The 54,030-nt window shown below is 67.3% G+C and carries 58 protein-coding genes and 1 tRNA gene; 24 read left to right on the forward strand and 35 right to left on the reverse strand.

What is annotated here, in order from left to right; all coding sequences use genetic code 11:
• Positions 1-1,206, forward strand: coding sequence for a pyridoxal phosphate-dependent aminotransferase (locus GYM46_RS00005; RefSeq protein WP_008263621.1), 1,206 nt, complete (start codon positions 1-3; stop codon positions 1,204-1,206).
• Positions 1,207-1,293: 87 nt separating this feature from the next.
• On the opposite strand, the gene GYM46_RS00010 is transcribed toward GYM46_RS00005, so the two are convergent.
• The 8 genes from GYM46_RS00010 to serS form a co-directional block, all read right to left on the reverse strand.
• Complete coding sequence (locus GYM46_RS00010; RefSeq protein ID WP_008261029.1) at positions 1,294-1,677, reverse strand: hypothetical protein; 384 nt, start codon at positions 1,675-1,677, stop codon at positions 1,294-1,296.
• A gap of 36 nt (positions 1,678-1,713) precedes the next feature.
• A complete protein-coding gene (secF, locus tag GYM46_RS00015) occupies positions 1,714-2,703 on the reverse strand; it encodes a protein translocase subunit SecF (RefSeq protein WP_008261126.1) in 990 nt (329 codons plus the stop codon).
• Positions 2,703-4,295, reverse strand: a complete 1,593-nt coding sequence (secD, locus tag GYM46_RS00020; protein WP_008259662.1) for a protein translocase subunit SecD — start codon at positions 4,293-4,295, stop codon at positions 2,703-2,705. The genes secF and secD overlap by 1 nt, the downstream gene beginning before the upstream one ends.
• Positions 4,296-4,328: 33 nt before the next feature.
• The gene (gene yajC / locus GYM46_RS00025; protein ID WP_008262385.1) at positions 4,329-4,646 is read right to left on the reverse strand and encodes a preprotein translocase subunit YajC; all 318 of its coding nucleotides are present in this window, start codon (positions 4,644-4,646) and stop codon (positions 4,329-4,331) included.
• A 102-nt stretch (positions 4,647-4,748) separates the two neighbouring features.
• On the reverse strand, positions 4,749-5,834 hold the full coding sequence (locus GYM46_RS00030) for a peptidoglycan DD-metalloendopeptidase family protein (protein ID WP_232216228.1): 1,086 nt from the start codon (positions 5,832-5,834) through the stop codon (positions 4,749-4,751).
• Positions 5,835-6,024: 190 nt separating this feature from the next.
• Positions 6,025-6,669, reverse strand: a complete 645-nt coding sequence (locus GYM46_RS00035; RefSeq protein ID WP_008264048.1) for a protein-L-isoaspartate(D-aspartate) O-methyltransferase — start codon at positions 6,667-6,669, stop codon at positions 6,025-6,027.
• 76 nt (positions 6,670-6,745) lie between these two features.
• Positions 6,746-7,540, reverse strand: coding sequence for a 5'/3'-nucleotidase SurE (gene surE / locus GYM46_RS00040; protein WP_008261109.1), 795 nt, complete (start codon positions 7,538-7,540; stop codon positions 6,746-6,748).
• A gap of 126 nt (positions 7,541-7,666) precedes the next feature.
• Entirely contained in the window at positions 7,667-9,115 is a 1,449-nt protein-coding gene (gene serS / locus GYM46_RS00045; protein ID WP_008264062.1) for a serine--tRNA ligase, read from the reverse strand.
• 261 nt (positions 9,116-9,376) lie between these two features.
• On the opposite strand from serS, the gene GYM46_RS00050 reads away from it, so the two are divergent.
• Complete coding sequence (locus GYM46_RS00050; RefSeq protein WP_008259639.1) at positions 9,377-11,332, forward strand: M61 family metallopeptidase; 1,956 nt, start codon at positions 9,377-9,379, stop codon at positions 11,330-11,332.
• A gap of 252 nt (positions 11,333-11,584) precedes the next feature.
• On the forward strand, positions 11,585-13,558 hold the full coding sequence (locus GYM46_RS00055; protein ID WP_008258818.1) for a M61 family metallopeptidase: 1,974 nt from the start codon (positions 11,585-11,587) through the stop codon (positions 13,556-13,558).
• A 183-nt stretch (positions 13,559-13,741) separates the two neighbouring features.
• On the opposite strand, the gene GYM46_RS00060 is transcribed toward GYM46_RS00055, so the two are convergent.
• Positions 13,742-14,422, reverse strand: coding sequence for a type 1 glutamine amidotransferase domain-containing protein (locus tag GYM46_RS00060; protein ID WP_008263932.1), 681 nt, complete (start codon positions 14,420-14,422; stop codon positions 13,742-13,744).
• A 130-nt stretch (positions 14,423-14,552) separates the two neighbouring features.
• On the opposite strand from GYM46_RS00060, the gene GYM46_RS00065 reads away from it, so the two are divergent.
• Positions 14,553-15,464 carry an alpha/beta hydrolase family esterase gene (locus GYM46_RS00065; RefSeq protein WP_035308144.1) on the forward strand — a complete coding sequence of 304 codons (912 nt, stop codon included), beginning with the start codon at positions 14,553-14,555 and terminating at the stop codon, positions 15,462-15,464.
• 133 nt (positions 15,465-15,597) lie between these two features.
• Here the strand turns inward: GYM46_RS00065 and rplL are convergent, their stop codons facing one another.
• Together rplL and rplJ are read right to left on the reverse strand one after the other, a co-directional pair.
• A complete protein-coding gene (rplL, locus tag GYM46_RS00070; RefSeq protein ID WP_008259470.1) occupies positions 15,598-15,981 on the reverse strand; it encodes a 50S ribosomal protein L7/L12 in 384 nt (127 codons plus the stop codon).
• Positions 15,982-16,043: 62 nt separating this feature from the next.
• Positions 16,044-16,559, reverse strand: a complete 516-nt coding sequence (gene rplJ, locus GYM46_RS00075; protein WP_008264370.1) for a 50S ribosomal protein L10 — start codon at positions 16,557-16,559, stop codon at positions 16,044-16,046.
• A 318-nt stretch (positions 16,560-16,877) separates the two neighbouring features.
• Here rplJ and GYM46_RS00080 point away from each other — a divergent pair, with 318 nt between their 5' ends.
• Positions 16,878-17,585, forward strand: a complete 708-nt coding sequence (locus tag GYM46_RS00080) for a glutathione S-transferase (RefSeq protein WP_008263625.1) — start codon at positions 16,878-16,880, stop codon at positions 17,583-17,585.
• Positions 17,586-17,588: 3 nt separating this feature from the next.
• Here the strand turns inward: GYM46_RS00080 and GYM46_RS00085 are convergent, their stop codons facing one another.
• The 3 genes from GYM46_RS00085 to GYM46_RS00095 all read right to left on the reverse strand — a co-directional run bounded on the left by GYM46_RS00085 (position 17,589) and on the right by GYM46_RS00095 (position 19,108).
• Entirely contained in the window at positions 17,589-18,104 is a 516-nt protein-coding gene (locus tag GYM46_RS00085) for a DUF2059 domain-containing protein (RefSeq protein ID WP_008264178.1), read from the reverse strand.
• Between the two features lie 69 nt (positions 18,105-18,173).
• Entirely contained in the window at positions 18,174-18,623 is a 450-nt protein-coding gene (locus tag GYM46_RS00090) for an NUDIX hydrolase (protein ID WP_008263414.1), read from the reverse strand.
• Positions 18,624-18,697: 74 nt separating this feature from the next.
• Positions 18,698-19,108, reverse strand: a complete 411-nt coding sequence (locus GYM46_RS00095) for a winged helix-turn-helix transcriptional regulator (RefSeq protein ID WP_008264338.1) — start codon at positions 19,106-19,108, stop codon at positions 18,698-18,700.
• 50 nt (positions 19,109-19,158) lie between these two features.
• Between GYM46_RS00095 and GYM46_RS00100 the strand changes: the two genes are divergently transcribed.
• Positions 19,159-19,767 carry an NAD(P)-dependent oxidoreductase gene (locus GYM46_RS00100; RefSeq protein ID WP_008261851.1) on the forward strand — a complete coding sequence of 203 codons (609 nt, stop codon included), beginning with the start codon at positions 19,159-19,161 and terminating at the stop codon, positions 19,765-19,767.
• 76 nt (positions 19,768-19,843) lie between these two features.
• Here GYM46_RS00100 and rplA read toward each other — a convergent pair whose 3' ends face one another.
• The 7 genes from rplA to GYM46_RS00135 form a co-directional block, all read right to left on the reverse strand.
• Positions 19,844-20,533 carry a 50S ribosomal protein L1 gene (gene rplA, locus GYM46_RS00105; RefSeq protein ID WP_008260414.1) on the reverse strand — a complete coding sequence of 230 codons (690 nt, stop codon included), beginning with the start codon at positions 20,531-20,533 and terminating at the stop codon, positions 19,844-19,846.
• A 3-nt stretch (positions 20,534-20,536) separates the two neighbouring features.
• The gene (gene rplK / locus GYM46_RS00110; protein WP_008259841.1) at positions 20,537-20,968 is read right to left on the reverse strand and encodes a 50S ribosomal protein L11; all 432 of its coding nucleotides are present in this window, start codon (positions 20,966-20,968) and stop codon (positions 20,537-20,539) included.
• 276 nt (positions 20,969-21,244) lie between these two features.
• On the reverse strand, positions 21,245-21,820 hold the full coding sequence (gene nusG / locus GYM46_RS00115; RefSeq protein WP_008264196.1) for a transcription termination/antitermination protein NusG: 576 nt from the start codon (positions 21,818-21,820) through the stop codon (positions 21,245-21,247).
• A 13-nt stretch (positions 21,821-21,833) separates the two neighbouring features.
• The gene (gene secE / locus GYM46_RS00120; protein ID WP_008264085.1) at positions 21,834-22,133 is read right to left on the reverse strand and encodes a preprotein translocase subunit SecE; all 300 of its coding nucleotides are present in this window, start codon (positions 22,131-22,133) and stop codon (positions 21,834-21,836) included.
• A 70-nt stretch (positions 22,134-22,203) separates the two neighbouring features.
• A tRNA-Trp gene (locus tag GYM46_RS00125) sits at positions 22,204-22,279 on the reverse strand.
• Between the two features lie 95 nt (positions 22,280-22,374).
• Entirely contained in the window at positions 22,375-23,709 is a 1,335-nt protein-coding gene (locus GYM46_RS00130; RefSeq protein WP_196066388.1) for a hemolysin family protein, read from the reverse strand.
• A 95-nt stretch (positions 23,710-23,804) separates the two neighbouring features.
• On the reverse strand, positions 23,805-23,975 hold the full coding sequence (locus GYM46_RS00135) for a hypothetical protein (RefSeq protein ID WP_155988124.1): 171 nt from the start codon (positions 23,973-23,975) through the stop codon (positions 23,805-23,807).
• A gap of 102 nt (positions 23,976-24,077) precedes the next feature.
• Here GYM46_RS00135 and GYM46_RS00140 point away from each other — a divergent pair, with 102 nt between their 5' ends.
• A complete protein-coding gene (locus GYM46_RS00140; RefSeq protein WP_008261888.1) occupies positions 24,078-24,710 on the forward strand; it encodes a DUF938 domain-containing protein in 633 nt (210 codons plus the stop codon).
• Between the two features lie 2 nt (positions 24,711-24,712).
• Here the strand turns inward: GYM46_RS00140 and GYM46_RS00145 are convergent, their stop codons facing one another.
• Positions 24,713-25,114: a hypothetical protein gene (locus tag GYM46_RS00145; protein ID WP_035308171.1), complete on the reverse strand. Its 402-nt coding sequence runs from the start codon at positions 25,112-25,114 to the stop codon at positions 24,713-24,715.
• 366 nt (positions 25,115-25,480) lie between these two features.
• Between GYM46_RS00145 and GYM46_RS00150 the strand changes: the two genes are divergently transcribed.
• Complete coding sequence (locus GYM46_RS00150; RefSeq protein WP_008259609.1) at positions 25,481-26,260, forward strand: pseudouridine synthase; 780 nt, start codon at positions 25,481-25,483, stop codon at positions 26,258-26,260.
• Here the strand turns inward: GYM46_RS00150 and GYM46_RS00155 are convergent.
• Genes GYM46_RS00155 through crcB form a run of 3 tightly spaced genes read right to left on the reverse strand, consistent with a single transcriptional unit; the run spans position 26,244 to position 28,437 of the window.
• Positions 26,244-27,023, reverse strand: a complete 780-nt coding sequence (locus tag GYM46_RS00155) for an ATP12 family chaperone protein (protein ID WP_008258999.1) — start codon at positions 27,021-27,023, stop codon at positions 26,244-26,246. The genes GYM46_RS00150 and GYM46_RS00155 overlap by 17 nt on opposite strands.
• Positions 27,020-28,045: an RluA family pseudouridine synthase gene (locus GYM46_RS00160; protein ID WP_008262531.1), complete on the reverse strand. Its 1,026-nt coding sequence runs from the start codon at positions 28,043-28,045 to the stop codon at positions 27,020-27,022. The genes GYM46_RS00155 and GYM46_RS00160 overlap by 4 nt, the downstream gene beginning before the upstream one ends.
• Positions 28,042-28,437, reverse strand: coding sequence for a fluoride efflux transporter CrcB (gene crcB / locus GYM46_RS00165; RefSeq protein ID WP_008263747.1), 396 nt, complete (start codon positions 28,435-28,437; stop codon positions 28,042-28,044). Before crcB ends, GYM46_RS00160 begins: the two co-directional genes overlap by 4 nt.
• 144 nt (positions 28,438-28,581) lie before the next feature.
• On the opposite strand from crcB, the gene GYM46_RS00170 reads away from it, so the two are divergent.
• A complete protein-coding gene (locus GYM46_RS00170; RefSeq protein WP_008260753.1) occupies positions 28,582-29,778 on the forward strand; it encodes a hypothetical protein in 1,197 nt (398 codons plus the stop codon).
• On the opposite strand, the gene GYM46_RS00175 is transcribed toward GYM46_RS00170, so the two are convergent.
• The 7 genes from GYM46_RS00175 to GYM46_RS00205 all read right to left on the reverse strand — a co-directional run bounded on the left by GYM46_RS00175 (position 29,779) and on the right by GYM46_RS00205 (position 37,409).
• On the reverse strand, positions 29,779-30,267 hold the full coding sequence (locus GYM46_RS00175; protein ID WP_040349454.1) for a CC0125/CC1285 family lipoprotein: 489 nt from the start codon (positions 30,265-30,267) through the stop codon (positions 29,779-29,781).
• A gap of 52 nt (positions 30,268-30,319) precedes the next feature.
• Entirely contained in the window at positions 30,320-31,045 is a 726-nt protein-coding gene (locus GYM46_RS00180) for an RluA family pseudouridine synthase (RefSeq protein ID WP_008263483.1), read from the reverse strand.
• Positions 31,046-31,061: 16 nt separating this feature from the next.
• The gene (locus tag GYM46_RS00185) at positions 31,062-32,390 is read right to left on the reverse strand and encodes a replication-associated recombination protein A (RefSeq protein WP_008263533.1); all 1,329 of its coding nucleotides are present in this window, start codon (positions 32,388-32,390) and stop codon (positions 31,062-31,064) included.
• Positions 32,391-32,460: 70 nt separating this feature from the next.
• Positions 32,461-32,667 (reverse strand): hypothetical protein, encoded by a 207-nt coding sequence (locus GYM46_RS00190; RefSeq protein WP_008262576.1) that lies wholly within the window; start codon positions 32,665-32,667, stop codon positions 32,461-32,463.
• A 39-nt stretch (positions 32,668-32,706) separates the two neighbouring features.
• Positions 32,707-34,110 (reverse strand): Do family serine endopeptidase, encoded by a 1,404-nt coding sequence (locus GYM46_RS00195; protein WP_008263970.1) that lies wholly within the window; start codon positions 34,108-34,110, stop codon positions 32,707-32,709.
• Between the two features lie 755 nt (positions 34,111-34,865).
• On the reverse strand, positions 34,866-35,765 hold the full coding sequence (locus tag GYM46_RS00200; RefSeq protein WP_040350026.1) for an enoyl-CoA hydratase-related protein: 900 nt from the start codon (positions 35,763-35,765) through the stop codon (positions 34,866-34,868).
• 51 nt (positions 35,766-35,816) lie between these two features.
• Positions 35,817-37,409: a carboxyl transferase domain-containing protein gene (locus GYM46_RS00205; protein ID WP_164952568.1), complete on the reverse strand. Its 1,593-nt coding sequence runs from the start codon at positions 37,407-37,409 to the stop codon at positions 35,817-35,819.
• A 374-nt stretch (positions 37,410-37,783) separates the two neighbouring features.
• On the opposite strand from GYM46_RS00205, the gene rpsF reads away from it, so the two are divergent.
• From rpsF to alr, 9 genes are all read left to right on the forward strand, one after another.
• Positions 37,784-38,170, forward strand: a complete 387-nt coding sequence (rpsF, locus tag GYM46_RS00210; protein WP_040349448.1) for a 30S ribosomal protein S6 — start codon at positions 37,784-37,786, stop codon at positions 38,168-38,170.
• 12 nt (positions 38,171-38,182) lie between these two features.
• Positions 38,183-38,461: a 30S ribosomal protein S18 gene (rpsR, locus tag GYM46_RS00215; protein ID WP_008259463.1), complete on the forward strand. Its 279-nt coding sequence runs from the start codon at positions 38,183-38,185 to the stop codon at positions 38,459-38,461.
• A 1-nt stretch (position 38,462) separates the two neighbouring features.
• Entirely contained in the window at positions 38,463-39,047 is a 585-nt protein-coding gene (rplI, locus tag GYM46_RS00220; protein WP_008261897.1) for a 50S ribosomal protein L9, read from the forward strand.
• Between the two features lie 335 nt (positions 39,048-39,382).
• Positions 39,383-41,851 carry a TonB-dependent receptor plug domain-containing protein gene (locus tag GYM46_RS00225; RefSeq protein ID WP_008262273.1) on the forward strand — a complete coding sequence of 823 codons (2,469 nt, stop codon included), beginning with the start codon at positions 39,383-39,385 and terminating at the stop codon, positions 41,849-41,851.
• 162 nt (positions 41,852-42,013) lie between these two features.
• A complete protein-coding gene (locus GYM46_RS00230) occupies positions 42,014-42,379 on the forward strand; it encodes a hypothetical protein (RefSeq protein ID WP_008259522.1) in 366 nt (121 codons plus the stop codon).
• Positions 42,380-42,459: 80 nt separating this feature from the next.
• Positions 42,460-42,849: a hypothetical protein gene (locus GYM46_RS00235; RefSeq protein ID WP_154726155.1), complete on the forward strand. Its 390-nt coding sequence runs from the start codon at positions 42,460-42,462 to the stop codon at positions 42,847-42,849.
• A 110-nt stretch (positions 42,850-42,959) separates the two neighbouring features.
• Complete coding sequence (locus tag GYM46_RS00240) at positions 42,960-44,450, forward strand: replicative DNA helicase (RefSeq protein WP_008259562.1); 1,491 nt, start codon at positions 42,960-42,962, stop codon at positions 44,448-44,450.
• Between the two features lie 45 nt (positions 44,451-44,495).
• The gene (locus GYM46_RS00245) at positions 44,496-44,747 is read left to right on the forward strand and encodes a hypothetical protein (protein WP_008260004.1); all 252 of its coding nucleotides are present in this window, start codon (positions 44,496-44,498) and stop codon (positions 44,745-44,747) included.
• 49 nt (positions 44,748-44,796) lie between these two features.
• A complete protein-coding gene (alr, locus tag GYM46_RS00250; RefSeq protein WP_008261600.1) occupies positions 44,797-45,837 on the forward strand; it encodes an alanine racemase in 1,041 nt (346 codons plus the stop codon).
• Here alr and GYM46_RS00255 read toward each other — a convergent pair.
• Positions 45,831-46,472 carry a Yip1 family protein gene (locus GYM46_RS00255; RefSeq protein WP_008259991.1) on the reverse strand — a complete coding sequence of 214 codons (642 nt, stop codon included), beginning with the start codon at positions 46,470-46,472 and terminating at the stop codon, positions 45,831-45,833. The two genes, alr and GYM46_RS00255, sit on opposite strands and share 7 nt — an antisense overlap.
• Positions 46,473-46,670: 198 nt before the next feature.
• On the opposite strand from GYM46_RS00255, the gene radA reads away from it, so the two are divergent.
• From radA to GYM46_RS00280, 5 genes are all read left to right on the forward strand, one after another.
• Entirely contained in the window at positions 46,671-48,050 is a 1,380-nt protein-coding gene (gene radA / locus GYM46_RS00260) for a DNA repair protein RadA (RefSeq protein WP_035307418.1), read from the forward strand.
• A gap of 28 nt (positions 48,051-48,078) precedes the next feature.
• The gene (locus GYM46_RS00265; RefSeq protein WP_008258948.1) at positions 48,079-48,675 is read left to right on the forward strand and encodes a CvpA family protein; all 597 of its coding nucleotides are present in this window, start codon (positions 48,079-48,081) and stop codon (positions 48,673-48,675) included.
• A gap of 27 nt (positions 48,676-48,702) precedes the next feature.
• Entirely contained in the window at positions 48,703-50,208 is a 1,506-nt protein-coding gene (purF, locus tag GYM46_RS00270) for an amidophosphoribosyltransferase (RefSeq protein ID WP_008260342.1), read from the forward strand.
• A 9-nt stretch (positions 50,209-50,217) separates the two neighbouring features.
• Positions 50,218-50,532, forward strand: a complete 315-nt coding sequence (locus GYM46_RS00275; protein ID WP_156796413.1) for a hypothetical protein — start codon at positions 50,218-50,220, stop codon at positions 50,530-50,532.
• A 127-nt stretch (positions 50,533-50,659) separates the two neighbouring features.
• Positions 50,660-51,412, forward strand: coding sequence for an SDR family NAD(P)-dependent oxidoreductase (locus GYM46_RS00280; protein WP_040349442.1), 753 nt, complete (start codon positions 50,660-50,662; stop codon positions 51,410-51,412).
• On the opposite strand, the gene GYM46_RS00285 is transcribed toward GYM46_RS00280, so the two are convergent.
• Positions 51,413-52,300: an oxidoreductase gene (locus GYM46_RS00285; protein ID WP_008258709.1), complete on the reverse strand. Its 888-nt coding sequence runs from the start codon at positions 52,298-52,300 to the stop codon at positions 51,413-51,415.
• Between the two features lie 144 nt (positions 52,301-52,444).
• Here GYM46_RS00285 and GYM46_RS00290 point away from each other — a divergent pair, with 144 nt between their 5' ends.
• Positions 52,445-53,347 (forward strand): AraC family transcriptional regulator, encoded by a 903-nt coding sequence (locus tag GYM46_RS00290; protein ID WP_232216227.1) that lies wholly within the window; start codon positions 52,445-52,447, stop codon positions 53,345-53,347.
• Here GYM46_RS00290 and GYM46_RS00295 read toward each other — a convergent pair.
• Positions 53,344-53,970, reverse strand: a complete 627-nt coding sequence (locus GYM46_RS00295) for a methyltransferase family protein (protein ID WP_008262980.1) — start codon at positions 53,968-53,970, stop codon at positions 53,344-53,346. The two genes, GYM46_RS00290 and GYM46_RS00295, sit on opposite strands and share 4 nt — an antisense overlap.
• Positions 53,971-54,030: the final 60 nt, after the last annotated feature.

Consider the following 54,030-nt stretch of genomic DNA (forward strand, 5'->3'; position numbering starts at 1 on the left):
ATGTCCAGCCTGCAATCTTCCGCCCTCGCCCGCGTCAAGCCCTCGGCCACCATCGCCGTGACCGCCCAGGCCCGGAAGCTTAAAGCCGAGGGCCGCGACGTGATCGGCCTCGGCGCCGGAGAGCCGGACTTCGACACGCCCGAGAATATCAAACAGGCCGCGATCGACGCGATCCATCGCGGCGAGACCAAATACACCGACGCCGACGGCATGCCCGAGCTGAAGAAGGCCATCGTGGCCAAGTTCGCGCGTGAGAACGGTCTGAACTATGACGTGTCGCAGATCCACGTCGCGCCGGGCGGCAAGCCGGTCATCTTCAACGCCCTGGTCGCCACCCTGAACCCCGGCGACGAGGTCATCGTGCCCGCCCCCTACTGGGTCTCCTACCCCGACATGGTCCTGCTGGCCGGCGGCGAGCCCGTCACCGTGGTCGGCGAGGAGAAGGACGGCTTCAAACTGCGTCCCGAGGTGCTGGAGGCCGCCATCACGCCCCGCACCAAGTGGCTGATCCTGAACAGCCCGTCCAACCCGACCGGCGCCGCCTACACCCAGGCGGAGCTGCTGGCCCTGGCCGACGTCCTGCGTCGCCACCCGCACGTCTGGGTGCTGACCGACGACATGTACGAGCACCTCGTCTATGGCGACTTCGACTACACCACTATCGCCCAGGTCGCGCCCGACCTGATCGATCGCACCCTGACGGTCAACGGCGTGTCCAAGGCCTATGCCATGACCGGCTGGCGCATCGGCTACGCCGGCGGGCCGAAGGCGCTGATCGACCTGATGCGCAAGGTGGCCAGCCAGACCACCTCCAACCCCACCAGCATCAGCCAGTGGGCGGCGGTCGAGGCCCTGAACGGAACCCAGGACTTCATCCCCGAGCGCAAGGCCGCCTTCGAGAAGCGTCGCGACCTGGTCGTCTCGATGCTGAACCAGGCGACCGGCCTCACCTGCGCTGTGCCGGAAGGCGCATTCTACGTCTATCCGTCCATCGCCGGCCTGATCGGCAAGACGACGGAATCGGGCGTGGTCATCGACGGCGACAGCACCTTCGCCGCCGAACTGCTGAACGCCGAGGGCGTCGCCGTGGTCCAGGGCGAGGCCTTCGGCCTGTCGCCCTATTTCCGCATCAGCTACGCCACCTCCGACGCCGTGCTGGAAGAAGCCTGCACCCGCATCCAGCGCTTCGCCGCCTCGCTGCGCTGACGATTCCGTTCCACTGCCCGTCACCCTCGGGCTCGTTCCGAGGGGTGACGGGCGAGAGGGTGGGAATCGCGTAGAGCGCGATCAGGTTCAGAACACCGTCACCTTCGCTGGGTTCGCCTGATCGCGCGTGCCCGCCGACGTCGCCATGCCGTTCTTGACCAGGGCGATCCCGACCGAGCCCTCGCCGCCGGTCTTGGTCAGGGAGCAGCGGCCGTTGTCGCCGGGCAGGCGGCCATGGCGGCTGCCTCGGCCATCCTGAGTCATGATGTTCATCCAGCGGTCCCGCTCATAGGGACTGACCCAGACCGTCACAGGGCGAAATCGACAGACCAGGGTCCAGGACGCGCCCTGGGGTGCGGCGACCGACCAGTGCAGTCCCTGATAGGCGTCCTTGCCAACATGGGTCTGGGCCTCGGCGCCCATGCCCAGGCCAAGCGCCAGAAACGCCGCCAGCACGAAACTTCGCCTCATCACGCCCTCCCCCGTTTCCGGGAGAGGATGCGATGATCAGGGCCGGCTGGCCATGCCCAGTTTGATCGGCTTGGCGTCGTCGGCCAGGGCGCCGCGCTTGACGCCCCACAGCAGGATGATCGGCGCGCCGACATAGATGGACGAATAGGTGCCGATGATGATGCCGAACATCAGGGCGATCGAGAAGCCGAACAGGGCCTCGCCGCCGAAGATCGCCAGGGCCGCCAGCACCATGACGGCGGTCACGCCGGTGATGATGGTCCGCGACAGGGTCTCGTTCAGAGACAGATCGATCACCTCACGCAATGGCATGGTCTTATACTTGCGCAGGTTCTCGCGAAGACGGTCGAACACCACCACGGTGTCGTTCATCGAATAGCCGATGACGGTCAGGATGGCGGCGACCATGTTCAGGCTGAACTCCAGCCGGAACAGCACGATCAGACCGAAGGTCAGCACCACGTCGTGCAGCAGGCCGATCACGGCGCCGAAGCCGAACTGCGGTTCGAACCGGAACCAGATGTAGAGGAACATCAGGCCGATGGCGACGCCCAGGGCCAGCAGGCCCGAGGTGAACAGCTCGCCCGAGACCTTGGAGCCGACGACGCTGACGCCCGAATACTGGACCTCGCCCACGGTCTGGCTGATTGCGGTCTCGACCTGGTTGACCACCTGGGTCTGGTCGCGGCCTTCCGGCACCTGGAAGCGTAGAATGGCGGTCGAGCCGTCATCCACATTGGTGTCGCGCCGGGCGATGCCCTGCACCTGGACGTCGCCCAGGTTCAGGCTGTTGACCGCCTCACGCACGCGGTCCAGCTCGATAGCCTGACCGGCCGGCTTGGACACCTCCATCGAGGCGCCGCCCCGGAAGTCGATGCCCATGTTCAGGCCGGGAACGAAGCACGCCACGATCGAGGCGACGCACAGAACCACCGACAGCACCGCGGCGAACCGGGCGTATTTGACGAAATGGAAATTCGTCTTCTGCGGCAGCAGTTTGATGAAGGGCCATCCACGCATCGCCATCACTCCGCGATCGGCAGTTTTTTGGGCTTGGCGGTCTTGAGCCAGTAGGCCAGCAGCACCTGGGCCACCAGAACCGACGAGAACACCGAGGTGAAGACGCCGATGCTCAGCGTCCAGGCGAAGCCGCGCACCGGACCGGCGCCGAAGACGAACATGATCGCCGCCGCCACCAGGGTGGTGACATTGGCGTCCAGGATCGTGCCCCAGGCCTTGGAGAAGCCGGCGTCCATGCTGGCGATCACGCTGCGGCCCGACCGAGCCTCGTCGCGCATCCGCTCATAGATCAGCACATTGGCGTCCACGGCCACGGCGAAGGTCAGGATCAGACCGGCGATGCCCGGCAGGGTCAGGGTCGCCTGGGTCAGCGACATGGCCGCCACGATCAGCACCCCGTTCAGCACCAGGCCGATGACCGACACGCCCCCGAACAGGAAGCCGTAGGCCAGGATCATGAAGACCACGATGATGGCGAAGCCGACGGCGGTCGACAGGGCGCCCGCCGCCACGGCGTCGGCGCCCAGTTCGGCGGTGACGGTCCGACGTTCCTCGACGTTCAGCGGCGCCGGCAGGGCGCCTCCGTTCAGCAGGTTCACCAGGGTCGCAGCCTCTTGAATCGAGAAGCTGCCGGTGATCTGGCCCGAACCGGTCGTGATTGCGCTCTGGATCGTCGGCGCCGAAATGACCTTGCCGTCCAGAATGATGGCGAAGGGTTTGCCAAGATTGGCGGCCGTCGCCTCGCCGAACCGGCGAGCGCCGGCGGCGTCGAAGCGGAAGTCGATGGCCGGGCGGCCGCTCTGGTCCGCACCGACCCCGGCGCGGGTCAGGTTCTCGCCCGAGACCAGGACGCGTTTCTTGACCAGGTAGGGCGTGCCCTGCTCGTCCACCAGCAATTCGGCGTCCGGCGGAACCCGTCCGGCCATGGCGTCCGTCACCGAATTCTCGCTGTCCACCATCTGGAAGGTCAGCTGCGCCGTCTGGCCGATGACCTCCTCCAGCTTGCGAGGATCGCTCTCGCCCGGCGCCTGGACCACGATCCGGTCGGCGCCCTGGCGGGTGATGGAGGGTTCACGCGTGCCCAGGCTGTCGATCCGGCGGCGCACCACCTCGATCGACTGGTCCACCGCCGTCGCTCCCATGCCGGCCAGGGCCGTGTCCGTATAGGCGAAGCGGATCCGGTCGCCGCCCACACGCGTCGCGGTACGCTCGACCTGACCCGAGGGGCCCGCGGCCCCGGCCAGCTGGCGCAGGGCCTCGAAGGCCGCCGTCTGCTGCCCCGGATTGGCCAGGGTCACGATCACCCCGCCCGCTTCGCGCTGGAAGCCGTTGGTGGCGATTCCCTCGCCGTTCAGCGTGACCCGTACATCCTCGATCAGGTTGGTGACGCGCTTTTCGCGCATCGCCGGCACATCGACTTCCAGCAGCAGATACGACCCGCCCTGCAGGTCGAGCCCGAGGTTCAGGGCGTTCTTCGGCAGCCAGCCGGGCAGCGCCTCCCGCTGGGCCGAGCTCAGCAGGTTGGGGAAGGCCAGCAGGCAGCCGAGGATCGCCGAGGCGACGACGAGGATGACTTTCCAGCGCGACAGCTGAATCATGAGGGCGGTCTCGGTTCAGCGATACGCGAAGTATCAGGCCTTGGAATCGTTGGCGGCGATGGCGGTGCGGTTGCGCACCTCAGCGATCATCGTTTTGACAACGCGCACATTGACGCTGGGCGCGATCTCGACATTGACCTCGGCCTCTTCGACGCGGGTCACCTTGCCGATCATGCCGCTGGACAGCACGACGGTGTCGCCGCGCTTCACGGCGCCGATGGCCGCCGCATGTTCCTTGGCCCGCTTCTGCTGCGGACGGATCAGCAGGAAGTAGAACAGGATGAAGATGGCGACGATCGGCAGGAACTGCATGATCACGGCCATCATGCCGCCGTCAGCTGGGGCGCCCATGGGTAGTCTCCGAACACAAGGGGGACAGCCCTCGCCGGCCCCCATTAAAACGAGGCGCGGAACCTAGGGCTCCGTCTCGCGGATTGCAACGCGGCTAAACGTTCAGCGTGGCAATACGGTCAGGGGATCGACCGCGACCGGGTCGTCGCCGCGCATCTGGCGGGTTTCGAAATGGATCGACGGGCGTCCGTCGCCGGCCGTCAGACCGACCGTGCCGATCTGCTGGCCCGCACGCACGTCGTCGCCGTCCTTGACCGTCGCCGAACCCAGATGGCCGTAAACCGTGCGCCAGCCGCCGTTGTGGACCACCAGCACCGTCAGCCCCTGCCCCACCAGATCGTCGCCGACATAGGCCACGCGTCCCCCGGCCGAGGCCACGACCGAGGCGCCGGCCGAGGCGCCGATGTTGATCCCGTTGTTGCGCTCGCCCATCCCGACCGGGCCGAACCGCCGCAGGATATCGCCACGCACCGGCCACAACAGGGCGATGGGACCGCCCGCAACGGGCGTCGCGGAAGGCGCGGCGCTGACCGGCGGGCGAGCCGCGCCCGCCGCCGGGGCCGTCGGACGGGTCTGGGCGGGCAGCGCGGCGTTGCCCGAAGGCGGAGGCGGAGGCGGCGGCGGGGCCATGCCGCTGTTCGGCACCAGAACTCCGGCCGGCGAAGGCCCGGTCGCATAGGGGTCGCGGCCTGTATCGACCGCCGCATCGGGAAGAATGATTCGTTGGCCCGTCGTGATCGCGCCGCGCGGCCCCAGGCCGTTCAGATCGATCAGGGTCTGAACCGGCGTCTGGAACCGCCGGCCGACGCCCGAGATGGTGTCGCCCGGCTGGATCTCATAGGCGGCGCCCGGCGTGACCACGCCCGAGGGGGTCGGCGACGCCGGATAGGAGGACGCGGGAGGAACATAGGTCGGCTGCGTCGGCGTCGCAGCGACCGGCGGCGGCAGATATCCCCCATCCACCTGGCCGACCGGCGCCGTCGCTTGCGGCTGCGGATAAGGCTGAGCCTGCGGAGAGGTCGGCTGACCATACGGACCTTGCTGCGCCGGCGGCGGATAGGCGCCCTGCCCGCCCACCGTCGGTCGCGTCGAATACTGCGGCTCGGACGGATAGGTCATACAGGCCGCCGCGCTCAGCGACGCCCCCGCGATTACAACCGCTCTGATCCAGCCCGATATCACCGCCACCGGCCGCTCCTTAGATGGTTAAACTGCCCGCCCGGTGTGCCCGCTCGCGCCGCTTAAGCCAAGCCCGCAATCATCGCCAAAGTTGGGCGGGAAGGTTAACGGCGAGACGGCGTGACTCGTGAGAGGTGAATCGTGAGGTGAATCGAGGGCGACATTCAGTCACGACTCACGATTCACCACTCACGCCCACCTACCCCTCCTTCGCCGTCCCCTCGACCAGGGGCACGAACCGCACCTCCGTCAGGCTCTCGCGCCGGAACGACCCGTCGCCCTGACCGACATAGCGGTGCAGCATCTGCACCGAGGTCCTGCCAACGGGCGCCACCAGAACACCGTTCGGCTTCAACTGTTTCAACAGTTCGGTCGGCTCGGCCGGAGACGCCGCCGTCACCATGATGCGATCGAAGGGCGCCTGTTCGATCCAGCCCAGGCCGCCGTCGCCATGCTTGGTGATGACATTGTCGATCTCCAGCGTCCGCAGCTTCGCCTCCGCCTCGACCAGCAGGCTGCGATACCGCTCCACCGAATAGACATAGCGGGCCAGCCGGCTCAGCACCGCGCACTGGTAGCCGCTGCCGGTGCCGATCTCCAGCACACGGTGGCGGGGCTGGACGTCCAGGGCCTGGGTCATCAGGCCGACGATATAGGGCTGGCTGATGGTCTGGGCGCAGTCGATGGGCAGGGCCTGGTCTTCCCAGGCCTGGTCCAGGAATTTCTCGTGCACGAAGACCGCGCGGTCGATGCTCTCCATCGCGGCCAGCACCCGGGGATCCGTCACCCCTTGCTGGCGCAGCGACAGGATCAGCCGTCCGGCGCGGTCGTCGTGCAGGTTCATTTTCCTCCCCCCCTGGGGGAGGGGGACCGCGACGCCCTTGCGTCGTGGTGGAGGGGGCGCGAGACAGCCGGCCTCATCACGCAGCGCGCTCCGTCTTCTTCGGCGGCGCCCCGCCCAGCACCTTCTTCAGGTCATGGACGCTGGCCATGTGGGTCAGGTCGATGTGCAGCGGCGTGACCGAGATCCGCCCCGCCTCGATGGCCCTCAGGTCGGTGCCCTCGGCATGTTCCTGTTTCTCGCCGCGGAAGCTCATCCAGTAATAATCCCGCCCGCGCAGGTCGGTGCGCCGCACCGCGTGCATCTCGCCCACGTCGCGGAACCCTTGCGTCGTCACCTCGATCTGCTCGACCCGTTCGGGCGGCAGGTTGGGGAAGTTCAGGTTCATCACCACCCCATTGGCCCATTTCTGGTCCAGCAGCTTGCTGATGATGGCCGGCGCGAACGCCTCGGCCGTTTCCCAGTGGGCCACCACCTCGTCGTGGAACCGCTCCAGGCTCTGGCTCAGGGCGATGGAGCGGATGCCGAAGGCCATGCCTTGCAGGGCGCCCGCCACCGTGCCCGAATAGCTGACGTCCTCGCCTATGTTATGCCCCCGGTTGACGCCGGACAGCACCAGGTCCGGCCGCTCCGGCATCAGGTCGTTGACCGCCAGGATGACGCAGTCGGTCGGCGTCCCCGTCACCGAGAACCGCCGCTCGCCGTGCCTGTGCACCCGCAGCGGCTCGCTCAGGGTGATCCCCCGGCCCTTGGCCGACTGTTCGACGGCGGGTGCGCACACCCAGATGTCGTCGCTCAGCGTCCGCGCGATCCGCTCAAGGGATTCAAGACCTTCCGCCTCGATCCCGTCGTCGTTTGTCAGGAGGATTCTCATGCCATCTCCCCCCGTTGGGGGGAGACAGGCGCGCGACGCGCGCCAGAGGGGGGCAAGGCGGAACCGTCACGGGGGCCGCAGGCCCCCTCCACCGCTTCGCGGTCCCCCTCCCCCAAGGGGGGAGGATTAAACGCCCACATGGGTCAAACCTCCCATATAGGGCTGCAACACCTTCGGCACCGCGATCCGCCCATCCTCCTGCTGATAGTTCTCCATGATCGCCACCAGGGTCCGCCCGACCGCCAGCCCCGACCCGTTCAGCGTATGGACGAACTCGGTCTTCTTCTCGCCGGCCCGCTTGAACCGCGCATCCATGCGCCGGGCCTGGAAGTCGCCGCAGTTCGAGCAGGAGCTGATCTCGCGATAGGTGTTCTGGCTGGGCAGCCAGACCTCCAGGTCGAACGTCTTCTGGGCCGAGAAGCCCATGTCGCCCTTGCACAGCAGCATCCGCCGGAACGGCAGCTCCAGCGCCTTCAGCACCGCCTCGGCGCAGGCCGTCATCCGCTCGTGCTCGGCGTCGGAGTCTTCCGGCCGCGCGATCGACACCATCTCGACCTTGGAGAACTGGTGCTGGCGGATCAGGCCGCGCGTATCCCGCCCCGCCGACCCGGCTTCAGCGCGGAAACAGGGCGTCAGCGCCGTCATCCGCATCGGCGTGGCGAGGTCGTCCTCGGACAGGATGGTCTCGCGGATCAGATTGGTCAGGGAGACTTCGGCGGTGGGGATGAGGAAGTGACGAGTTTCGACAGCTCGCCACGCTTCGCCGGCCACTTCTCCCAAACGCTTCACCAAGTCCTCAGGCGGGTTCGTCCAACCGTCAGAGAATTCCCAAGACGATTCGAGCCACGCAGTGTTGATGAGGTTCATGTGCGCGATTTGGTAGTCGTCGAAATCAACGTGTGAGGCTTTGAACAGATCTTCCTCGAACTTCGGCAACTGCCCGGTCCCAAACATCGCCTCATCCCGCACCAGCAGCGGCGGGTTCACTTCCAGATAGCCGTGCTGATCCGTCTGCAAATCCAGCATGAACTGCCCCACGGCCCGTTCCAGCCGCGCCAGCTGCCCCTTCAACACCGCGAACCGGGCGCCCGACATCCTGGCCGCCGCCTCGAAGTCCAGCATCCCCAGGGCCTCGCCCAGATCGGCGTGATCCTTGGCCGGGCCGCCTTCACGCGGGGTTCCCCAGCGCGAGACCTCGAGATTGCCCGCCTCGTCCTCGCCGTCCGGCACATCCTCGGCCGCCAGGTTCTTCTGCGCCGCCAGCAGGTCGCGCAGTTCCTTGCCGACGCGCGCCTCGACCTCGGCCGCCGCCGCGATGTCGCCCTTCAGCGCCTCGACCTCGGCCTTCAGCCGGTCGGCTTCGGCCATGTCCTTCTTGCCCATGGCGGCGCCGATCAGCTTGGAGGCGGCGTTGCGCTTGGCCAGGGCGTCCTGGCCCGTGGTCTGGGCGTGGCGCAGTTCGGCGTCCAGCCGCAGGATGTCCGCCACCAGCCCGTCGGCCTCGTCCACCCCGCGCGACGACCAGCCCGCGACGTAAACCTGGGGGTTCTCGCGAATGGCTCGGATATCGTGCATGGTCTGAAACTTCGGCTGGGCGGGAGAAGCCGAACGCTCTACCCGCCCGCGCGGAGTCGGGCAACGGCAGGAAGCCGCCGGACCTCGCTTAAGCCTTTTGCGCGACCCGCGACGACGGCGTCGGTCTGAACCCCCGGCTCGATTCCTGCACCGGCTTGCCCCCATCGGACTGTTTTCGCCAAAGTCCGACATCGCCGGCTTGACGCCCCCGCCGCTGCGGCGGACTGTCGCAACCTCCCCAAGCGGCATGAGACCTCGTCAATGATCCGATCCCGCCTGAGCGCCGCCGGCCTCGCCCTTCTGCTGGTCTCGGCCGCGCCCGCCGCCCTGGCGCAGCAGGCTTCGACCTATCCGTCCGCCCTGCCCGCGCCCCAGCCGCCGATCCCCGAGGCGCGGGACGTCGCCTATCCGGGCGTGATCGCCCTGGATATCGACGCCACCAACCTGGCCCAGCACGTCTTCGGCGTCACAGAGACCATCACGGTGGCCCAGGCGGGGCCGATGACCCTGTTCTTCCCCGAATGGCTGCCGGGCAACCACGGCCCCGTGGGGCCCATCGTGCAGTTGGCGGGGATCGAGATCACGGCGAATGGTCAGCGCGTGGAATGGGTGCGCGACACCCTGTCCCCCTTCGCCTACCACATCACCGTTCCGGCCGGCGCGACCGAGCTGAAGATCAGGATGCAGCACCTGTCGCCCACCACCGGCAACCAAGGCCGGGTGACGATGACGCCCGAGATGCTGAACATCCAGTGGGAAAAGATGCTGCTCTATCCCGCCGGCCACTGGTCGCGGAACATCATGGTCCAGCCGACGGTCAAGTTCCCCACGGGCTGGCGTTTCGGCACGGCGCTGGAGCCGCAGACCAAGGACGGCGACCTCCAGACCTTCAAGCCGGTCAATTTGGAGGTCCTGGTCGATAGCCCCGTCTTCGCCGGCGTCCACTATCGCCAGATCGATCTCGATCCCGGCGGCCGCTCTCCGGTCCGCGCCAACATCGTCGCAGACGAGGCCAAGAGCCTGGAAGCCACGGTCGAGCAGATCCAGATTCTGCGCAATCTGGTCGTTCAGATGGACCGCCTGTACGGCGCCCGCCATTTCGACCACTACGACTTCCTGATCTCCATGAGCGACAAGCTGGGCGGCATTGGTCTGGAGCATCACCGCAGTTCGGAGAATGCGGTCGATCCGGAATTCTTCACCGGCTGGGACACGCATCTGGGCGACCGCGACCTGCTCAGCCACGAGATGAACCACTCGTGGGACGGCAAATGGCGTCGCCCCGCCGACCAGTACGTCCCGAACTTCAACAGCCCGATGCAGAACAGTCTGCTATGGGTCTATGAAGGCCAGACCCAGTATTACGGGCAGGTGATCGCCGCCCGCTCGGGCCTGCTGACCAGGGACCAGGCGATGGAGTCCCTGGCCCTGACGGCCGCGACCTATGACGCCCGCGTCGGCCGTCAGTGGCGCGCGCTTCAGGACACGACCAACGACCCGATCATCAGCCAGCGCCGGCCCAAGGGCTGGCTGTCCTGGCAGCGGAACGAGGACTATTATTCGGAAGGCCAGCTGATCTGGCTCGACGTCGACACGACGATCCGGGAGAAGACGAACGGCCGCAAGTCGCTGGATGATTTCGCCAAGGCCTTCTACGGCGTCCAGGACGGCAGTTTCGAACCCGCACCCTATACCTTCGAGGACGTGGTGGCGGCCCTGAACGGCGTCGTGGCCAACGACTGGGCGACCTTCCTGCGCACCCGCCTCGACGCCACCGGCCCGGACGCCCATGCGCCTCTGGACGGCCTGACGCGCGGCGGCTGGCGGCTGGTCTATACCGAGACCCCGACCGCCTATCAGAAGACCCTGTACGGGGAGTTCAAACGCAACGACTTCACCTATTCGCTAGGCTTCCAGACGGGCGAGAACAACGCCATCGGCAGCGTTCAGTGGGGCAGCCCCGCCTTCGACGCCGGCCTGGCGCCGGGCATGGAGATCGTCGCCGTCAACGGCCAGGCCTCCAACCCTGACCGCATCGCCGCCGCCGTCACCGCCGCCAAGGATCCGGCCGTGTCCGTGACCCTGATCGTCAAGGACGGCGACCAGTACAAGACCGTCGCCCTGCCCTACCACGACGGCCTGCGCTACCCGCGCCTGGAGCGGATCGAGGGAACCCCCGACCGCCTGGGCGACATCCTGACGCCCCGCAAGCGCTGAACCCAACTCACCTCCCCGTCGGCGAAGGCCGACGGGGAGGTGAGGCGGAAGCGTCAGCGAACGCCAGGAGGGGGCGACTCGGTATCAGACGCTCTTGGGGTCATCCCTACTTTCGGAGTCGCCCCCTCCTGATCGCTGGCGCGATCTGTCCTCCCCGCGCGCCTTCGCGCGCGGGGAGGTGACCATCTGTCCCTTGACGCCTCTCCCCCGCTCCCCGACGGTGCAGGCCTGCCCTCCCGTTCGGATGATCTGATGCCGCGTACCCGCCTGACCGCCGCCGCCTGCCTCGCCGCCTTGATGACCGCCGCCCCGGCCCTGGCCCAGGACTTCCAGTCCACGCCGGTGGTCACTGACCCGACCCAGGCCGCCCTGGCCCTGCCCCGGTCTCAGCCGGCCATCCCCGCCCCAGCCGACACCCCCTATCCTGGCGTCATCCAGTACCGGGCCGACATCACCGACCTCGACCGCCGCATCATCCGCGTCAGCCAGACCATACCCGTCGCCGGCCCCGGTCCCCTGACCCTGCTCTATCCGAAATACCTGCCGGGCAACCACGCCGACACCGGCCCGATCCAGCTGCTGGCCGGCCTCACGGTCACGGCGAACGGACAGCGGATCGAGTGGCTGCGCGACACCCTCGAGCCCTACGCCTTCCATCTCGACATCCCCGCCGGCGTGACCAGCATCGACGTCGCCTTCCAGCAGCTGACCCAGCCGGACAGTTCCAACTGGCGCGTCCTGATGACCCCGGCCATGGTCAATCTGCAGTGGGAGAAGGCCATCCTCTATCCGGCCGGCTACTACAGCCGCCAGATCCCGGTCGCCGCCTCCGTTGCCCTGCCCTCTGGCTGGAAGTACGGCACGGCCCTGACCACGGCGTCCCGGAACGGCGACGTCGCCGCCTTCGAGACGACCGACCTCTACACCCTGATCGACAGTCCGATGTTCGCCGGCGCCCACTACCGCCGCGTGGACATCGACCCCACCGGCGACCGGGTTCACCTGAACCTGCTGGCCGACGAGGAGAAGGGCCTCGCCGCCACCGATGAGCAGCTGAAGCTCTACGAGAACATGGTCCAGCAGGCCGACCGCCTGTTCGGCGCCCGCCACTTCGACAACTATGAGTTCCTGTTCGCCCTGACCGACCAGATGGGCGGCATCGGCCTTGAGCATCACCGCAGTTCAGAGAATACCGGCAAGCCTGAGTTCTTCACCGACTGGGCCAAGAGCGCCGGCGACCGGGGCCTGCTGCCGCACGAGTACACCCACTCCTGGAACGGCAAGTTCATGCGCCCGGCGGACGAACTGACCGCCAACCACAACGTCCCGACCCAGAACACCCTGCTGTGGGTCTATGAGGGCCAGACCGAATACTGGGGGGACGTCCTGGCCGCCCGCGCCGGCCTGCACTCCAAGCCCGTCGCCCTGGCCACCCTGGCCAATGTCGCCGCCTTCTACGACAACCAGCCGGGCCGTCAGTGGCGCGCGCTGCAGGACACCAACAACCACAACCTCCTCGGCTACCGCGTCCCCGGCCAGTACCCCTCGTGGATGCGCGGCACGGGCGACTATTACCGGGAAAGCCTGCTGGTCTGGCTGGACGCCGACACCCTGATCCGGGCCGAGACCAATGGCCGCAAGTCCCTCGACGACTTCGCCAAGGGCTTCTTCGGCCATGACGACGGCTCCTGGGCGCCCCAGGGCTATACCTTCGATCAGGTCGTCGCCGCCCTGAACGCCGTCCACCCGCATGACTGGGCGACCTTCCTGCGCGACCGGCTCGACGCCGTCGGCCCCGACGCCCGCGCCCCCCTGGCGGGGATCGAGCGCGGCGGCTGGCGCCTGATCTATACGGACACCCCCACCGCCGACGAGAAGGCCGTCAACACCGGCTGGGCCAACGATTTCCAGTATTCGCTGGGCTTCACCCTGGCCGGCGACAAGATCGCCAACGTCCGCTGGGGCGGTCCCGCCTTCGAGCAGAGCATCGGCGCGGGCTGGAGCCTGGTCGCCGTCAACGGCAAGGCCGGTTCGGCCGAGGTGCTGCGCAACGCCGTCACCGCCGCCAAGGGGACCGACGCCCCGCTCGAACTGCTGATCAAGTCCGGCGACCGCTTCCGCACCGTCGCCTTCGACTACCGCGACGGCCTGCGCTATCCGCGCCTGGAACGGATCGAGGGCACACCGGACCGCCTGTCGGACATCCTCGCTCCGCGTCGGCGCTAGACGGGACACCTCCCCGTCGGCGAAGGCCGGCGGGGAGGACAGGCGGGAGCGTCAGCGAGCGCCAGGAGGGGGCGACTCGGTGGCTGAAGCTCTTGGGGTCATCCCCACTGTCGGAGTCGCCCCCTCCTGATCGCTACCGCGATCTGTCCTCCCCACGCGCCTTCGCGCGCGGAGAGGTGAGCATCACCCCTTCAACAACCCCAGCAGGGCCTCAGCCGCTTCACGAGACGAGCCCGGGTTCTGCCCCGTCACCAGCTTGCCGTCGACCAAGACATACGACCCCCAGTCCGGCCCCTTGGAATAGTCGCCGCCGTTGGCGCTCAGGACGTTCTCGACCAGGAAGGGCACCACCTCGGTCAGGCCCACAGCCTCCTCTTCCGAGTTGGTGAAGCCCGTCACCTTGCGACCCTCGACCAGCGGCTTGCCGTCCGGCCCATGAACCGACTTCAGCACGCCGGGCGCGTGACAGACGAAGCCAGTCGGCTTGTCCGCCTTGGCGAAGGCCTCGATCAGGGCGATGGAGTCGGCGTCGTTCGCCAGGTCCCACAACGGCCCGTGCCCGCCGGGATAGAAGACGGCGTCGAAATCATCGGCCTTCACCGAGGCCAGTTCGACAGTCGCGGCCAGGGCGGCCTGAGCCTCGGCGTCGGCCTTGAATCGGCGCGTGTCTTCGGTCTGGGCGTCCGCGTCGTCGCTCTTGGGGTCCAGCGGCGGCTGACCGCCCTTGGGCGAGGCCAGGACGATCTCCGCGCCCGCATCCTTCATCGCATAATAGGGCGCAGCCAGTTCCTCGAGCCAGAAGCCGGTCTTCTTGCCGGTGTCGCCGAGTTGATCGTGCGAGGTCAGAACCGTCAGGATCTTCATGTGGGGGATCTCCTTTTCAGGCCTAACAAATGGGAAGCCAGACCGATCCCTCCAATGGTCGGCGACCGGCCTGTGTGGCGCATCCAGGAATCGCTTCACGCTGCGGCCAGTACACAGGGAGACACACGGCATGAGACATTGGCTCGGAGCCTTGGCGTTCGGACTGGGCGCATTTGGACTGGCGTCCATCGCCAAGGCCGACTGCGTGATCGGCGAGCCCGGCGCCACCCGCAGCGTCGCTTTCGGTCCCGACCGGCGTACGGTGCAGATCCATGTTCCGCGCGGCTTCGACCCCGCTCGGCCCGCTCCCCTTGTCTTCGTCCTGCACGGCAGCGGCGGCACGGGCGCGGCGATCCTGAGAGATTCCAAACTGGCCGAGACCGCCGACCGGCACGGCTTCATCGTCGCCGCCCCCGACGCGGGCATCCCGGTCGACCGGGGCTTCGTCTGGAACGTCCCCGGCGTGCCGACCATCACAGGCGACGTGCCGGGTCCAGACGACGCCGACGACGTCGGCTTCCTGGTGGAGACGGTCGAGGAATTGGCTTCACAGGGCTGCGTCGACGACAGCCGGGTCTACGCCACGGGCCTGTCGGGCGGCGGTCGGATGACGTCCTGGCTGGGCTGCGTGGCCGCCGACCGCTTCGCCGCCATCGCGCCGGTCGTCGGCCTGCGAGCGGGCAACCCTCGCAAAGGCTCGCCTGAACGGCCCGATGCGGCCACCTGCCGGCCGTCCCGCCCCATGCCGGTCATCGCCTTCGCCGGCGACGCCGACACGACCAATCCGATCCAGGGCGGGGGCGCCCCCTACTGGAGCTATACGATGCACGCGGCCGAGCAGCGCTGGGCCCAGTTGAACGGCTGCGCCACGACACGCCCGACGCTTTGGGTCTCGGCCTCGGTCTATGAGGAAGGCTACGCCGACTGCCGAGCCGGCGCCGAGGTCGTCGGCCGCATCACCCGCGACGGCGGCCACAGCTGGGTCGCCGACAACGAAGCCATGTGGGCCTTCTTCGCCGCGCGGACACGCCCGCAGAACTGATACAGACCAAGCCCCAGCCGTAGCGCCGCCCACGGGCCTCAAGCAGCGCGAAGCGCGATAGGCCCAAAAAGAAAAGGCCCGGCGGTTTCCCGCCGGGCCTTTCCGATATTCAGCAAATGCCGAAAGTCAGATCTTACTTGATCTGGACCTTGGCGCCGGCTTCCGTCAGCTTCTTGGCGACTTCGTCGGCGGCTTGCTTGGAGACGTTCTCGACGACGTTCTGCGGAGCGCCTTCGACCAGGTCCTTGGCTTCCTTCAGACCCAGGTCCGAACGCACGCCGCGGACTTCCTTGATCACGTTGATCTTCTTGTCGCCGCCGTCGATCAGGACGACGGTGAACTCGGTTTGCTCTTCGGCGGCTTCAGCCGGAGCAGCGCCGCCACCGGCCGGCATGGCCATGGCGACGGGGGCAGCGGCGCTGACGCCCCACTTTTCTTCAAGCAGCTTCGACAGTTCAGCAGCTTCGAGAACGGTCAGAGCGGACAGGTCTTCGACGATCTTGGCGAGGTCAGCCATTGTCAGTTTTCCTTCGGAGGATTGGGATTAGGGAGTGATGCAGAGATGAAAGGCTGTGCCGCTTACGCGGCTTCCTTGGTGGCGTAGGCGTTGAACACGCGAGCCAGCTGACCGGCGGGTGCTTGCAGCACGCCGGCGATCTTGGTCGCGGGCGCATTGAGCAGGCCGATGAGTTGGCTGCGGACCTCGTCGAGGGTCGGGAGCTTGGAAAGAACTTCCACGCCCTTCACGTCGACGACGGTTTCGCCCATGAAGCCGCCGATGATCTTGAAACGATCATTGGCCTTGGCGAACTCGGTGGCGACCTTGGCGGCCGTACCGGGGTTCTCGGCGTATGCGATGCCCACGGGACCCTTGAACAGGCCGTGGTAGTCGCTGCCTTCTTCGGCTTCGAGCGCCTTCAGCGCCAGGCGGTTCTTGACCACCTTGAACGCGCCGCCTTCTTTACGAAGACGGCCGCGCAGATCTTCCATTTCCGCAACGGTCAGACCCAGGTTGTGGGTCACGACCACGGAGCCGGCGTCGGCGAATACGCCCTTGAGCGTCTCGATCGACTCGGCCTTTTGTGCGCGGTCCATTGCGGTCTCCAGTCTTGGCATTCGCCGCCGGGCTTATTCCCGACGACGGATTGGCCAAAGCGCCGCGCATCGCTGCGAAGCGTTCAGGCCGGTCGTATTGTCCGAAGGATGCGTCTGACGGCGTCCGTCCCGGAATGCGGGCTGACAGCGCTAGGTCGCGTCCCCATCTCCCCACGGCGTCAGAGGGCTCTCTGACAGTTATGGCCTGGGTGCCCCCCACGCCCCGAAGTTCTCGGACAGGACCGTCAAAGGATTGAACCTCTGACGGGAAGCGGCGCTCATACAGGGAGCCCAACAGGAAATCAAGGAGCCGAGCGCATGGCCTATGAACTCTACTACTGGCCCACAATCCAGGGGCGAGGCGAGTTCGTCCGCCTGGCGCTCGAAGCCGCCGGCGCGGACTATGTCGATGTCTCGCGCCAGGACAATGGAAAGGCGATGATGACGCTGATGGAGACCGCAGCCACGCCCTCCTTCGCCCCGCCCTTCCTGCGCCTGGGGGATCGCACCGTCGGTCAGGTGGCCGCCATCCTGGCCTGGCTGGGTCCGCAGCTGGGGCTCAGCCCGAACGGCGACAGCGACCGCGCCTGGCTGAACCAGATTCAGCTGACCTTCGCCGACCTGGTCGCCGAGGCCCACGACACCCACCACCCGGTCGATCTGATGGCCTACTACGACGAGCAGAAATCCGAGGCCGCCCGCCGGTCCAAGGCCTTCCGGGAGCAGCGAATCGGGAAATTCCTGCGCTGGACCGAACAGGTCCTCATAGCCAATCCCTCCGGCCCGGATTGGCTGGTCAGCCACCATCTCACCTATGCCGATCTGTCTCTGTTCCAGGTGGTGGAGGGCTTGCGCTATGCCTTCCCCAAGGCGACCGAAGCCGTGCTCAACACCACGCCGCATATTGTCGCCGTCCGCGACAGGGTCGCCGCTCTGCCCCGTGTCAGCACCTATCTAAAGAGCGACCGCCGCATCCCGTTCAACGAGGACGGCATATTCCGTCGCTATCCCGAACTGGACGGCTGAGGCTTACCGGCGCCCGGACTTGCGCCCTGTTTGCCCACCCGTCTCGCAGTCGAATCGGGCGCAATATTTGGTCATCAACTCTCCGATGAAGGCCGTCAGATGTTCCATAGTGATCTCGTTCATCACCGCGCTTAGCTGAAGCGTCTTCGTCGCGACCTGGCGGCCTACGGGACTGTCATAGAAGGCGATCTGGGCCTCGAGCTCTTCGACTGTGAACGTCGACGCGTAGTGGGGGACCATGTCCGCCATCATGTCATCGACCATGGCGGTCAGCATGCGCGGCGCGTTACTCCGCAGCCAAGCCGCCTCTTCGGCGCCCTGCCCCTCCGTGTCCGCCTTGGCCAGTTGGTCCGCGATCATCGCCTCCATGACCTTGGTGAAGTTCGGCCCGGCCGAGAGTCGGATAACCCGCTCCGCCAGCGCCGTCCGCTGAGCCAGGCCGCGATCCTGCGCTGCGACAGGTCCGACCGCAAACAGGCCGAACAGAGCCGCAACCGTCAAAAGCCCAATGATACGCATATCGTCCCCCTTGCCGTTCTTATCCGAGCACGGCGTGCAGGTGGCCAGAGGGAATCGCCTCTCGGTTGCTCAATCGCTCGGTGGCGTGGCGGCGAAGTCGCGGATCAGTAGGGCGAGGTCGGCTTCGTGAACGCTGTCCGCCGCCGCCTCAGGCGTCATCCAGCGCCGATCGCGCTGGTGCGCCTCGGGCCAATCGCCCAGTTGGAGCACCACCTCCATCGGATAGACGGCGACGACATGGCGTCTCAGATCACCGCTGCGAACGATCTTGGCATAGCGGAAATGACCGATGGTCGCGTCGCCTATGGGACCACGAACGCCCGCCTCCTCCAGCGCTTCCTGAGCCGCCGCTTCGGCGTCGGTCTTTCCGGCCATACGACCGCCCTTGGGAATGACCCAGCGCCGCGTTTCGCGCGATGTGATCATCAGGATTTCCAGACCCGCCTCGCCGCGTCGCCACGGCAGGGCTGCGACCTGACGCGTTTCCGACCGGCCTGTGCGTTTCGCGGCTTTGGCCATTCTCTATCCCCGTCCGGCGCGGCTTGCAAAACGCGGTTTACGTCGCTCCGTCAACCGCTCCGCGTCCGGAAAGTTCAGCCGAGCCGCCTTTCATCATAGGCGGCCTGAGCCTTGCTGACCTCGGCCATATTGTCCTCGGCCCAATCGATCATGGCCTGGAGCGCATCGACCAGCGTGCCGCCCAGCGGCGTCAGGGCGTAGGAGACAGAGACCGGCACGGTCGGCGTCACCGTGCGGGTGACCAGTCCGTCCCGCTCAAGCTGGCGGACAGTCTGGCTCAGCATCTTCTGCGAAACGCCCTCGACACGCCGACGCAAGGCGTTGAACCGCATCGGTTCGTCCCGCAGCAGCGTCAGAACCAGCGTCGTCCACTTGTCGGCGACCCGATCCAGCAGTTGCCGCGTCGGGCAAGCGGCCGAATAGACGTCGGGCGGACGGGTTTCCGCCGGGTGACCAGATGAGAGTAAAGTGCCTTCTTGTGACATGCTGCACTTCATAACACCTGGTACCCGTTGGATACCACAGGAGATCATCCATGAAAGTCGCAGTCCTCGGCGCCAGCGGTCGCGCCGGCTCGGAAATCACCAAGGAACTGGCCGCGCGCGGTCATGCCGTCGTCGCCGTCGCCCGCAAGCCCGAAGCCATCCCTGCCCTGTCCGGCGTCACCCCGGTCGCGGGCGACGCCTCCGACTCCGCCGCCCTGGCGGAGATCATCAAGGGCTCAGACGCAGTGATCAGCGCCCTGCATCATGACGTCACGGCCGAAACCCTGCTGTCCGCCTTGAAGGCCGCCGGCGTGCCCCGACTGCTGGTCACGGGCGGCGCAGGCAGTCTGGAGGTCGCGCCGGGTGTGCGTCTGATCGACACCCCGGACTTCCCCGAGGCGTTCAAGCCCTACGCCCTGCCCGGCGTCGCCTTCTTGGACGATCTGCGCGGCGAGACCCAGATCGACTGGACCTTCTTCTCTCCGCCCGCCCTGATCGAGGAGGGGCCGCGTCTGGGGGCCTTCCGAACGGGCGGGGACCAGTTGATCGTCGATGACAAGGGCGACAGCAAGATCAGCTTCGCCGACTACGCCATCGCCATGGTGGACGAACTGGAACAGCACAAACACGGCCGCGCCCGGTTCACCGCCGCCTACTGACGCGACAGACACCGATCAAGAAAAAGGCCCCGGAGATCGCTCTCCGGGGCCTTCATCATTCTGGAACGTCGAGCGCTTAGGCGCCCAGAGAGGCCGGATCGACCTTGAAGCCCGGGCCCATCGTCGAAGACAGGCTGATGCGCTTCACATAGGTGCCCTTGGCGCCGGCCGGCTTGGAACGCACCAGGGCGTCCACGATGGCCTTCACGTTGGCTTCCAGGGCGTCCTGGGTGAAGGAGACCTTGCCGATGCCGGCGTGGACGATGCCCGCCTTCTCGACGCGGAACTCGACGGCGCCGCCCTTGGCGTCCTTGACGGCCTGGGCGACGTTCGGGGTCACGGTGCCGACCTTCGGGTTCGGCATCAGGCCGCGCGGGCCCAGCACCTTACCCAGACGGCCGACCAGGGCCATCATGTCCGGCGACGCGATCACGCGGTCGAACTCCATGAAGCCGCCGGCGATCTTTTCGTACAGATCTTCGGCGCCGACGTGTTCGGCGCCGGCTGCGGTGGCTTCGGCGGCCTTGGCGTCCTTGGCGAAGACGGCGACGCGAACGTCACGGCCCGTACCCGACGGCAGGTTCACAACGCCACGGACCTGTTGGTCGGCGTGACGCGGATCGACGCCCAGGTTGACGGCGATCTCAAGGGATTCGTCGAACTTCGACTTGGCGTTTTCCTTGGCCAGCTTGATGGCGTCGGTGAACGGCAGCAGGTCTTGGGTGACGCCGGTGCGGGCCTTTTGAGCCTTGGTTTGCTTGGCCATGGTTTAGCCCTCCACCACTTCGAGGCCCATCGCGCGGGCGGAGCCTTCGATGATCTTGGCCGCCGCGTCGAGGTCGTTGGCGTTCAGATCCTTCATCTTCTTTTCGGCGATCTCGCGCAGTTGCGCCTGCGTGATCTTGCCGGCGACTTCACGGCCGACCAGCTTCGAACCCGACTTCAGGCCCGTGGCCTGCTTCAGGTACCAGGTCGCCGGCGGCGTCTTGGTGATGAAGGTGAACGACTTGTCCTGATAGACGGTGATGACGGTCGGAAGCGGGGTGCCCTTGGCTTCCTTCTCGGTGCGCGCATTGAACTCCTTGCAGAAGCCCATGATGTTCACGCCGCGTTGACCCAGAGCCGGGCCGATCGGGGGCGAAGGCGTGGCCGAACCGGCCGGCACTTGCAGCTTGATATAGCCGAGGATCTTCTTGGCCATTGGTCTCTCCTATGAATGACCCGACGACTTAACGGCGGGCCGGTGAGCCGTGGTGCGGCATGGCTGCCTCCCACGGATTTGACGCTCCACGAGCCGAAGCCTGTCGAGCGAAGGCGCGCGTGTAACAGAGGGGGGACGGAAAGGCAAACGGGCGGCGTCACCTCCCCGTCGGCGAAGGCCGATGGGGAGGACAGGCGCCTCCGCGCATGGGGAGGCGAAACGAAAAAAGCCGCGCCCTTTCGGACGCGGCTTCAAATCTCAACCGGCGCCTGAGCGTCAGCCGGCGACCTTCTCCACCTGAGCATATTCCAGCTCGACCGGGGTGGCGCGGCCGAAGATGGACACGGCGACGCGCAGGCGGGCCTGTTCTTCGTCCACGCTCTCGACCGAACCGTCGAAGCTGGCGAAGGGTCCGTCGATGACCTTGACCTTCTCGCCGATGTCGAAGCGGATGGTGGGCTTCGGACGTTCGACGCCCTCTTCCACCTGGCCGATGATGTTCTGAACTTCGCGTTCCGAGACCGGCAGGGGCTTGGTGCCGCCGGCGGCGCCCAGGAAGCCCGTGACCTTCGGCGTGTTCTTGACCAGGTGATAGGCTTGGTCGGTCATTTCCATCTTCACCAGCACATAGCCGGGGAAGAATTTGCGTTCCGAGTTCACCTTGCGCCCACGACGGATCTCGACGACGTCCTCGGTCGGAACCAGGATTTCGGAGAAGGCGTCTTCCAGACCCTGCTGCTTGGCCTGATCACGCACCTGTTCGGCGACCTTCTTTTCGAAGTTCGAATAGGCGTTGACGATATACCACTTGTGGCGGGGATTGGCGGGCTTTGCGGGCGCTGCATCGGTCATGGGCGCGTCTTTCTCAGGATCCGAGAGCGATGATGTAGCGGAAGGCGAAACCGAGACCGGTGTCGACCACCCAGAAGAAGATCGCGGCGATGACCACCATGATGAAGACCATCACCGAAGTGATCCAGGTCTCCTTGCGGCTGGGCCACACGATCTTGCGGCCCTCCGCCATGACCTGCTTGTAGAAGTCGCTGGGGCTGGTGCGCGGCTTCTTGGGCGCGGGCGCATCGATGGTGATGGCGGCGGCGGCCGCAGCAGTCTGGGGCTTTGCGCCCGCCTGGGGCCGCTTGCCGGGAGATTTGGCCTTGGCCATCAGTTGCTCTTCACACAATTGTTCCTGTCGCCCCAGATGGGAAGTCCCATCCGGAAGCGACAGGGGGGATTGGCAGGAGTTGGGGGACTCGAACCCACGACCCCCGGTTTTGGAGACCGGTGCTCTACCAGCTGAGCTAAACTCCTAGACAATCGCGCGAACCCTCGGGTCCGTGCGTTCGCCAGAGGGGGGCGTATGCCCGACACCGCCCCGCATTTCAAGGGCGATGTGACACTTGTGACTAGTCTTCCAGATGCGCCGCAATGGCGGCCCGCTCGTCCTGGGCCTGGATCAGTTCCTTGAAGATCAACTTGTCGATGCGGCGGTCGTCCATATCGACGACCTCGACCTCGAATCGGCCGACCTGCACCACCTCGCCCTCATCCGGCACGCGCGACAGCTGGTGCAGAATCAGGCCGGCGACCGTGTGGAAGCCGTCGTGTTCGCCGAAGTCCTCGCCCAGGGTGTCAGCCAGATCGTCCAGGTCCGTCTGGCCGTCGACCAGCCAGCTGCCATCGGCGCGCTGATGGATCCAGGCCTGTTCCTCATCATGACCCTCGTTGAAGTCGCCGGCGATCATTTCCAGGATGTCGGTCGCAGTGACAACGCCTTCGAAGGCGCCGAACTCATCGACAATGAAGGCCATGTGGACCTTGGAGCCTTTCAGGATCTCAAGCGCCTTCAGCACCGAGGTCGACTGGGGGATGAAGGCCGGTTCGGCCACCAGGGGTTCGATGTCGAAACGTCCGTCGGTCAGCAAGGCGTCCAGCAGGTCCTTCTTGTGGACCACGCCCAGGGGATTATCGACGTCGCTCTCGCGCGCCACCACGATGCGCGAATACGGACAGGTGCGGATTTCCTCGCGCAGCACCGATTCGGGATCGTCCAGGGCGATCCAGAAGACGTCGTGGCGCGGCGTCATGGCCACCCGGACCGGGCGGTCGCCCAGACGCAGGATTTCCTCGATCATCACCTGTTCTTCGGGCTCGATCAGGCCGGCCGAGGTCCCTTCAGCCAGGATGGTCGCGACCTCTTCCTGGGTGACGTCCGAGCCATCGCGATCCTTGACGCCCAGAAGTTTAAGGATGCCCGAGGTCGAGGCCGTCAGCAGCAGCACAAAGGGTTTCAGCACGATCGCGAGGGTCGAGATCGGCGGCGCCATCTTGGCCGCGATGGTCTCGGGGAAGATCAGGGCCAGACGCTTGGGCACCAGCTCGCCGACGATCAGCGAGATATAGGTGATGCAGACCACGACCAGGGCCGTGGAGAAGATTTCGGTATAGGCGGCCAGCGCCGGGAAACTGGTCTCGAGGATCCGGTCCAATTCGCCTGCGATGGTCGCCTGGCCGTAGGCGCCCGCCAGAATGCCGATCAGGGTGATGCCGACCTGGACCGCCGACAGGAACTGGGTCGGCTCCTCGGCCAGTTTCAGCGCCTTGCGCGCCCCGCGATCCCCCTTCTCCGCCCGGCTTTGAAGCTTGGATCTCCGGGAGGAAACGACCGCCAGCTCGGTCATGGCGAACAGGCCGTTGAGCACCACCAGGAGCAGAACGACGACAATAGCGATGAGTAACATCTAGGGGTTTTTGGAGACCAACGCGGCGCAACAGACGGCGTCCGCGCAAAGACACTAGAGCACGGCGGCGCTTTGCGCCACGCTTTCCTTGCGTGTCAGCCCGCCCGGCCGGCCTCGATCGAGCCATAGGCGCCGGAAACCGGGCGTCCGTTCGCGTCATATTGCGACGCGCAGGCGCACAGGCCGAGCACGGTGCCGATGAACAGTCCGATATGAATTGCGCGTCGCATCGTGGTTGCCAATCGCTTAACGTCGATGAAGGACATAAACGATCGCTTAACTTTCCGGCAAGCCGGCGCCCCGCTCAGGGGAAAACCGCGGCCTAGCTCAGTCTCCCCTTCCCCGCGCCGGACGGCTAAGAGAAGGCCATGCAGACTCTGGACTTCCTCGACGCCCTACCCGACGGCGCCTTGTCTTCGCCTGCGGCCCAGCGCAACGCCGCCTCGATCCTGGACGTGTTGCGGACGCACCTGCCGGCGCGGGGGCAGGTGCTGGAGATTGCGGCCGGATCGGGCGACCACGCCCTGGCCTTCGCCTCGGCCCTGTCCGGTCTGGATTGGACGCCCAGCGATCCCAGCCCCCAGGCGCGCGACAGCCTCTCGGCCTGGCGGCGCGCCGGCCCGTCGAATCTGCGCCCGCCCCTGTCGGTGGACGCCGCCGATCCGGCGACGTGGCCGCAAGATCGGTTCGACGTCGTCTATTGTGCGAACATGACGCACATCAGCCCCTGGTCGGCGACCGAGGGGCTGATGGATCTGGCCGGTCGCGTCCTGCGACGCCCCGGCGGTCTGCTGGTTCTATATGGCCCCTATCGCGAGGCCGAGGTTCCGCTGGCGGCCTCGAACGCCGCCTTCGACGAGAGTCTGAAGGCGCGAAACCCGGCATGGGGCCTGCGGGACCGTGCGGCGGTCGAGACCCTGGCCCGGTCGCATGGCCTTGCGGCCACGCGCCGGGCTCCGATGCCGTCGAACAACCTGACCCTGCTGTTCAGAAGCGTCTGATTTCAGAGCGCGCCGATGGCGGCCGACAGCTGGGCGCGCTCGTTCAGCAAGGTCGTCTTGCCGTCCTTGAACAGGGCGCCCTGGGCCTCGACCGTCACGCCGAAGCTTTCAGCCGCAACGGCGACGCCGTCGGCGAAGGCGATGACCAGCAGATCATGGGCGCGCGCTAGGTCGATCAGCGATCGCACGGCGGCCAGGCCGGCCTCGTCCTGCGACCCGCCGGGCACGACCAGGCCTTTCAGACGGCCCTCGACGATGTCGGTCGCCGTCGCCGTCGCCAGAACGGTCACGCCGCCGGTGATCAGGCTGGCGTCGCCGGTCGAGATGGGCGCCAGGCCCACGCCTTCAGCCCGCAGCGCCCCTTCGACGTCGCCCAGTTCGCCGAATTCCATGTCACGTCGCATCACCAGTCCCATGCGCAGCCGGGTCGGAACGGGACGGTTGTAACCAGTGCGACGGGGTCCGGCGGAAGATTTGCTTTGAGCGTACAAGACGTCTCCTTCTAGGGTTTCAATAAACATCGAGATTCTGCGACAAAGGCCGCCGAACCATCGACACGAAGAACCAGAAAAACGAAAATCGACGGGTCCGACCATGGTCGTCCCGCACTCTGGATCGTTTGTGGAATGCCGCCTGATATAGTGAAAAATCCGGCAGGATCAACCTTGGACACCCCCGCATGTGCGCAGAGTGATCCTGACGGCCTTGACCCGCTTGCTCGCATCGGCGCCCGGCCCTAGACAGCGGCATTGATCGAGCGACGGAATCCGATGGCCTTCACCCGCACCTATGACGGCGACGAACCCGTCCGCGTAAACAAATGGCTGGGCCAGACCGGCGTCTGTTCGCGCCGCGAAGCCGAGAGCCTGATCGCCGAAGGCTTAGTCTCCATCGACGGCGAGACCATCAGCGACGCCGGCCGCAAGATCGAGCCGGGCCAGACGCTGACGCTGAACGACACGGCCCAGCAAGCCCTGGCCTCGGGCATGACCCTGGTTCTGCACAAGCCGGTCGGCTACGTTTCGGGCCAGCCGGATCCGGGCAAGATTCCCGCCGTGCGCCTGCTGAAGATCCCCAACCGCATCGGCGAGGGCGAGACCCCCGCCCGCGACGCCTCCCTGCCCCCCATCGGCCGGCTGGACGAAGACTCCCGCGGCCTGCTGCTGCTGTCGTCGGACGGCGTCGTGGCCAAGGCGGTGATCGGGCCGGCGTCCGAACTCGACAAGGAATATCTCGTCGTCGTCGACGGCGTGATCACCGAAGCCAAGCTCAGCCGCCTGCGCCACGGCCTGGTGCTGAACGACAAGCCGCTCAAGCCCGCCCGCGTCACCCAGATCGAGCCTCAGCGCCTGCGCTTCGTCCTGACCGAGGGCAAGTACCGCCAGATCCGCCGCATGTGCGAATTGGTCGGGCTTGAGGTCGTCGACCTGTACCGTATCCGCATCGGCCCGCTGGAGATAGGCGACCTGCCCGAAGGTCGCTGGCGTCACCTGACCGATCAGGAACGCGCCGCGCTCATCGCCGCCTCGACGGCTAGTCCAACGTCCTGAACCACCGGTCCAATAGTTCCGCCTCGGCGCGGCGGGCCTGGGTGCGTTCGGCGGCTTCCGCGTCCACGCCCCACTGCTCCTCCTGAAACAGTTCGTCGATCCGCGACAGTTCAAACGCCGCGCCGCCTGCCAGCGCGCCCTGCTCGACGGCCAAGGCCAGCACCGCCGACCCGAGCAGCGGCACGGCGGTCGCAAGGCCCGTCAGGCGGAAATCGTCCATCGCCATCGCGTGCGCCTTCACCCGCGCGATGGCGTCGGGCGACTGGGGCCGATGCACGATGCCCGCGACTGGCTCCAGAGCCACCCCCATCTCGCGGGCCGCCCAATCGCGCCACGGCCCCCATTCACGGCGCTGGCGCTCGACCAGCGGCGTCGGATGTTCGGCCAGGTAGCAGACCACGTCCGACCCGGCGTAGGCGGCGATCTCTTCCGCAACCGGCTCACGCGCCTGGCCGATGCGGTCGATGGCGGTTGAGGCCAGCCGGGTCGCCGGCATGGTCGACGGCTCGACGATCTCACCCTGCGCAGCCCATTCCTCGGCGACCAACTGCGCGGCGGCCTCCGTCGGCAGCACCAGCGGCGCCTTGGCCGGCGTCTGGGGCGTACGTCCGTCCAGCAGCACGGCCCAGCCGCCCCCCTCAGACGAATGGGCTGCATGCGGCCCGACCGAGACGGCCGTCCAGAAGCGACGCACCGTCTCCTCGGTCTCGCGGAACCCCTTACGGGCGGCGACCATGGGATCGAGCGGGGGAATATGGCTCATCGAATTCTCTTCACGCCCAGGAAGGGATCGTCCTCAGCCTCATCCTCGGAGAAGCCGAAGTGGGCGAAGCCGGCTTTCATTTCGGGGCTCAGGGGCGCCGTGACCTTCAGCAGGCCGCCGCGCGGGTGATCCAGCTCGATGCTGCGGGCGTGGAGCTGCAGCTTCAGCGGGCCGGACAACTCCCTGGATTTCTCATCCCCGTATTTGGGATCGCCCAGGATCGGGTGGCCGATCCCGGCCATATGGGCGCGCAGCTGGTGGGTCCGGCCGGTGAAGGGACGCAGGGCCATCCAGGCGGCGCGATGCGAGGCGCGGGAAATGGTGCTGAAGGCCGTCTCGGCTGGTTCGGCCTTGGGGTCCTTGCGGTCGGCCGGGCGCATCATCTCGAAGTCGTTGATGCCGGTCTTCTTCAACGGCATGTCGATCTGGCCCGAATAGGGTTTCGGATTGCCGATCACGATGGCCCAGTAGGTCTTCTTGGCCTGACGACGAGCGAAGGCGCCGGCCAGACGCTTGGCCGCCTCCGGCCCCTTGCCCAGCAGGAGGACGCCCGAGGTGTCGCGGTCCAGGCGGTGGACCAGGCGCGGACGATCCATCCCCTCCCCCCAGGCCGACAGTAGGCGGTCGACGTGGCGGCTGGTCTTGGTGCCGCCCTGAACCGCCAGGCCGTGCGGCTTGTTGATGGCGATGACCATGTCGTCCTCATAGAGGACCAGCGACTTGGCGAAGGCGATGTCGCGTTCCGACAGGGTGTGCAGATCCCCGGCCTGACGCGAGGTGTCGTCCGGGATCGGCGGCACGCGCACGGCGGCGCCGGCGGTCAGGCGGCCTTCCGGCTTGATGCGGGCGCCGTCCACGCGGATCTGGCCGCTGCGGGCCATCTTCTGCACCTGGATGTTCGACAGATGCGGCCAACGCCTGCGGAACCAGCGGTCCAGGCGGATGCCGTCCTCGTCCTCGGCGACGTAGATGGTCAGGACTTCGCGCTTGGGCGCGTCCTCGATGGGCGGCTGGTCGGTCAAATGGCGGCTCCGAAGGCGCGGCGGGCGACCACCATGCCGATAAACAGGGCGACGACGGCCAGGACCACCGAACCGACGATATAGGCCGCAGCCAGTCCGTAGTCGCGACGTTCCAGCATCAGCGCCGCCTCAAGCGAATAGGTCGAGAAGGTGGTGAACCCGCCCAGCACGCCGACGGCGGCGAACAGGCGGATCGTCTCCTGGTGCGCATCGCCCCTGAAGGCGAGCCAGCCGACCAGCAGCCCCATGGCCAGACCGCCCAGCACATTGGCCGTAAAGGTCGCCAGCGGCCAGCCGGCGCCGGGCGTCAGCCGGGACATCAAGAGGACGAGGCCATAGCGCGCCATCGAACCGAGCGCGCCCCCGGCGGCGACGAGAAGAAACCGTGTCATGATCCGGCGCTATATACGCCGCCTTCGCCGAAAGCGAAGCATCCTGCGCGTTCGTGGCCGTCTGACTGAAACTTCACTTGCCCTGCGACAGGGTTAACGGCGATATCCGAGACGAACCGTCAGCGGGTTGGGGGAAGCCACGTCATGTCGCAGGAAGACAGCCAGAGCCCGGTGATCGCGCCGACCATGACGTCGCCGCCGCCCTCCCCGGAACCCGAACCGCAGCCGGTCGAGCAGCCGCACGATCTGGCCCCCGCCGATGCGCCCGAGACGGCGCGCGCCGCGCCGCCGAACCCGACGCCTACCGACACCCCAGCCGTGTCCGACGAAGGCGTGCTGCGCCCCATTCAGGAGAGCGATTACTTCACCCTGGACGACGCCTCGATCGCCAAGATATCGGGCAATATCGACCTCTATTTTAACCAGCCGCTCGATATCTTTCCCTTCTGGGAGAACGAGAAGAAGCCGGACCGTTTCCACGTCCTGTTCGCGCGCCAGATCGAGGAACGGTTCCCGGCGGACCGCGACATCCGCGGTCGGGTTCACGCCTATGGCCGACGCATCTTCCGCGCCCTGTGCGTCCATGTCGGCGTCAAGCGCCTGACCCAGGTGCTGGCCCTGATCGCCTTCGCCGTCCTGGCCGAAATGGGACCGACCCTGTTCGCCGAATGGGCCGGCGGGCAACCCGCCGGTCTGGGCCTGGGCCTCCTGGCCATGCTCGTCACGGGCGGGATCTTCTTCGGCGTCTCGACCATTCTGTTCATCCAGTACCGGTTCCGGCTGGAGAACGACTCCTACGAGCTGTCGCGCGAGATCGTGCAGCGGACGCGGGAACTGCAGAACCTGTTCACCAACGCCCGCGCCCTGTCGGACCAGGCCGAGACCACCTACCAGATGGACGGCAAGGCCTGGGGCCAGCGCGCCCTCTATCTGACCCGGCTGGTCATGTGGATCGGCGCGCGGATGGAATATCTGGAGAAGTTCATCCAGATGGAGCTGTGGCGCGTGCGGCGGGAACGCTACTGGATGCGCTGGTTCGGGCGGATCACCACGCCCGCCGTGCTGGTGATCTGGCTAATCTTCTTCATCTTCTTCCCCGCCCCGGCGGCCAACGAGATCGGCTTCCGCATCCTTCAGATCATCGCCGTCCTGCTGGCATGCGGCGTGACCTGGCTGTCCTATTTCCGCTGGCAGACGCCTGCCCAGGCGATCCAGGACAAGCTGGGGGCCGAGGGCTGGGTCCGCTACGCGTCGCTGGACGTGGACAACACCGTCGGCGACCAGGTGCGGCGCGACAAGGAACGGCTGGTCGAATACCGCGCCCTGACGCGGGGGCGCTGATCAGCGCGGGATGGAGGCCTGGACCGATCGGGCGTCATAGGCGTTCGGACGGTCGGGCTTTGGGCCCCGCCCCATGATGATCTCCAGCGAGGTCGAGGTCGGGCTGGGGCCGCTGAAGTTCAGGCCCAACCCCACGCCGACGCCCGAGGCCGAATAGCCGCCGTATCGGCTGGATCCGCCGCCGATGGAGACGCTGGGCCGCACGCCGCCCGCGCCGCCGGGACGGCCGTCGGTCCAGCTCTGGGTCACTTCAAACCAGTCATAGCCCTGGTCCGTGGTCAGATCGGCGGCCCGCACCAGCGCATAGTCGGCGACAGCGCCCGGCGCCCCGACGCCGTTGTAGGTGACACGGTAACGGTTGGATTCGATCCTCTGCTCCGAATAGCCCTGCCCGCCCGGCGCGCGCTGGGCGCCGTAGGGGGCCAGGCTGGCGCAGGCGGCCAGGGCCAGGGTCGAGGCGGCGAGGCTGAGAATGGCGAGGCGCTTCATGGCGTTGTCTCCCTTTGGAGGAGATAGCGTTGCTTGAGCCGGAGCGTTCCGTCTAGAGGCCCAAGGCCGAACGCAAACCCGCGAAATCGGCCGGCGGCGGCGCCTCCACCGTCGTCGTCCCGCCTTCGGGATGAGGAAAGCTCAGTTTCAAGGCGTGCAGCATCAGGCGCGGCGCCGGCCCAACCTCTGTCGTCAACGCCCCGCCATAGCGAACATCCCCGATCAGCGGCCGACCCAGATGGGCCATATGGACCCGCAGCTGGTGCATCCGCCCCGTCAGCGGCTCCAGCTCGACCACCGCCCCCTGGTCGTTGGCGGCCAGGGTCCGATATCGGCTCTGCGAGCCCTGGGCGCCGGGCGCGTCGAAGGCGACGACCCGCATATAGGACTCGCGCCCGATCTCCTCGCGCCGCAGCGGGGCGTCGATGGTCCCGGACGCCGGCTCCGGCGCGGCGGACAGCAGGGCCAGATACTGTTTGCGAAACCGCCGCATCTGCAGGGCCTTACCCAGGAACCCCGCCGCCGGCTTGGTCTTGGCCGCCAGGATCACGCCCGAGGTGTCGCGGTCCAGCCGATGCACCAGCTCCGGCCGCTTGCCGTTGGACCGGGCGAAGGCCCACAGCAGATCGTCCAGCGTATGCGCCTGGATCCGCCCGCCCTGGCTGGATAGGCCCGACGGCTTTGAAAAAGCGATCACATGAGCGTCCTCGTGGATCACCCATGACCGGACGGCGGCGATCTCATCCTCGGACAGGGCGACGGGGGTGCGGGTAGTCATCGGGGGCTTCTAGAGGTCAGCCCCCCGCCCCGTCCACCGCCGCGTCCTTGGCCAGCCGCGCCCGCATCTCGGCCCAACGCTCCAGCCGCGCCTTGACCTTCTCCTCATGCCCCTCGCCCTTGGGCTTGTAGAAGGTGCGACGTTCCATCTCGTCGGGGAAGAAGTTGGCGCCCGAGAAGCCCTCGGGCGTGTCCGGGTCGTACTGGTAGCCCTTGCCGTAGCCCAGCGACTTCATCAGCTTGGTGGGGGCGTTGCGGATATGGGCGGGGGGCGTCAGCGACCCCGTCTCATAGGCCGCTTTCCTGGCCGCCTTGAAGGCTTCGTACACCCCCACCGACTTCGGCGCAGTGGCCAGGTGGACCACGGCCTGGGCCAGGGCCAGTTCGCCCTCGGGGCTGCCCAGGAAGTCGTAAGTGTCCTTGGCCGCATTGGCGACCAGGATCGACAGCGGGTCCGCCTCGCCGATGTCCTCGACCGCCATCCGCACGATCCGCCGCGCCAGATACAGCGGATCCTCGCCCCCGTTCAGCATCCGCGCCAGCCAGTACAGGGCCGCGTCCGGGTCCGACCCGCGCACCGATTTATGCAGGGCGGAGATGAGGTTGTAATGCTCTTCCCGGCTCTTGTCATAGGCGGGGGCGCGGCGTTGCAGGACCGCCGCCAGCCCCTGTACGTCCAGCATCTCGCCTTCAGGCAGGTCGAACAGCACCTCCGACATGGTCAGCAGATAGCGCCCGTCGCCGTCGGCGAGGGCCAGCATGGCCTGGCGCGCTTCCGGCGACAGCGGCAGGCCTCTTTCCATATGGGCCTCGGCGCGGCTCAACAGTTGATCCAGCGCCGCATCGTCCAGCCGCTTCAGCACATAGACCTGCGACCGCGACAGCAGCGCCCCATTCAGCTCGAAACTGGGGTTCTCGGTCGTGGCCCCGACCAGGGTGACGACCCCGGCCTCGACGAAGGGCAGGAAGCCGTCCTGCTGGGCGCGGTTGAAGCGGTGGATCTCATCGACGAACAACAGGGTGCTCTGCCCCGCCGCCCGCCGCATCCGCGCCGCCTCGAACGCCTTCTTCAGGTCGGCGACTCCGGAAAAGACCGCGCTGATCGACTGGTATTCATAGCCCGCCGCCTGGGCCAGCAGCCGGGCGATGGTGGTCTTGCCGGTGCCGGGCGGCCCCCACAGGATCATCGAGCCCAGCCGCCCCGCCTCGATCATCCGGCGGATCGGCCCGCCCGGCCCCAGCAGATGATCCTGCCCCACCACCTCGTCCAGCGTGCGCGGGCGCAGACGGTCGGCCAGGGGGGCGTCGGGCGGCAATATGCCGGAGGCTTCGAACAGGTCGGTCATGAGTGCGACCTATGTAGGCGTTCGCCAAAGGCTTTTCACCCGTTTGTGTGGGCGGACGGCGAAAGACGCTTCAGTCGTCCCGACCGGAACGTTCGGCCGTCCGCTCCTTCTCGGCCGCCTGCTTCTCAACCCGCGTCATGAGGTAATCCATATGGGTGACGGGCCTGATCCCGTGCCCCCGTTTGGCGAGCCAAGAGGCAAGCTTCCAGGCGCCGAGCACCAAAGCAGCAAGGCCGACGGCGCCGATGAAAAGCTCAAATGCTGAAGGCTCGCTCATGCGCCACAATCCCCACAGCCGAGACCTGTGTCCAGCCCCTTACCTCAACACGCCCCGAATCTGGCGCCCGCCGCGATTGACCACGATTTCCCACGGGCCGCGACCGGCGCCGGCGGCTTCGACGTCGCGCGCCGAGGCTATCGCGCGGCCGTTGATGCTGACGATCAGGTCGTTCTGGCGGAAGCCGGCGCGGGCGGCGTAGCCCCGGCCCGACACGCCGGTGACGATGACGCCCGTGGCGAACGGGTCGCCGCCCAGGCGGTCGGCCAGGGCCGGGTTCAGGGCCACGACCTGGGCCCCGGCGAAGGGGCCGGACTGGATCACGACGCCCTGGCGGGGGTCGGCGTCGCCGGGCAGGGTCTGGACCCGCGCGGTCAGGGTCTGGGGCCGGCCGTCGCGCAGGATGGCGACCTGGACCTGGTCGTTCGGATTGCGCGAGCCGACGCGATAGTTCAGCCCGTTCTGGTCGTTGATCTCCTGACCGTCCACGGCGGTGATCACATCGCCCTGGCGCAGGCCGGCGCGGGCGGCGGGACCGTTGGCGTAGACGTCGGTGACGACCAGTCCCTGCGGCCGGCTGAGCCCCAGGCTGCCGGCGATGTCGCCGGTGACGGTGTCGCCCTTTACGCCCAGCCACGGCCGGACCACGGTCTTGGCGCCGCCCAGGGCCGAATCGACCACGCGCTTGACCATGGCGGCGGGCACGGCGAACCCGACCCCGGCCGAGGAGCCTGAGCGGGAGAAGATGGCGGTGTTGATGCCGATCAGGTCGCCGTCCATGTCCACCAGGGCGCCGCCCGAATTGCCGGGGTTGATGGCCGCGTCGGTCTGGATGAAGGAGCCGCTGTCGGAAATGCCGGTCTCGGTCCGGTTCAGGGCCGAGATGATGCCGTTGGTCACCGTCTGGCCCACGCCGAACGGATTGCCGATGGCCAGGACCAGATCGCCGACCTGCTGTTCTTCCTGATCGTCGATGGCCAGGACCGGCAGCCGGTCGCTGACGTTCTCCAGCCGCAGCACGGCGATGTCGCTGCGCTCGTCGGCCAGGATGACGGTGGCGGGAAACTCGCGCCGGTCGTTCAGCACGACCTTGATCTGCTGGGCGCCGTCGATGACGTGGTTGTTGGTGACGACGATCCCGTCCGAGCGGACGATCACGCCCGACCCGACCGATTCCGCCACCCGCGCCTGGGGAATGCCGCCGCCGAAGAACTGGAAGAAGGGATCGGCCTGGACCCGCTGGACGCTGCGGGCCGAGATATTGACCACGGCCGGGGCGGCGGATCGCACCACCGGCGCGAAGCTGGACTTCATCCCCGCCGCATCGCTGGGCGCGGTGCGCGTCGGCTGGGCGAACTCGCCCTCCTGCGCCTTGGAATTGGTGGGGTTGCCGCAGGCCGACAGGGCCAGGGCGGCGACGAGCACGATCGATCGGGTCTGCATAATCATCCGAGGAGAACAGGCTTCAAGCCACACCATACCGCACCGTGTTTCGGGCCGGATCAAGGCGTCGGCGCGACATCAACGGACAAGCTTTCAGCCCGTTCCCACAGCGTCGTGCAGACGAACGGAGGCGCTCCGTCCCTTCGGCGGAGTTGGAGGCCCTTTGGAAGCGGAGGGCTGGGCGGGGCGCCGGGCCTTCGCCCGGAGTTTGATCTAGAAATACCGTTTCGACGAAGGTTTGACGCCCCGCGCGAATGGTTGGTCTGCAAGCTCGGAGCGCCGAGCGGTGGCGGTCTTATCGCCTAACCCCATAAGCCTGCGACGGGTCGGCGGTCCCTGCGAAGAACCGTCCCGAGTGCGATCGAGTATCCCCCTCGACCCTCCGCCGACGTCCTGAGACGCCGCCGGCGCGGGGGAGTTGCACCCCCGCTCCCGTTCCATCCGCTCCCGCCGCCGCAAGGTCGCAGGCCAAGCGAGCCCTCCAAGCGACGAGACCGAGGCTGATTATAGGGAGTGGGGGAGCCCTGGCTGGAAAGTCGGGGCGAGAATCTGGCAAGGGGTTGGAATCGCTGGGGTGAGACCAGCGTCATTGTGACAGTTGGCGCCGTTCGGGCCCCCTCCGTCACGGCGCTCCGCGCCGCGCCACCTCCCCCAAGGGGGGAGGATTTCGGTGCTCGCATTCCTCCCCCCTTGGGGGAGGTGGATCGCCGGCGAAGCCGGCGAGACGGAGGGGGCCTGTGAGGCTTGCCCTGCCCCTAAACCGCCCAGTCGGGTTTGCGCTTGTCCAGGAAGGCGCGGACGCCTTCCTGGCCCTCGGGGGAGACGCGGGCGCGGGCGATGCGTTTGGCGGTGTCGTCCAAGAGGCCGCTGTCGATCTTGTGGCCGGCGATGTCGTTGACCAGGCGTTTTGCCTCGCCCATGGCGCCGGGAGCGTTGCCGCTGAGGCTGTCGGTCAGCATGGCGACGAACTCATCCACCGAACCCTCGGGCAGGACCAGGTCGATCAGGCCGGCGTGGGCGGCGTAGTCGGCGTCGAAACTGTTGCCGGTCAGGAACAGCTGGCGCGCGCGCCGCGCGCCGATGGCCTCGATGACATAGGGGGCGATGGTCGCGGGGATCAGGCCCAGCTTGACCTCGGAAAAGGCGAAACGCGCGCCCTCGACCGCCACGGCCATGTCGCAGGCGGCGACGATGCCGGCCCCGCCGCCCATGGCGGCGCCCTCGACCAGGGCGACGGTCAGGGCGGGGACGTCGTGCAGGGCCTTCAGCATCCGGGCCAGACCCAGGGCGTCGTCGCGATTGTCGGCCTCGGACCAGTCGGCGGCGTCGCGCATCCAGTTCAGATCGGCCCCGGCGCTGAAGGTGCCGCCCGCGCCGCGGATGAAGACCAGGCGGACGTGGTCGGCGCCGTGCAGGGTCTCGAACGCCTCATGCAGGGCGGCGATGGTGGCGGCGTCGAAGGCGTTCTTCTTCTCGGGCCGGTCCAGGGTGATGAAGACCACCCCGTCGCTGGTGGCGTCGATCCGCACCAGGTCGTCATTGGCGTCCGGCGCGGCGTCGGCCAGCAGCGGATGGGCGATGCGGTTGATCTCGGCTTCCTCGGCGTCGGTGACGTCCAGGGCGTTGAGGTCGGCGTCGGTGGGTTGATCGGCCATGGTCATCTCCAAACTGAGGGTCCGTGTTGCAACGGGGGGCGGAAGAATAGGTTACATCCGGAACAGGCCGAACGTGGTCTCCGGGATCGGGGCGTTCAGGCTGGCGGAAATGGCCAGGCCCAGGACGTCGCGGGTCTGGGCCGGGTCGATGACGCCGTCGTCCCACAGGCGGGCGGTGGCGTAATAGGGATTGCCTTCGTCCTCGTATTTCTGGCGGATCGGGGCCTTGAAGGCCTCGGCGTCTTCCGCGCTCCAGGTCTCGGCGTCGCGGTGGACGGTGGCCAGCACCGACGCCGCCTGTTCCCCGCCCATCACGCCGATCCGGCTGTTGGGCCAGGTGAAGAGGAAGCGCGGAGAATAGGCGCGGCCGCACATGCCGTAGTTTCCGGCCCCGAAACTGCCGCCGATCAGGACGGTGAACTTGGGCACTTCGGCGCTGGCGACGGCGGTCACCAGCTTGGCGCCGTCCTTGGCGATGCCGCCGGCCTCGTATTTGCCGCCGACCATGAACCCCGAGATGTTCTGCAGGAACAGCAGCGGAATCTTGCGCTTGCAGGCCAGTTCGATGAAGTGGGCGCCCTTCTGGGCGCTTTCGGAGAAGATGACGCCGTTGTTGGCCAGGATGGCGACCGGATAGCCCCAGATGCGGGCGAAACCGCAGACCAGGGTCGGGCCGTACAGGGTCTTGAACTCGTCGAACTCGGAGCCGTCGACCAGGCGGGCGATGACCTCGCGCACGTCATAGGGGGCCCGGACGTCGTCGGGGATCAGGCCGTACAGCTCTTCGGCGGCGAAGGCCGGGGCGCGAGGTTCGCGCACGTCCATGTCCACGGACTTGGTCGTGTTCAGATTGGCGACGATGGAGCGGACGATCTCCAGCGCGTGTTCGTCATTCTCGGCCACATGGTCGACCACGCCCGAACGACGGCCATGGGTCTCGGCCCCGCCCAGTTCCTCGGCCGAAATGACCTCGCCGGTGGCGGCCTTCACCAGGGGCGGGCCGGCCAGGAAGATGGCGCCCTGGTTCCGCACGATGATCGTCTCGTCCGACATGGCCGGCACATAGGCGCCGCCGGCGGTGGACAGACCCATGACACAGGCGATCTGGGCGATGCCCTTGGCGCTCATCCGGGCCTGGTTGAAGAAGATGCGGCCGAAGTGGTCGCGGTCGGGGAAGACCTCGGCCTGGTGCGGCAGGTTGGCCCCGCCAGAGTCCACCAGATAGACGCACGGCAGGCGGTTCTGCTCGGCTATCTCCTGGGCGCGCAGGTGCTTCTTCACCGTCATGGGGAAGTAGGCGCCGCCTTTAACCGTCGGGTCGTTGGCGACGATCATCACCTCGCGACCCGAGACGCGGCCGATCCCCGCGATCACGCCGGCGGCCGGGGCTTCGCCGTCGTACATGGCGTGGGCGGCCAACTGGCCGATCTCCAGGAAGGGCGAGCCGGGATCCAGCAGCCGCTCGACCCGGTCGCGGGGCAGCAGCTTGCCGCGGGCCACATGCCGTTCGCGCGACTTGTCTGACCCGCCGCGCGCGGCGTGGGCCACATGGTCGCGCAGTTCGGCGACCAGGGCGCTGTTGTGCGCGTGCAGGGACTTGTATTTGGGGCTTTGCGGATCGACCGCGGACGTCAACTTCGGCATGGGGTTGGTTTAGGCGGGGTCGCGGGACGTCACAAGGAATTCTCCCTCCCCGCTCCGGGGAGGGGCGTCGCGCAGCGACGGGGCGGGGGCGGCCCGGCAGGGGCGCACTGCCGGAATCGGGACAGATCTGTGATGGGTCGCCCCGCCCTCCCCACCCGGTCTCGCCTGCGGCTCGACCACCCTCCCCCGCGGGGGAGGGAGAAATGTTGCGCATCGCCCCCTTTTCCCCTATAGGCCCCGCCTTTCCAGGGCTTCGGTCCTGTCGTGGAACACCAAAGGGTTGGACGTTCGGTCCGGCCGCCGCGCCAGGAGCCATCGTGGGGATCGACTTACCCGGTCGTTTCCACGCCGACGCCCACAAGGGAGACTACCGCATGGCTCTTTACGAGCACACGGTCATGACGCGCCAGGATATCTCGGCGCAGCAGGCCGAAGCGCTGAACGACACCATCAAGGACCTGATCGTGCAAGGTGGCGGTTCCGTCGCCAAGATCGAGTACTGGGGTCTGCGCAACCTGACGTACCGCGTGAAGAAGAACCGCAAGGCTCACTATTCGCTGCTGGCCGTCGACGCCCCTCCGGCCGCCATGGCCGAAGTCGAGCGTCAGCTGGGCATCAACGAAGACGTGCTGCGTTGGCTGACCGTCCGCGTCGAGGAACTCGACCTGGAACTGTCGCCGCTGCTGGCCCGCCGCGAGCGTGAACGCGAGCGTGAGCGCGAGCGCACCCCGCGCGACGACGCCGCCGCTGACGCCGAATAAGGAAACCGGAACATGACCGACACCACCGCCCCGACCCCGGGCGCCCCGGCCGGCTCCGGCGCCGCCGGCCGCCGCCCCTTCTATCGCCGCCGCAAGGTCTGCCCGTTCTCGGGCGCCAATGCGCCGAAGATCGACTACAAGGACGTGAAGCTGCTGCAGCGTTACGTCTCCGAACGCGGCAAGATCGTGCCTTCGCGCATCACCGCCGTCTCCCAGAAGAAGCAACGCGAACTGGCCAAGGCCATCAAGCGCGCCCGCTATCTGGCCCTCCTGCCGTATGTGGTGAAGTAAGATGAAGGTCGTTCTGCTGGAACGCGTCGAGAATCTCGGCGCCATCGGCGACGTCGTGTCCGTCAAGGACGGCTTCGCCCGTAACTTCCTTCTGCCGCGCGACAAGGCCCGTCGGGCCACCGCCGCCAACCTGAAGGCGTTCGAACTCGACCGCGTCGCCATCGAGCAACGCAACGAGAAGAACAAGGCCGATGCACAGAAGGTCGCCGACAAGATCGACGGCCAGACCTACATCATGATCCGTCAGGCCGGTGAAACCGGTCACCTGTACGGTTCGGTCGCCGGCCGCGACGTCGCCGAGGCCATCCAGGCCGAAGGCGGCAAGGTCGAGCGTTCGCAAATCGTCCTGAACACGGCGATCAAGAACCTGGGCGTCCACGAAGTGCCGGTTCGCCTGCACGCCGAGGTCCGCGCATCGGTCAAGATCAACATCGCCCGTTCGATGGATGAAGCCGAGCGTCAAGCCAAGGGCGAGGACGTGATCCGCAGCCAGTTCGACGATGAGCGCCAGGCCGCCGAGCAATCGGCCCAGGAACTGATCGAAGGCGGCGCCGGTCAACAGGAAGGCTTCGGCGACGAAGCCTGATCCCGCCGGCCTTTCGAGGCCGGATCGCCGGAAACATCAGGGGCGCGTTCCGCAAGGAACGCGCCCTTTTTGCTGCGTGGGCCCTCGGCAGGAGGCCGGGCGCGCCTTCACGCAATCCATGACAAGTTTGCAACAGCCACGAAGGTTTGGGGCGGCGATGAGAGTTTGCGCAAACTCCTTTCTTGACCGACGTAAACAGCGGTGAACACTCTCAACTAAGGCTGAGATTTGTCGACGGCGCGACCAATTTATTGCGCCTTTCATCCCAGCCAGGGTGTCGAAATCGTGGCCGGTCGCCGCCCCTCCCAACAGGCCGCTGTCGTTTGGGGATAGTCATGAAGCTGAATTCCGGTCGTTCCGTCTTGTTGGCCTTTGTCTCCACCAGCGCGCTGATGTCCGCGCCGCTCGCCTTCGCCCAGGAGGCGACACCGGCGGAGGACGCCGCCGACATCGGCGAGATCGTGGTGACCGGCACCCGCGCCATTGGTCGAACCCGCCTGGACACGATCGCTCCCGTGGACGTGATCACCGGCGAGACCCTGACCCGCAGCGGGACGGGTACGGAGACCGCCGCCGCCCTGGCCGCCGCCGCTCCGTCGATCAACTTCCCCCGCCCCGCCATCTCGGACGGTTCCGACCACGTCCGCCCGGCGACCCTGCGCGGTCTGGCCCCTGACCAGACCCTGGTGCTGATCAACGGACAGCGGGGCCACGTCGGCGCCTTGGTCAATGTGAACGGCGCCCTGGGACGCGGATCCACGGCCTTCGATCTGAACACCATTCCCTCGGTCGCCCTGGGCTCCGTCGAGGTGCTGCGCGACGGCGCCTCGGCCCAGTACGGCTCCGACGCCATCGCCGGCGTGATCAACCTGCGTCTGCGCCAGGCCCGCGACGGCGGCGGCCTGACGCTGAACCATGGGCGTTACGACACCGAATACGACACCGCGCGCGGATCGCACGAGGCCACGGACGGCGAACAGACGTCCCTGGCCGGCTGGATCGGCCTGCCGTTGGGCGAGGACGGGTTCGTCACCGTATCGGGCGAACTGCAGAAACGCGATCCGACCAACCGTTCGGACTACGCCGCGCCATCGGCCGTGGTCGGCAATACGTCCACGAACACGGTCCTGGGCCGGTTCGGCGATCCGGCGGTGGAATCCCAGTCGCTGTGGTTCAACGCCGGCAAGCCGATCAACGCCGACTGGGAGACCTATGCCTTCGGCGGCATCCAGCACAAGGAAAGCGAATCCGGCGCGACCGCCCGCGCCTACAACAACGCCAACAATGTCCTGGCCATCTATCCCAACGGCTTCCTGCCGCTGATCAACACCCAGATCGTCGACTACAACCTGTACGGCGGGGTCAAGGGCGAGGCGGCCGGGATCGATTGGGACGTCTCGGTCGGCTACGGGCGAAATGTGCTGGACTATCGCGTCACCAACTCGCTGAACGCTTCGTATGGCGCGGCGTCGCAGCAGGAGTTCGAGGCCGGGGGGCTGAAGTACGACCAACTGACGCTGGGCGTCGATGGCGTCAGGCCGCTGGAGTTCGGGCTGATCGAACCGGTCAATCTGGCCTTCGGGGTCGAATACCGGACCGAGCGTTTCGAGGTCTATGCCGGTGAGCCCGCCTCCTACAATCGCGGACCCAGCGCCGGCGGCGGCGGAGCCCAGGGCTTCCCCGGCTTCTCGCCGGCCAATGCGGCGGACGAGGACCGCAACAACTGGAGCGCCTATGTCGATCTGGAAGGCAAGCTGACCCAGGGGCTGACGGTCGGCGTGGCCGGCCGTTACGAAGACTATTCCGATTTCGGCGACCAGTTCACCGGCAAGGTCTCGGCGCGCTACGACTTCTCGCCGGCCTTCGCCCTGCGCGGCGCGGTCTCCACCGGCTTCCACGCCCCGGCCCTGCAGCAGCAGTATTTCAGCTATACCGCCACCAATCTGGTGACCCAGTTGATCGGCGGCCTGCCCGTGACCAGCCTGATCCAGGCCGGCACCTTCCGCGTGGACGACCCCGTAGCCCTGGCCCTCGGCTCCAAGCCGCTCGAGCCCGAGACCTCGGTCAACTATTCGGTGGGGGCGGTGTTCCGGTCCGGCGGATTCGAACTGACCATCGACGCCTATCAGATCGAGCTTGAAGACCGGATCATCTATTCCGAGAGCCTGGGGACGACGCGCCCCAGCCAGTCGGCTGCGACCACCACGGCGGTCCAGACCCTGCTGGCGCCCTTCGGCGTCAGCGCCGCCCGCTTCTTCCTGAACGGCGTCGACACGACGACCAAGGGAATCGACGTGGTCGGTCGGTATCGCCTGCCGACAGACACGCTCGGCCGGTTCGATTTCACCCTGGCCGGAAACTACAACGAGACGACGGTGGACAAGACGCCGGAGACGCCCTCCATCGGCATTCCGACGTCGGATTTCTTCCTGTTCGACCGGTCCAACATCCTGGCGTTCGAGGAGGGCACGCCCAAGACCAAGGTGGTCGGCGGGATCGACTGGAGCCTGGGCGGTTTCGGCGTGTCGGCCAAGGCGACCTATTACGCCAGTGTCCTGGTCGCCAACAACGCCGCCAGCCTGGACTATGAGACCGGCGACAAGACCCTGATCGACCTGGAAGGCCGCTATCAGTTCCCATACGGGGTCGGTCTGGCGGTGGGGGTGAACAACCTGTTCGACGAGTATCCGGAATATACGCCGGCGGCCCTGAACGGGGCGACCGGGTCGGTGGGCTTCCCCAGCTATTCGCCGTTCGGCTTCAACGGTCGGTTCCTGTACGCGCGGCTCAGCTACAGCTTCTGATCCAATCTGGAGCAACGAAAGGGGCGCTCGTGAGAGCGCTCCTTTTTCGTGATGAGAATGCCGAGCGGAAACATTACCGAAGCTTCAGAACCCCACGAGATTCGCGCCGCCGTTGCGCCACATATCGCCGCTTAATCTGGCCCTCTTGTTCGGAGGGGATCAATGAAGACCAGGATCATCGCGGGGGCCTTGGCCCTGTCGCTTGTCGCCGGGGCGGCTCAGGCCATGACGGTGCAGGAGTTTCTGACGACGGCGAACGGCATTCCCCGCAACCCCACCGCCCTGTTGCGGTCCGACACCCGGCGGCTGATGGGCGAGTTTCGCGGGGCGGTGCAGACGGTGCGCGCGGAACAGACGGCGGCCACAGCGGCCGGTCGCCGCTCGGCCACCTGTATGCCGGACAAGGTCGGCCTGTCAGCCGACGCCATTCTGGCCCGGTTCAACGCCATCCCCGCCGAGCGGCGCGGCATCAGCACGACCCAGGCCGTGCGCGAGTGGATGGCCGAGAAATATCCCTGCCCCGCATGACCCAAGGCAGGACGGTGCGAACGTCCGCGCCTCGATCCGCGATCATATTCATCGGAGGCGCGCTGCTGATAGTGGGCGGCTTGACCGGGCTCGGGCTGATTCTGGGGCCGGATGAGGTCGACGCCGTGCAGACGCCGGAGGGACTTCATCCCGCCGCCCTGTTCGCACTGGGCCTGGCCCTGATGACCGCCGAGGCTGCGCTGTTCACCCTCGTTCCGATAGAACTGTCGCAACGGTTCCTGAAACGCGCCTGGCCGGGCGTCGCAGCGGGTTTCGCCGTCTATGTCATCGGAATCCATTGGAATAACGGCTGGCTGGGATTGGCGGTCTCAAGCTGGATATGGGGCGTCGTGACCGGCGCCTATCTGCTGGAGCGCCCCGTATCGCGCGGTCGAGCGGCCTGTCAGGCGATCGGGCTGAAATGGACGTTCTGGATCTTCGCCATGGCAGTCTTGACCGCCGGCGCCTGATCGCCCCGACTGAGGAATTCCCGTTCGCCCACAGGGTGGACGATCTGTCCACGGTCGAAGCGACGTCCACGACTGACGCAGGCGCGTGTCAGGGCTAGAGCGTTAAGACAATGAACGCGTTCGCCCCCATGCCCTTCTCGTCCTCGCCGATGGACTCCAGCGGCGTCAGCTCGATGCCCCACAATCTGGAGGCGGAACAGGCGCTGCTGGGCGCGCTGATGTTCGACAACGGCGTGTTCGAACGCCTGAGCGACCGTCTGCGGGGCTCGCATTTCTACGAGCCCTTCCACCAGCGGCTGTTCGAGGCGATCGAGGATCATATCCGACAAGGGATGCTGGCCGAACCCACCATTCTGATGGAACGGTTCAAGCAGGATCCGGCCTTCCAGGAGTTCGGCGGCCTGCGCTATTTCGCCGACCTGGTCGACCGGGCGCCGCCGGCGGCCAATGCGCCGGACTATGCGCGGGTGGTCTATGACACGGCCCTGCGCCGCGATCTGATCCGCATCGGCGGGGAGATCATCAAGGAGGCGCCCAACCCGGAGACGCCCGCCGACGAACAGATCGAACAGGCGGAACAGACCCTGTATTCGCTCGCCGAGACCGGCAAGCCGTCGTCCGGTTTCGTCAGCTTTTCCCACGCCCTGTCCGGCGCCGTTCAGATGGCGGCCGAAGCCTATCAGCGCGAAGGCAAGCTGGCCGGGTTGGCGACAGGATTGAACGATCTGGATCGGAAACTGGGCGGGTTGCACCCCTCCGACCTGCTGATCCTCGCCGGCCGTCCGTCGATGGGCAAGACGGCCCTGGCGACCAACATGGCCTTCAATGTGGCGCGCGCCTATCAGTGGGAACCGACGCCGGAGGGCCGCAAGACGGTCAACGGCGGTGTGGTGGCCTTCTATTCGCTGGAAATGAGCGCCGAACAGCTGGCCATGCGGATCCTGGCCGACGCTTCGGGCGTGTCCTCCGACAAGCTGCGCAAGGGCGAGATCGACGCCACCGACTTCGGCAAGCTGCGCGACGCGGCGGTCGAGATCGGCGAGAGCCCCCTCTACATCGACGCCACCGGCGGTTTGTCCATGTCGAAGCTGGCGGCCCGGGCGCGGCGGCTGAAGCGGATGGAGCACGGGCTGGACCTGATCATCGTCGACTATCTTCAACTGGTCACGACCGGCGACAGCGGCGGTCAGAAGAACCGGGTGCAGGAGGTGTCCGAGATCACCGGCGGCCTGAAGGCCCTGGCCAAGGAACTGTCGGTGCCGATCATCGCCCTGTCGCAGCTGTCGCGTCAGGTGGAGCAGCGCGAGGACAAGCGGCCGCAGTTGTCCGACCTGCGCGAATCCGGCTCGATCGAGCAGGACGCCGACTGCGTGATGTTCGTCTATCGCGAAAGCTACTACCTGGGCCGGGCCGAGCCGCGCGAAGGCACCGAGGAACACCTGCAATGGCAGCAGGACATGGACCGGCTGCAAGGCCAGGCCGAGGTCGTCATCGGCAAGCAGCGCCACGGCCCCATCGGCATCGTCAAACTGGCCTTCGACGCCGAGACGGTGCGGTTCGGCAACCTGGCGCACGGCTATGAGGAAGTCAGCTACGAATAGAGGCCGGCGGTTGACCTGGGCCGCGAACAGGCCCCTTGGGTGCGGATGGCCAGCGAAACCGTCTATATTCTCCAGACCTATGTGCAGGGGCGCGGCAAGGGGCTGAAGGCCGAGCCGCAGGTGGGCTGCAAGGACGCCGAGGAGGCGCGGCGCAAGGCCGAGCGCATGGCGCCCCTGCGGCTGGGCGTGGTGGCCTTTTCCGTCTCGGCGGACACCGAGATGGGCGACTACGACGAACAGCCGACCATCATCTTCAAGTCCGGACGACTGCCCCCGCCGTTCAGCGACGAGGATTGATCGGCGTCAGGCCTTCCATCGTCGGGAAGTTGCGCCAATAAGGGCCGCCATGCCCTCCCCCGCCCTGCTGTCCGTCGATCTGAACGCGCTCGCCCGCAATTTTCACACCCTGGAGGCCGTGACCGGCGTGCCGGTGCATCCGGTGGTCAAGGCCGACGCCTATGGCTTGGGGGCCGAGGCCTGTGCGAAACGTTTGATGGCGGAAGGGGCGCGGACCTTTTTCGTGGCGCGGGCCGGCGAAGGCGCAGCCCTGCGGACGGCGCTGGGCCCGGAGCCCGTCCTCTATGTGCTGGACGGCTGTCACGGCGAGGCGGCGGGGCTGTTGAAGGCGGCGGACCTGCGGCCCGTGCTGAACCAGCCGGCGCAGATGAAGGCCTGGGCCGAGGCCGGCGGCGGAGCCTGCGGCCTACAGATCGACACCGGCCTGAACCGGCTGGGCTTCCGGCCGGAGGATGCGCCCGAAGTCTTTGACGGGCTGAGCCTGGTCATGAGCCACCTGGCCTGCGGCGACGAACCGGACCAGCCGATGAACCGGCGCCAGCGTGACCGGTTCGCGGGCATGGTCGAACGCTATCCGGGCGTGACGCGGTCCTTCGCTAATTCGGGCGGCTGTTTCCTGGGGCCGGACTTCGCCTTCGACGCGGTGCGGCCGGGCGTCTGCCTGTACGGCGGTGGACCTGAGGGCCGGCCGGACGAGCGGATCGCCCCCGTCGCCGCTCTGACGGCGGAGGTCCTGCTGGTGCGCGACGTGCGGACGGGCGAGAGCGTCGGCTATTCGCGCGGTTTCGTGGCCGAACGACCGATGCGGGCGGCTGTGGTCGCGGCGGGCTATGCGGACGGGGTCCTGCGGGCCTATGGGCCGCGCGGCGCGGTCTGGGTCGCAGGCGAGACCCGGCCGCTGCTGGGCCGGATCTCGATGGACGTCTGCACGGTCGATGTGACCGGGCTGGAGGTCGCGGTCGGCGACCGGGTCGAACTGTTCGGGGCGCATCGCCCCATCGATGCGGCGGCGGCGGCGGCGGGGACCATCAGCTATGAACTGCTGACCGCCGTAACCGTCCGCGTTCCCCGCGCCTATGTCGGTCAATAACCGCCGGTGATGGCCGCCATGCCGGCGCCGGCGACCAAGAAACTGGCGCCGATCATGCCGACGATGGCGTTGATGATGAAGGTCATGACCAGGCCCAGGATCACCGTGACGATGAAATAGCCGACAGCCTTGTCCGCCGGGACCTTCATCAGCATCGGCAGACCCAGGTACAGCAGATAGAAGCTGTACAGGCCGAGGATGGCCAGGACGCCCAGCATCGGGATCAGGCCGAAGACCCCGACCAGCCACATGGCCGTATAGGAATAGACCGCCACCTTCATCGCCTGGACCGAATCGCTGGCCCCGCCGAAACTGGGGGCCAGGGCGTTGATGATCAGGCCCAGCAGATAGACGGCGACCAGGGACAGCCCATAGCTGACCACCGCGACCAGAAGCGCGCCGAGGATCGACATGGGCGTGCCGAACAGGGGCAGAAGCTGGCCGCCGATCAGGCTGCAGATCGGGCCGATGGCGGCCAGGATCATGGCGTAGCGGGTGAACAGGCTGCGGGTCGTGGCGAACTCGCCGTCGATGCGCGCCCATTCGGTCTTCGGCTGCAGGATGATGCCCTTGACCCGGGCGATCAGGGCCGGATCGACGGCGGGTTGCGTCGACGGGGTGGAGGGTTCGGTCATGGACAAGGGCCTGTAAAACAGTGGGGGCGAAGCGGAATATTGACGTCACGTCACCTGACGACGCAAGCCATTTGCGACACGATCTCAACCCGGAACTACGGCAAAGGTTGCGGTTGCGACCGGAAATGACGTGACGACGGTGCAAAGGGCCACCGGATTGGGCGGTCCGTCCGCCCTTCGGCCTGCTAAAGGATGCCCATGGCTCGCGATTCCGCCCTCTATGTCTGTCAGTCCTGCGGCTCGGTCCACGGCAAATGGTCGGGGCAATGTGCGTCGTGCGGCCAGTGGAACACCCTGACGGAAGAGAGCCGGTCGGCGCCGCCGGGCGCGATCAAGCCGTCGGCGGCGGCCTCGGCGCGCGGGCGCGGCCTGCAGTTCGAGACGCTTCAGTCCGACACCCCCGAACCGCCCCGCATCACCACGGGCGTGGCCGAGTTCGACCGGGTCTGCGGCGGCGGCGTGGTGCCGGGTTCGGCGATCCTGCTGAGCGGCGATCCGGGGGTGGGCAAGTCGACCCTGTTGCTGGAGGTGGCGGCCAAGGCGGCCCTGAGGGGCGCGCGCATCGCCTATATCTCGGGCGAGGAGGCGGTCGAACAGATCCGGGCGCGGGCCAAGCGGATGGGGCTGGAACAGGCGCCGGTCAATCTGGCGGCGGCGACGGCCCTGCGCGACATCCTGGGCACGCTGAAGCGCGAACAGTTCGACATCGTCATCGTCGATTCGATCCAGACCCTGTGGTCCGACGTCCACGAGAGCGGGCCGGGCTCGATCACCCAGGTCCGGGCCTGCGCCGGCGAGATGGTGCGGCTGGCCAAGACGCAAGGGGTGGCGGTGGTTCTGGTCGGGCATGTCACCAAGGACGGCCAGGTCGCGGGGCCGCGCGTGGTCGAACACCTGGTCGACGCCGTCATGACCTTCGAGGGCGAGCGCGGCTATCCGTTCCGCATCCTGCGCGCCGGCAAGAACCGGTTCGGCGCCACCGACGAGATCGGGGTGTTCGAAATGGGCGACAGCGGCCTGAGGGAAGTCGCCAATCCGTCAGCTCTGTTCCTGGGCGACAGCAAGGACCGGGCGCCCGGCGCGGCGGTCTTCGCGGGGATCGAGGGATCGCGGCCCGTGCTGGTCGAGATTCAGGCCCTGGTGGCCCCGTCCGCCTATGGCACGCCGCGGCGGGCGGTGGTGGGCTGGGACTCCGGTCGCCTGGCCATGCTGCTGGCGGTGCTGGAGGCCCGGTGCGGCCTGGGGTTCGGGGACAAGGACGTCTATCTGAACGTCGCCGGCGGCCTGCGGATCAACGAGCCGGCGGCCGACCTCGCGGCGGCGGCGGCCCTGATCAGCTCGGCCCTGGACATGCCCCTGCCCCAGGGCTGTGTCGTGTTCGGCGAGATCGGCCTGTCAGGCGAGGTCCGCAGCGTCGGCCGGGCCGAGGCGCGGGTTCGGGAGGCCCAGAAACTGGGCTTTGAACATGTGCTCTGCCCGCCCCTGGCCCAGAACGGCGGCAAGACCAAGGGGGTCAAGGTGACGTCGGCGACGCGTTTGACGGATGTGGTCGAACGAATCTCGCAAAACCGCTATTAGACGCACGCAACAGCCGCTGGACCCCTGAGTGACCGGTTACGACGTCTTCGCCATCGTGGTGATCCTGTTCTCCGCCGCCGCCGGCTGGGTGCGCGGCGGGGTGCGCGAGATCATCACCCTGCTCAGCGCCCTGCTGGCCGCGCTGGTGGCGCTGGTGACCCTGCCGTGGACGGCGATCCTGGGGCGCGCCCTGGTCAATCCTGACTGGGCGGGGACCGTACTGGCGGCGGTGGTCGCCTTCTTCATCGTCTATTTCGGCGTCCGGCTGTTCGGCTCCTTCCTGTCGAAGCGGGCGCAGGCGCATCCGCAGCTGGGCGGGATCGACCGGTTCATCGGCGTCTTTGTCGGCGCGGGCCGGGCCCTGGTGCTGCTGGGGGCCGTCCATCTGGTCATCGTCGCGGCCATGCCGGGCGAACGGACGCCGCGCTGGCTCAGCGAGGCGGCCCTCTACAAGGTCAGCGCCGTAGGCGCCCGCGCCATCCAGATCATCCTGCCCGGCATCGGGCGGGGCGCCGATGCGATCACGCCCGTGGTCGATTCATCCGTGCGCAAAGGGTTTTCGAACGACGAAGCCTTGCCTCGGACGCAATCCGAGACTAACTCGCCGCGCGAAGCCGCCCCTTAAGTTTCCCCCGGTCATCGGAGCCCCACGATGCGCCACCATATCGCCGATCCTGTCGTCCACCGCGAGCACTGGCGCGAGCCGGAGGACGACCAGCTGCGGCTGGAGTGCGGCGTCTGCGGCGTCTGGGGGGCGGACGAGGACGAAGGCTCGGCCATCGTCGCCCTGGGCCTCCACGCCCTGCAGCATCGCGGCCAGGAAGCCTGCGGCATCGCCAGCGTCAAGGACGAGCGTTTCCACACCGAACGCCACCAGGGCCTGGTGGGCGAGGCCTTCGGCGGCGCCGACCTGATGACCCGCATGCCCGGCCGCGCGGCCGTGGGCCACACCCGCTATTCGACCGCCGGCGGCAGCTTCCTGCGCAATATCCAGCCGATGTTCGCCGACCTGGACCAGGGCGGCATCGCCATCGCCCACAACGGCAATCTGACCAACTTCAAATTCCTGCACGGCCAGCTGGTCAGCGAAGGCGCCATCTTCCAGTCGACGTCGGACTCGGAAGTCATTCTTCACCTGATCGCCCGCAGCCGTAAGGCCAAGATCGTCGACCGGTTCATCGACGCCCTGGCGCGGATCGAGGGCGGCTACGCCCTGGTCGCCCAGACCCGTCACAAGATGATCGGCGCCCGCGACCCGCTGGGCATCCGCCCGCTGGTGCTGGGCCAGGTCGGCGAGGCCTGGGTGCTGGCGTCCGAGACCTGCGCCCTGGACATGATGGGCGCCACCTTCGTGCGCGACGTCGAACACGGCGAGGTCGTGGTCATCGACGAGAACGGCCTGGAATCGATCAAGCCCTTCCCGGCCCGCGCCGCCCGTCCCTGCCTGTTCGAATACGTCTATTTCTCGCGCCCGGATTCGGTCGTGAACGGCTGCTCGGTCTATGAGGTCCGCAAGGAGATGGGCCGGGGCCTGGCCCGCGAATGGGGTGTCGAGGCCGACATCGTGGTGCCGGTGCCCGACTCCGGCGTGCCGGCGGCCCTGGGCTATGCCCAGGAGAGCGGCATCCCCTACGAGATGGGCATCATCCGCAGCCACTATCTGGGCCGCACCTTCATCCAGCCCAGTCAGGGCGCCCGGCAGAAGGGCGTGCGCATGAAGCACAGCCCCAACAAGTCGGCGCTGGAAGGCAAGCGGGTCGTGCTGATCGACGATTCCATCGTGCGCGGCACCACCTCGGTCAAACTGGTCCGCGCCGTTCGCGCCGCCGGCGCCAAGGAAGTCCACCTGCGCTCGGCCAGCCCGCAGATCCTGTTCCCCGACTTCTACGGCATCGACATGCCGGAACGGGCGCAACTGCTGGCGGCCAACAAGACGCTGGAAGAAATGCGCGAACTGCTGGAGGTCGATTCGCTGGGCTTCCTGTCGATCGACGGCCTGTACCGCGCCATGGGCGAGACGGGCCGCAACAACGCCCGTCCCCAGTACACCGACCACTATTTCACCGGCGACTACCCCACCCGCCTGCTGGATCGCGAGATCGAGGAAGGCGGCCGGGAGGTTTCGGCGCGGCAACTTTCCCTGCTGGTCAGCGCCTGATATCTTGGGTTGATGGCGCACAACCCTGTTCAAACTAGCCAGTTGCAGGAGGGGAGGCTCTTCCTGATCAGATTTGGCGGCCGACTTTTGGCGATTGTCGGGGTGTTCTTCGTCTTCAACCTGATCCTGGCGGGAAACCAAGCCGCCCTGTCGCCTTGGACCCTCGCTGGTTTGACGACGGGCTTGGGCGCGGGGCAGCTACTCCCCGGCAAGCGCCGCATTCGCGTCCCGTCTATGGTTTGGCTGGGCGTCGGGTTGCTGATGATCTTGGTCGCCGCTGCGGCGTCATACAGCCTCGCCCAGGCAGCCTCCGGCCGAAACTAAGCCGCATCCGGATGCCCACGGGACGCAATGTCGTGGTCGTTGACGATCAGGGCGTCAGCTTCAGCCTGTGGTCGCCTTCTGCCTGATCCCGCTTGGCGACCGCCGCCCACGCGCGCTAAGCAGGGCTATGTCAGACCTGCCCCTCAAAGACCGTATCGCCCTCGTCGTCGGGGCCTCGCGCGGCATCGGCTATGAGAGCGCCCTGGCCCTGGCGAAGGCCGGCGCCCATGTGGTCGCTACAGCGCGGACGCAGGGCGGGCTTGAGGAACTGGACGACGCCGTCTTCTCCGCCACCGGCCAGCACGCGACCCTGGTTCCGTTCGACCTGGTCGACGGCGGCGGAATCGACCGACTGGGCGGGGCCATCTTCGAACGGTTCAAGAAGCTGGACGTCTGGGTCAACGCCGCCGCCACCATGGGGCCGTCGGGCCTGACGCCGGTGGCCCATGCCGACCCGCGTGAATTCGCCAAGGTCGAGAAGGTCAATTTCACCGCCGTCTATCGGATGATCCGCTCGCTGGAGCCGCTGCTGCGCGCCTCCGACGCCGGGCGGGCCATCCACCTCACCTCCAGCGTCGCGACCTCGCCGCGCGCCTTCTGGGGCATGTACGCCGCGACCAAGGCCGGGGCCGAGGCCCTGGTCAAGGCCTGGGCGGACGAGGTGGAGAGCACCCCGATCCGCATCAGCATCGTCGATCCCGGCCGGATGCGCACCGCCCTGCGCGCCCAGGCCTTCCCCGGCGAGGATCCGCAGACCCTGCCCCACCCGTCCGAGATCGGCCCGCTGATGGTCGAGCTGGCGCGCGGCGACCTGACGCCGCCGCTGACGGTGCGGTTCCGCGACTGGCGGGACGCGCCGACGACGGAGGCCCTGGTCTGATCAGCTCCAGGCGGTGTCCAGCCCCGGTTCCGCGCGGAAGGCGAAGCTTCCGTCCGTCGAAGCCGACAGGTCGCGCCAGGCGTTCAGTTCGCTGAGAAGGTCGGCGGCCTTGCCCTCCACCACGGCGACGGCGTCGGTGCCCGCCGACCAGCGGAGGGGCGGGTTTTCCGCATTCGCCAGGGTCACCAGGGCCTGGCCCAGCTTGGCCGGATCGCCGGCCTGGTTCTGGTTGCGCCCTTCATAGAAGGCGCGAAGGGCGGCCGAGGCCTCGGCGTAGTCCGCGATGGGACTGTCGGCGAAACGGACCGAGGTCGAATCGAGGAAGTCCGTGCGGAAGAAGCCCGGCTCGACAATGGTCATGCGGACGCCGAACGGTTTGACCTCGGCGGCGACCGACTCGGTGAAGCCTTCGACGGCGAACTTGGACGCGCAGTAGATCGAGCCGCTCTCGCCGCCCCGCAGGCCGCCGATCGACGAGATGTTGAACACATGGCCCGACCGCTGGGCCCGCATGACCGGCAGGACGGCGCGGGTCATGTCGAACAGGCCGAAGACATTGGTGTCGAACTGGGTCCGGGCGTCCTGGGGCCGGGTCTCCTCGAACAGGCCGAGGTGGCCGTAGCCGGCGTTGTTGACCAGGACGTCGATGCGGCCGAAGCGGGCGACCGTCGCCTCGACGGCGGCGGCGATGGTTGCGGCGTCGGTGACGTCGAGCGTCACGGACAGGACCGTGTCGCTGTCGGGACCGAAGGCCTCGACCAGGGCGTCGCGGTTGCGGCCGGCGACGACGACCCGGTCTCCGGCGTCCAGAGCGGCGCGGGCGATGGCGGCGCCCAGGCCGCGGGCGGCGCCGGTGACGAACCAGGTCTTCCGGGATGGGGTGGTCATGAGATGTCTCCTCTGTCTGACGGGACGGAGAAGACGCGCCTTCGCCTTCCAGGCGTTAGGGCGATCCAGGCGAAGTCTTGCACGATTCTGTCAAAGCGCGCACCGCCGCTTGCGCGGGCGCCACCACAGGCGTTGGATATGGACATGAGCCTCTTGCCCGAAATGAGCGCCATCGTCGCGCGCCACGCGCCGCCCGACCTGTCGCGCTCGGCCGTGCCGGGTCTACGCCTGTATGGCAGCGACGCGCCGACGCGGATGGTGTCGGTCGGCTATGAACCCATGCTGTGCCTGGTGGTGTCCGGCGGCAAACAGACGATCCTCGGCGAGACCGTCTATTCCTATCGGGCCGGCGACTGCCTGGTGGTGTCGGCGGAACTGCCGGTCTGCGGCAGCATCATCGAAGCGCCGTACCGAGCCCTGAGCTTCGACCTGAACCCGGCGACGATCGCCGGCCTGATGGTGGAGATCGGCGCCCCTGCCGCCTCGGACCCGTCGCCGCCGTCGGGCATCCATGTGACACAGCTGGAGGACGAACTTCTGGAACCGATGGCGCGCCTGCTGCGTCTGCTGGACCGGCCGCACGAGATCGCGGTGATGACGCCGATGATCGAGCGGGAACTGGTGTGGCGGCTGCTGCACAGCCGGCACGCCGCGACGGTGCGCCAGATCGGCTCGGCCGAAAGCCGCCTGTCGGGCGTCAGCCGCGCCATCAACTGGATCCGCGCCCATTACGCCGAGCCGATGCGGCTGGAGGCCCTGTCGGACCTGGCCGGGATGAGCCTGTCGACCTTCCACCGGCATTTCCGGACGGTGACGACCATGAGCCCGTTGCAGTTCCAAAAGCAGGTGCGGCTGCAACAAGCCCGCGCCCGCCTGCTGAGCGGCGCCGACGGGGCGGCGGAGACGGGTTTCGCGGTCGGCTACGACAGCCCGTCCCAGTTCAGCCGCGAATACGCCCGCCAGTTCGGTATGCCGCCCGGCCGGGACGCGGCGCGGATGCGCGAGACCCTGGTGGTCGAGGGGCTGGCCGGGATCCGAGCCGCCTAGGGCAGGTGCGCCAGCACCTTCAGCCAGCCTTCGGCCTGGGCCAGGTCGATGGCCTCAAACAGGGGGATGGCCAGAAGGAAGACCAGGCCGTCGCGGATAGTGGTCAGGAAGAAGGACGGGCGGATCGACAGTTCGGCCTCGTCACGCCACAGGGCGAAATTGGGCAGGAAGCGCGGCGTGCGAGCCTTGTAGGCGGCGTAGGCGGCGCCGAAGGTCGCGCCCAGCCAGGCCTCTTCGCGGCGAACGGTCAGATAGAAGACCGCCAGGGACGCGAGGGTGAACAGCACCGCCAGGGTCAGGCTGCCGCTCTGGGCGCCGATGCCGAAGGCGCCGAAGAAGCTGAAGATGTAGAGCGGATTGCGGCTGATCGAATACGGGCCGCGCGACACGATCTCGGCCTTCTTGCGCCCGCCGATATAGAGCGAACACCAGGCGCGGCCGACGATGGCGAAGACGATGGCGGCCAGACCCACGGCCTCCACCCCTTCGTGCATGGGGCTGTCCAGGCCGAAAGCGGACTGAGACACCATGGTCAGGCCGACCAGGGCCAGCAGGGCGATCAGGACGGCGCCCTTGCGCACCTTTTGAACCGCTTGAAGATCGAAAATTTGGGTCGTTGTCATGACGCGCTCCAGTGGAGCAAAAACCCAAGCGCTGCTTTTTACGACGTGGCAAGAAGTTTA

Source organism: Brevundimonas mediterranea, from assembly GCF_011064825.1.
Classification (GTDB): domain Bacteria; phylum Pseudomonadota; class Alphaproteobacteria; order Caulobacterales; family Caulobacteraceae; genus Brevundimonas; species Brevundimonas mediterranea_A.

Excerpts from the sequence above, each read along its gene's own strand:
- GYM46_RS00005 (WP_008263621.1), top strand. The coding sequence starts at position 1 with ATGTCCAGCCTGCAATCTTCCGCCCTCGCCCGCGTCAAGCCCTCGGCC.
- GYM46_RS00010 (WP_008261029.1), bottom strand. The coding sequence starts at position 1,677 with ATGAGGCGAAGTTTCGTGCTGGCGGCGTTTCTGGCGCTTGGCCTGGGC.
- secF (WP_008261126.1), bottom strand. The coding sequence starts at position 2,703 with ATGGCGATGCGTGGATGGCCCTTCATCAAACTGCTGCCGCAGAAGACG.
- secD (WP_008259662.1), bottom strand. The coding sequence starts at position 4,295 with ATGATTCAGCTGTCGCGCTGGAAAGTCATCCTCGTCGTCGCCTCGGCG.
- yajC (WP_008262385.1), bottom strand. The coding sequence starts at position 4,646 with ATGGGCGCCCCAGCTGACGGCGGCATGATGGCCGTGATCATGCAGTTC.
- GYM46_RS00035 (WP_008264048.1), bottom strand. The coding sequence starts at position 6,669 with ATGAACCTGCACGACGACCGCGCCGGACGGCTGATCCTGTCGCTGCGC.
- surE (WP_008261109.1), bottom strand. The coding sequence starts at position 7,540 with ATGAGAATCCTCCTGACAAACGACGACGGGATCGAGGCGGAAGGTCTT.
- serS (WP_008264062.1), bottom strand. The coding sequence starts at position 9,115 with ATGCACGATATCCGAGCCATTCGCGAGAACCCCCAGGTTTACGTCGCG.
- GYM46_RS00050 (WP_008259639.1), top strand. The coding sequence starts at position 9,377 with ATGATCCGATCCCGCCTGAGCGCCGCCGGCCTCGCCCTTCTGCTGGTC.
- GYM46_RS00055 (WP_008258818.1), top strand. The coding sequence starts at position 11,585 with ATGCCGCGTACCCGCCTGACCGCCGCCGCCTGCCTCGCCGCCTTGATG.
- GYM46_RS00060 (WP_008263932.1), bottom strand. The coding sequence starts at position 14,422 with ATGAAGATCCTGACGGTTCTGACCTCGCACGATCAACTCGGCGACACC.
- GYM46_RS00065 (WP_035308144.1), top strand. The coding sequence starts at position 14,553 with ATGAGACATTGGCTCGGAGCCTTGGCGTTCGGACTGGGCGCATTTGGA.
- rplL (WP_008259470.1), bottom strand. The coding sequence starts at position 15,981 with ATGGCTGACCTCGCCAAGATCGTCGAAGACCTGTCCGCTCTGACCGTT.
- rplJ (WP_008264370.1), bottom strand. The coding sequence starts at position 16,559 with ATGGACCGCGCACAAAAGGCCGAGTCGATCGAGACGCTCAAGGGCGTA.
- GYM46_RS00080 (WP_008263625.1), top strand. The coding sequence starts at position 16,878 with ATGGCCTATGAACTCTACTACTGGCCCACAATCCAGGGGCGAGGCGAG.
- GYM46_RS00085 (WP_008264178.1), bottom strand. The coding sequence starts at position 18,104 with ATGCGTATCATTGGGCTTTTGACGGTTGCGGCTCTGTTCGGCCTGTTT.
- GYM46_RS00090 (WP_008263414.1), bottom strand. The coding sequence starts at position 18,623 with ATGGCCAAAGCCGCGAAACGCACAGGCCGGTCGGAAACGCGTCAGGTC.
- GYM46_RS00095 (WP_008264338.1), bottom strand. The coding sequence starts at position 19,108 with ATGTCACAAGAAGGCACTTTACTCTCATCTGGTCACCCGGCGGAAACC.
- GYM46_RS00100 (WP_008261851.1), top strand. The coding sequence starts at position 19,159 with ATGAAAGTCGCAGTCCTCGGCGCCAGCGGTCGCGCCGGCTCGGAAATC.
- rplA (WP_008260414.1), bottom strand. The coding sequence starts at position 20,533 with ATGGCCAAGCAAACCAAGGCTCAAAAGGCCCGCACCGGCGTCACCCAA.
- rplK (WP_008259841.1), bottom strand. The coding sequence starts at position 20,968 with ATGGCCAAGAAGATCCTCGGCTATATCAAGCTGCAAGTGCCGGCCGGT.
- nusG (WP_008264196.1), bottom strand. The coding sequence starts at position 21,820 with ATGACCGATGCAGCGCCCGCAAAGCCCGCCAATCCCCGCCACAAGTGG.
- secE (WP_008264085.1), bottom strand. The coding sequence starts at position 22,133 with ATGGCCAAGGCCAAATCTCCCGGCAAGCGGCCCCAGGCGGGCGCAAAG.
- GYM46_RS00130 (WP_196066388.1), bottom strand. The coding sequence starts at position 23,709 with ATGTTACTCATCGCTATTGTCGTCGTTCTGCTCCTGGTGGTGCTCAAC.
- GYM46_RS00135 (WP_155988124.1), bottom strand. The coding sequence starts at position 23,975 with ATGTCCTTCATCGACGTTAAGCGATTGGCAACCACGATGCGACGCGCA.
- GYM46_RS00140 (WP_008261888.1), top strand. The coding sequence starts at position 24,078 with ATGCAGACTCTGGACTTCCTCGACGCCCTACCCGACGGCGCCTTGTCT.
- GYM46_RS00145 (WP_035308171.1), bottom strand. The coding sequence starts at position 25,114 with ATGCGACGTGACATGGAATTCGGCGAACTGGGCGACGTCGAAGGGGCG.
- GYM46_RS00150 (WP_008259609.1), top strand. The coding sequence starts at position 25,481 with ATGGCCTTCACCCGCACCTATGACGGCGACGAACCCGTCCGCGTAAAC.
- GYM46_RS00155 (WP_008258999.1), bottom strand. The coding sequence starts at position 27,023 with ATGAGCCATATTCCCCCGCTCGATCCCATGGTCGCCGCCCGTAAGGGG.
- crcB (WP_008263747.1), bottom strand. The coding sequence starts at position 28,437 with ATGACACGGTTTCTTCTCGTCGCCGCCGGGGGCGCGCTCGGTTCGATG.
- GYM46_RS00170 (WP_008260753.1), top strand. The coding sequence starts at position 28,582 with ATGTCGCAGGAAGACAGCCAGAGCCCGGTGATCGCGCCGACCATGACG.
- GYM46_RS00175 (WP_040349454.1), bottom strand. The coding sequence starts at position 30,267 with ATGAAGCGCCTCGCCATTCTCAGCCTCGCCGCCTCGACCCTGGCCCTG.
- GYM46_RS00180 (WP_008263483.1), bottom strand. The coding sequence starts at position 31,045 with ATGACTACCCGCACCCCCGTCGCCCTGTCCGAGGATGAGATCGCCGCC.
- GYM46_RS00185 (WP_008263533.1), bottom strand. The coding sequence starts at position 32,390 with ATGACCGACCTGTTCGAAGCCTCCGGCATATTGCCGCCCGACGCCCCC.
- GYM46_RS00190 (WP_008262576.1), bottom strand. The coding sequence starts at position 32,667 with ATGAGCGAGCCTTCAGCATTTGAGCTTTTCATCGGCGCCGTCGGCCTT.
- GYM46_RS00195 (WP_008263970.1), bottom strand. The coding sequence starts at position 34,110 with ATGCAGACCCGATCGATCGTGCTCGTCGCCGCCCTGGCCCTGTCGGCC.
- GYM46_RS00200 (WP_040350026.1), bottom strand. The coding sequence starts at position 35,765 with ATGGCCGATCAACCCACCGACGCCGACCTCAACGCCCTGGACGTCACC.
- GYM46_RS00205 (WP_164952568.1), bottom strand. The coding sequence starts at position 37,409 with ATGCCGAAGTTGACGTCCGCGGTCGATCCGCAAAGCCCCAAATACAAG.
- rpsF (WP_040349448.1), top strand. The coding sequence starts at position 37,784 with ATGGCTCTTTACGAGCACACGGTCATGACGCGCCAGGATATCTCGGCG.
- rpsR (WP_008259463.1), top strand. The coding sequence starts at position 38,183 with ATGACCGACACCACCGCCCCGACCCCGGGCGCCCCGGCCGGCTCCGGC.
- rplI (WP_008261897.1), top strand. The coding sequence starts at position 38,463 with ATGAAGGTCGTTCTGCTGGAACGCGTCGAGAATCTCGGCGCCATCGGC.
- GYM46_RS00225 (WP_008262273.1), top strand. The coding sequence starts at position 39,383 with ATGAAGCTGAATTCCGGTCGTTCCGTCTTGTTGGCCTTTGTCTCCACC.
- GYM46_RS00230 (WP_008259522.1), top strand. The coding sequence starts at position 42,014 with ATGAAGACCAGGATCATCGCGGGGGCCTTGGCCCTGTCGCTTGTCGCC.
- GYM46_RS00240 (WP_008259562.1), top strand. The coding sequence starts at position 42,960 with ATGAACGCGTTCGCCCCCATGCCCTTCTCGTCCTCGCCGATGGACTCC.
- GYM46_RS00245 (WP_008260004.1), top strand. The coding sequence starts at position 44,496 with ATGGCCAGCGAAACCGTCTATATTCTCCAGACCTATGTGCAGGGGCGC.
- alr (WP_008261600.1), top strand. The coding sequence starts at position 44,797 with ATGCCCTCCCCCGCCCTGCTGTCCGTCGATCTGAACGCGCTCGCCCGC.
- GYM46_RS00255 (WP_008259991.1), bottom strand. The coding sequence starts at position 46,472 with ATGACCGAACCCTCCACCCCGTCGACGCAACCCGCCGTCGATCCGGCC.
- radA (WP_035307418.1), top strand. The coding sequence starts at position 46,671 with ATGGCTCGCGATTCCGCCCTCTATGTCTGTCAGTCCTGCGGCTCGGTC.
- purF (WP_008260342.1), top strand. The coding sequence starts at position 48,703 with ATGCGCCACCATATCGCCGATCCTGTCGTCCACCGCGAGCACTGGCGC.
- GYM46_RS00280 (WP_040349442.1), top strand. The coding sequence starts at position 50,660 with ATGTCAGACCTGCCCCTCAAAGACCGTATCGCCCTCGTCGTCGGGGCC.
- GYM46_RS00285 (WP_008258709.1), bottom strand. The coding sequence starts at position 52,300 with ATGACCACCCCATCCCGGAAGACCTGGTTCGTCACCGGCGCCGCCCGC.
- GYM46_RS00290 (WP_232216227.1), top strand. The coding sequence starts at position 52,445 with ATGAGCCTCTTGCCCGAAATGAGCGCCATCGTCGCGCGCCACGCGCCG.
- GYM46_RS00295 (WP_008262980.1), bottom strand. The coding sequence starts at position 53,970 with ATGACAACGACCCAAATTTTCGATCTTCAAGCGGTTCAAAAGGTGCGC.